A 51,931-nucleotide genomic window follows, 5' to 3' on the forward strand; every position below is an offset into this window, starting at 1 on the left:
ATTCCGGTCATCAGGTTGGGTGTCATCGCGGTAACGATTGGCTCGTTCATCGTTGTCAGGAGAGATGATGCCTGGAATGCGTTGTTGGTCGTTGCCAGTCAAGCTGGTTGGCTGAACAGTCGGCTTGCGTTGAGCTTGTGATAACGACGTAGCTTCTAACCAATGAGCGGCGACGTTGCCACCAAATACGATCAACAATCCCAAACTTACGGCCAGCGCAACCGGGATCAAGCGAGTGTAGCGTTGCGAATTCATGTCATTCCCCTTTCATACAACCAACGCTTCCACTCTTGTAGTCGCGCAGTCCGGCGATAGGTTACGGGCAAGATCGAGGTTGAGTGTTATTGGCTGATGAGGAGAGCAACCCGGCTGAATGTAGCGCAGACGCACGTCAGCATGACACAACCGCCGAGACACAACGGTATCTCGGCGGTTGCGGTATGGAGCAGGAGGTTTTCAATCAGCTACGGTTGGAACGGCTGCGGGGCAGGAATGGTAGCCGGATCAACATCACCGCTGACCGGATCGACACCGGTCGTCAATTCACCCCTGGTCAATGCGACAAGGATCTCTTCCATGCGACGCTTGACCGCATCGGGCACGACGCTGGCCGTGTCGTGGTAATCGGCGTAGCCGATACCGCCGTTGGCTGCCTCATACATGGCGATGCCGTTGCCCTTGAAGGTGCCGTTGACGACAGCCTTAATCTGGTCGTACACGGCGACATCGACCCGCTTGATAGCCGAGGAGAGGATCTTGTCGGCGCCGGGGGCGGAGCCGTTGGCGAAGGTGGTCACGTACTCGTCCTGGTCAACGCCGATGACGTAGACGCCGCGGGCGGCAGCTTCTTTGATAGCGCCCGAACCGGTGGGGCCGCCAGCGCCGAAGATGACATCAGCGCCGTCGCCGATCATCTGCTGCGCCGTGCTGGCGCCAAGGGCAGGGTCGATGAAGGTGGGCAGATAGACGCCGAGCAGGTTAATGTCCGGCTTGACGAAGCGAGCGCCGTTATCGAAGGCATTCTTGAAGCGCTTGACCGGCGGGATCTCAACCCCGGCAACCACGCCGACGGTGCCGGTCTGGGTCATCATACCGGCCAGGGCGCCAGCCAGGAAGCCGGCCTGGTCTTCGCGGAACTGCAAGCCGACCAGATTGTCGGTGACGGTGCCCGGCTCGTAGAACTGGTCAACACCGATGAAGATCACGTCGGGATGCTCGGCAGCAAACTTCTTGGTGGCATCGGCAATCAGGAAGCCGACGGTAACGATGACATCGAAACCCTCATCGATGAAGGTCTGAATATTCTTTTCGTAATCAGCCTGGGCCTGGGTCTCGATGTACTTGTACTCCAGCCCAAACTCTTGCGCGGCTCGCAATGCGCCGAGGTGGGCAAACTCGTTAAACGTCCCGTCGTTCACCTTCCCCAAATCGGTCACCAGCGCGATCCGGGGCAACTCGATCTCTGACGAGCGGAACGGCTGCGGGGCAGGAATGGTAGCCAGATCAACATCACCGCTGACCGGATCGACACCGGTCGTCAAAGTACCGTTGGTCAGTGCGGCAAGAATCTGCTCCATCCGCACCTTGACTTCAGCCGGCACATCGTCAGCCGTGTCGTGGTAATCGGCGTAGCCGATACCGCCGTTGGCTGCCTCATACATGGCGATGCCGTTGCCCTTGAAGGTGCCGTTGACGACAGCCTTAATCTGGTCGTACACGGCGACATCGACCCGCTTGATAGCCGAGGAGAGGATCTTGTCGGCGCCGGGGGCGGAGCCGTTGGCGAAGGTGGTCACGTACTCGTCCTGGTCAACGCCGATGACGTAGACGCCGCGGGCGGCAGCTTCTTTGATAGCGCCCGAACCGGTGGGGCCGCCAGCGCCGAAGATGACATCAGCGCCGTCGCCGATCATCTGCTGCGCCGTGCTGGCGCCAAGGGCAGGGTCGATGAAGGTGGGCAGATAGACGCCGAGCAGGTTAATGTCCGGCTTGACGAAGCGAGCGCCGTTATCGAAGGCATTCTTGAAGCGCTTGACCGGCGGGATCTCAACCCCGGCAACCACGCCGACGGTGCCGGTCTGGGTCATCATACCGGCCAGGGCGCCAGCCAGGAAGCCGGCCTGGTCTTCGCGGAACTGCAAGCCGACCAGATTGTCGGTGACGGTGCCCGGCTCGTAGAACTGGTCAACACCGATGAAGATCACGTCGGGATGCTCGGCAGCAAACTTCTTGGTGGCATCGGCAATCAGGAAGCCGACGGTAACGATGACATCGAAACCCTCATCGATGAAGGTCTGAATATTCTTTTCGTAATCAGCCTGGGCCTGGGTCTCGATGTACTTGTACTCCAGCCCAAACTCTTGCGCGGCTCGCAATGCGCCGAGGTGGGCAAACTCGTTAAACGTCCCGTCGTTCACCTTCCCCAAATCGGTCACCAGCGCGATCCGGGGCTTACCAGAATCTGTTGCCGCAGTTGTGGGCGTAGCAGCCGGCGCGGCGGTGGGCGCCGGCGTGGCAGTCGGTTGTGCCGCAGGCTGACCACATGCAGCCAGCATCGGCACAAGTAGCGCAAACAGCGCTACCAGCATTGAGAGAGTCTTTCGCATGTCGCCTTCTCCTGATCTACAACGATCGGATCCTTGCAGAAGCGCCATGGGGCGCGCATGGCCCTTCTGTTGTTGACGCGCTCGTTAATGCGTCCGGTCATTTGCGAGTCGGCGCGATTATAGCATATTTGGCGCAACCTTATCAGAGCGAATGCGTATGATATAATGAGAGCATCGAGTACCGGAGAGGGATAGCTATGGAGATTTCTCTTACGAATGCGATAGATGCGCTATCATTGGCCTCCATTGCATACCGGAGAAGGCATTCTGACTCCTGGATAATGATAACACTCCAGGTCACGGCAGTTGCAACTTGCGCGAGTTCACTGCACTGATGCCGTGAACTCTTTCGTTTGTAGTTCATAGGTTCACTCAAAGCAGGTGAGGAGGGTCTATGTCGGTACCATTGGGAATTGCGCTTGGGTTGCTGGCCTGGTTTATCGTTCGTTACATCGCATTTAGTTTCTACACCGTTGATCAAAACGAGCGAGCCGTTGTCACCAGTTTTGGTAAGGCCAAACGGATGCCAGGGCCGCCGGCAGAAGATCCATTTGCCGAATACTTGCGCCCTGAGGAGCGTGAGCGGTATCGCTATCCGCAGGTGCAGGTCATTCCACCTGGCGGACCTTACTTCAAGTGGCCTTGGGAACGGGTCTACAAGGTATCAATTGCGACCCAGACGATCAATATGGCGCTTGATCTGGAAGACCCGACGGCTAATCAGGGTGGGCGAATCCTGGAAGCGGTAACCAAAGATCAGCTCAATGTTGGCCTGAAAGGGCAGATCCGTTATCGCGTTTCCGAGCGGCATCTCTACGCCTACCTGTTTGGCGTAAAGAATCCGGTCGTGCATGTGATGGGCTATTTCATCTCGATTTTGCGCGAACGGATTGCCAATTTTTCTGCGCCGGCCAGCGATACGGGCAAGTTGGCCACGATGTCGGGCGATAGCGCCGAAGTCAGTGGGGTTTCGATCAACGATCTGCGCAAGAACCTGCGCGATCTCAACGAGCTGATGGATCGCGAGTGTCTATCGTCGGCAGCGCGCTATGGCATCATTCTCGATGCGTCGCTGATCACCGAAATCGACGCGCCGCCAGAGGTCGAGTCGGCGATGGCCGCAATCAACACTGCCCACAATCAGGTCTCATCAGACATCAGTCTGGCCCAGGCCGCTGCCGATCAGAAGATCGTGCAGTCGAAGCGAGCGGTCGAGATCGAGACCTTGAAGGTTCAGGCCGAGGTTGAACCGTTGCTGGCGCTGGCCGAGCAGTTGCGCGCGTTAAAGACGAACGGTTCGGATGCATTGCAGGCCTATCTGCGCAATGTTCGGTTAGGGCTTTACCAGCAGGCCGAGCGAGTGATTATGGAGGTAGAGCAATGACGTTCATGCTCTCAACAATAACGGTTGCTGCAATCACATTTGTTCTGGCATTCATTCTCGTGCCCATCTTTTTCGGTCTGCTCCGCGGGCTTGGTTTCTACACCATCGTGCATGAAGGCACATGTCACGTCTATACCCTCTTCGGTAGCGTGATTGGCGTCTTGCGCGAGCCGGGGCTGGTCATTCTACCCTTCCATCTTGGTGTTAATGCCTTCCTGATCGGCCTGTTCGGTCGGCGCTATGTCGTTGACATACGACTCGACCAGCGCTATCTGCGCAGCCTGCCGGTCAATTCGGAAGAGGGTGCGCCTATGGGCATCGGTGTCTGGTATGAAATGTCGATCAGCGATCCAGTGGCCTTTTTGTTCAAGAATGCTGATCCGCAGGGATCGCTGGCGGCAAATGTGAGCAACGCTGTGGTGCGCACTCTGAGCAATATGCCACTATCCGAGATGCTGGAAAACCGACACGCGATGAGCCAGGCGGTGCGCGCGGAGGTGTCACCAAAAGCAGCCGATTGGGGGTATCGACTGGGATCGGTCTACATCCGCAAAGTTCACTTCCGTGATCTGAACATGATCCGGCAAATCGAGGCGAAAGTGGTCAACCGGCTCCGCCAGGTTACCTCGGCAATCCTGCAAGACGGCGCCAACCGGGTGAATGTTATTACCAGCGCGGCTGAGCGGCAGGCGGCAATCGAGTTTGCGCGCGCGAAGGCAGTGCGGCCACGCATCTTAGGGCAGGCATTGGCCAGAATCGGCGCCGATCCTGAAGTGCGTGATGCGCTGTTTACTATTCTCGAGCTGCAAAACCTGACGGAGAGCAAGGCGAGAGTAACGTTGGTGCCGGCGCAAACTGACAGCCGGATCATCCCTGCATTGATGGCATCACGAGACGGGCGGTGATGAGGCTCGCGCCACCTGTTCGATTGAAGAGTAATTTCTGAACGATCGGCAGGTTAGGAGGGACGACAACGATGTCGTCCCTTAATCTAATTTTTGGCTCTGCTCAGCCTGCATCGCCAGCGCGCGCAATCGCTCGAACAGCTCGACATTGAGCAAGACAGCCGATGGGTAGCCTTTCTGGGTAATAACGATTGGTTGTCCGCTAACCTTTGCGCGGCGAATAAGGGCCGCCAGACTGGCTGCCGCTTGTGAGATCGGCACTACACCTCCCTGCAAGTCAATATTAATTGAGCGAGTCATGTTTGCTCTCCTCCGCGTTAGCACTGGTGATAGTGTATTTGCATTGTAGCACGTTGTATTCTTTCTGTATAGTCTGGGGTTTGACCCGCTTTATCTTACTCATTATGACACTTATGTGTATTTGATATGTCAGTTTCTATAATGGAACAGATCCGATACAGGATTATTGTCTGAGCGTGGTACTATATCCTCGATAAACAAATAGTCGTCTCCGCTGTTAACGCAAACACAGACAGAGTTTTAATACTCTGCCAACGCCTTTCTAACAATCGTCTGCTAAGGTATAGCCAGGCTCAAATGAGAGCGCGATGAAATAAGAGAACAATCACGATGATGCAAGGAGGACGACTATGACGAACATCACCCGCTGGGATCCCTTCCGCGAGATGACTCAACTGCTCGATGACACCTTCTTCACCGGTTTCACCGGTGTGCTGCCCCGCAATGGCAGCCTGGTGCCGGCGCTCGATCTGAGCGAGACGGCAGATGCCTATCACGTCGAAATGGCGGTGCCCGGCATGACTGCTGATCAACTCAACATCACCTTCGAGAACAATGTGCTGACGATCAGCGGCGAAATTACGCAGAGCAGCGATCGTAAGGATCGCCAATATCACGTCACCGAGCGCCGCTACGGTCGCTTCAGCCGCAGCATCCGCCTGCCCAATCAGATCCATCCGGATCGGATTGAGGCTCGGCTTGAGAACGGTGTGCTGACGGTAACAGTACCGAAGGCTGAAGAGATCAAGCCGCGCAAGATTGCAGTCAATGTCGCTCACTAGTCGTCGCGCCAGCATCACCGGTTAACTATGACGGCGCGCGGGGAACACTCTCCCCGCGCGCCGTTGTGTTTGTCTTGCTCACAGCGACTGCGACAGTCTGCTTTTGACAGGCATTGGCGCTCCTCACAATGACAGTGATCCCGTAATCGAGTACAATATCTTAGTACCCCAAACGCTGGTTGAACAACGGCAACGACTGCCGTGAGAGCGATCGCCTTCACCGGCAAGGAGACGGCATGAAAGAGATTGATGACGATCTGCTACAGCAAGCCCATTACTGGATGCGCCTGACTCGCGCGCTTGACGACCGCGGCACGTTCCTGCACAAGCAAAGCAAGATTGTTGGCGGCTATTTTTCGCAAATCGGTCACGAAGCGCTTAGCGTGGCGGCAGCGCTCAATTTAGGCCCTGGCGACATCATCGCGCCGATGCATCGTGATTTGGGGGCGTACCTGGTGCGTGGCCTCACGCCGCGCCGAATTTTGGCCCAATGGTTGGGGCGCGAAACCGGCGTGACCCGCGGGCGAGATGCTAATCTTCACGGAATGGGCGATCTTAGTCTGGGAATTATCGGCTTTATCAGCCATTTGCCTGCCTCGACTGGCGTGATTGCCGGCGTTGCCCACGGGATCAAACTCAAGGGTGAACCGCGGGTAGCGATGTGCTTTTTTGGCGATGGCAGCGCCTCGCAGGGGCTGGCTCATGAGGCGATGAATTGGGCGAGTGTGTTTAAGCTGCCGATGGTGATCATTTGCGAAAACAATCAGTATGCCTATTCCACCCCGCTCAGCCGCCAGATGGCGATTGAGCATATCGCTCAGCGCGCCGCCGGTTACAATATGCCGGGGGTGATCGTGGACGGCAATGATTTTGGCGCCGTGTATCTCGCGGTCAAAGAAGCGGTGGCGCGCGCGCGGGCCGGCGGCGGTCCGACCTTCATCGAATGCAAGACGATGCGTATGCGCGGCCACGCTATTCACGACAATATGGCCTATGTGCCGAAAGAGCTGCTGCTGGAATGGGAGGCGCGCGATCCGATTATGCGTATCGAGACCGAGCTGCGCGCGCGCGGCCTGCTTGATGATGAGAAGCTGGCGGCATTGTTGGCCCGCATCGAGGCCGAACTTGATGAGGCGCAGGCGTTTGCGGAAGCGTCGCCTTACCCTGATCCGGCTACCGTGACCGATGGTGTCTACGCTTGAACGGCATCCAGGAGGCAGCTCATGACATGGGATCAAGGATTGCACAAAGCGACTACCGTGCTGACCGGCGAGCAGGGCACGCGCGAGTTGACCTATCTTGAGGCGATTCGAGCGGCGTTACGCTACGAGATGCAGCGTGACCGCCGGGTACTGATTATGGGTGAGGACATCGGTGTCTACGGTGGCGCATTTAAGGTGACGCAGGGGCTGATCGAGGAGTTTGGCGAAGATCGGGTAATCGATACGCCAATGACCGAGCTGGCGATGCTCTACGCGGCGATTGGGATGTCGTTTGAGGGGTTTTTGCCGGTGGTAGAGATGCAGTTTGCCGATTTCATCTCAACCGGTTTCGACGCGATTGTGCAATTTGCCGCTACCAACCATTTTCGCTGGCGGCAACCGGTGCCGATTACCGTGCGCGCTCCTGGCGGTGGCGGCTTGCGCGCCGGCCCGTTCCACTCGCAATCGAACGAAGCGTGGTTTGTGCATACGCCTGGCCTCAAAGTCGTGGCGCCGGCTACGCCCGCCGATGCTTACGGCCTCCTGCTGAGCGCTATTCGCGACCCGAATCCGGTTATCTACTACGAAACCAAGTATCTGTACCGCTCGCTCAAGGGTATGGTGCCGGAAGGCGATGCGCCGGTACCGATCGGGCAGGCTGCACTGCGTCGAAGTGGCGAAGAGTTGAGTATTATTGCTTACGGCGCGATGGTGCAAGAGGCGCTCAACGCGGCAACCGAGCTGGAGCGTGAAGGGCACAGCGTCGAAGTGCTCGATTTGCGCTCGCTCAAGCCGCTTGACGAAGCCGCTATCCTGGCTACCGCGCGGAAAACCGGTAAAGTATTGATTGTGCATGAGGCCAATCGTACCTGCGGGGTTGGTGGCGAGGTGGCAGCGATCATTGCCGAGCGCGCGTTCGAGTATCTCGACGGGCCGATTACCCGGCTGGCGGCGCCTGATACGCCGGTTCCCTATAGCCCGCCGCTCGAAGACGCTTACCGACCCAATGCGGCGAAAATCCTGGCTGTTGCGCGCGAGTTGCTAGCCTATTAGGGATGTAAGCGCGCCAACCCGAAGTGGTCGCGCCGGCCTGTCATCTGGTGGCGCAGATGCCTGCGCATCTGTTTTCTGGCGCTATCGCTCTAAGAAGCTCTGATCTGGTTCGTTACGCCACGCCCGGCGAGCGGCAAAATGGTGCCGTCGCGATAACTGCTCGATAGAATGTGCTATCATAGCCCAGATGCAACGGACAAGACAACATGATCAAAACCCATGGCCGCCATTGAACTGCATGCATGGTATCGCCAATATCGCAAACTCAAAGAAGAGGCTGCAGACGCGATCCTGCTCTTTCGTTTCGGTGATTTTTACGAAACCTTTGACGATGACGCCAAGCTGATCGCGGAATTGCTTGACGTAACGTTAACGCGCAAAGAATACGCGGTCGATAAACGCGCGCCGAAAGATCAGCAAAAGCTCTACGCGCCGATGGCAGGAATGCCGTATCACGCGGTTGATCGCTATGTGAGTGAGCTGGTTGCGCGCGGCTACCGTGTTGCCATTGCCGAGCAGTTAAGCGAGACCGAAGCAATGCGCAACGATACCCGGCCCCGTTCGGTCTATGCTGCCGGGCTTACGCCGGTTGAGAGCAGCGGCAAGATGGTGCAGCGCGCAATTGTGCGTGTCATCACGCCGGGGACGGTAATCGATCCGGCGATGTTGCCCGATCGCAGCAATAACTATCTGGCCGCAGTGCTGGTGGAACAGGGAAAGGTGGGGTTGGCCTATGCCGATCTCTCTACTGGTGAGTTTGCAGCGGCTGAGTTTACCGACGCGCGCGCGTTGATCCAGTTGCAGGCCGAGCTGGCCCGGGTGCGACCAGCAGAGGTGCTGGTGCCTGACGATGAAGCGCTGCGGCTGCCGAATCTGACTCCAGTGCAGGCCCGGCTCAGTCAGGATTTGGCCCCATTAACCAGGGAAGAACGCGAGGCTTTGTTGCCCCACGAGCGAGTTGCGCGACGACTGGAAGGGTCGAGCGCGGCCAGTTGGACGCAGGGACACGTGACCGAATGGCCGGCGTGGCGGTGGGAGCTGGCGACTGCCGCTGAAGTCGTGCGTGAACAATTGGCGGTTGCTTCACTGGCGGTATGTGGCCTCGATGACCGGCCACTGGCCACCCGCGCTGCCGGGGCGCTGATCCAGTATGCGCAGACGACGCAGCGTCAGCGCGTGGGTCAACTGCGCTCGTTGCGGGTCTACCACACCAGCGCGTATATGCTGCTCGATCCACAAACGCGGCGCAATCTCGAACTGCTTGAGAGCAGTGGCAGGCAGGGGGCGAAAGCGTCGCTCATCGGCGTGCTTGACCGTACCTGTACGGCGATGGGCGCGCGCCTCCTGCGGCGCTGGATTACCCAACCGCTGATCGTGCTGGAACCGTTGCAGGTGCGACAGCATGCGGTAGCTCGACTGGTAGCCGAAACGATGGCCCGGTTAGAGGTGCGCTCGGCGCTGAACGAGTTGCCTGATATGGAACGAGCGTTAAACCGGATCGCGCAAGGGATCGCGGTGGCAACGCCGCGTGATATGACCCAGCTCCGGGCAGCATTGCGCAAGCTGTCGGCAGTGGCGCAGGCTGTTGAGCGTTTGCTTCCCGAACTGCTCGCGCCTGAAATGGCGGGTGAACCGGCGCTGACGCTTGATCTGTGCAGCGATGTGCTGGATTTGCTGGAACGCGCGCTCGATGAAGATCCGCCGGCGTTGCTCGGTTCATCGAACTATCTGCGCGCCGCCGAAGAGGGTGGCGAGCGACCTCGTCGCGTGATCCGGCCCGGCTACGACCAGCGGCTCGATTCGTTGATCAAAGCCAGTCGCCACGCGCAAGAGTTTATTGATCGCCTTGAAACCAAAGAGCGGGAACGCACCGGGATTCGCTCGCTGAAGGTGGGCTACAATCAGGTCTTTGGCTACTATATCGAGATCTCACGGGCAGTTGATGCCAAACTGATCCCGCCGCATTACGAACGCAAACAGACCCTGGTCAATGCCGAACGTTACGTCACCGAAGAGCTGAAGTACTATGAAGGGCTGCTCAGCGATGCGCGCCTGAAGCTGGTTGATCTCGAACGCGACATCTTCCAGCATCTGTGTGAATCGATCCAGCAGCATCTTGATCGATTGCGCGCAACCGTAGCAGCGGTAGCACGGATCGATGCGCTGGCGGCGTTGGCCGAGGTTGCGGTGCGCGGGCGCTACGTTCAGCCAGTGTTGCGCGCCGATCGCGTCTTGCGGATCAAGCAGGGGCGTCATCCGGTCGTAGAGCGCGCGCTCGGCGAACCGTTTATCGGCAATGACATTGACCTTGATGGCGACAATGTGCAGATTTTGATTATCACCGGCCCGAACATGGCCGGCAAGAGCACCTTCTTGCGCCAGGTGGCACTCATTACGCTGATGGCGCAGATTGGTTCGTTCGTGCCGGCTGATGAAGCAGAGATTGGGCTGGTGGATCGCATCTTCACCCGAATCGGGGCGCAAGATGACATTGCCACTGGTCAGAGCACCTTCATGGTTGAGATGACCGAGACTGCGGCCCTGTTGATGCAGAGCACACCGCGCTCGCTGATTATTCTTGACGAAGTTGGACGTGGTACCAGCACCTACGACGGGATGGCAATCGCGCGGGCAGTGGTAGAGTATATTCACGACGATCCCCGGTTAGGTTGTCGTACTCTCTTTGCGACTCACTATCACGAGTTGACTGCGCTTGAGGAGACATTGGCGCGGGTGCGCAACTATCATATGGCGGCAGTCGAGCGTGATGGTCGGGTGGTCTTTCTACACGAACTGCGGCGTGGTGGCGCTGACCGATCGTATGGAATCCACGTGGCCGAGCTGGCCGGTATTCCGGCGCCGGTGATTCGGCGGGCCACCGCTCTGCTGGCCGAGCTGGAAGGGCGCGCTGCAACAGCGTCGTCGGTTACGCATCATGAACAGGTTGAGCCGGTAGCGGTCATTGCGCCACCGCCAACCCGCTCACCGGTAGCAGAAATACAACTGTCGTTCTTTGATCTTGCCCCGCATCCGGTGGTAGAGTATTTGCGACGACTACGGATCGAAGAGCTGACCCCATTAGAGGCATTAAACCGGCTGGCCGAGTTGCAGCGGTTAGCCGATCAAAAATAGAAACGGAGCAAGAGTCCTGTGCAGATTGCCCGCGATCTGACCCCCGGCCTGGCCAGCCGGGCGACCGTCTTGACCATTGGCCGTTTTGATGGTGTCCACCTCGGCCATCAACAACTTATTCGCACAACTGTCGAACGCGCGCGCGCGCTCGATATGCTAAGCGCTGTGCTGACGTGGGAACCACATCCGCGCGCTGTGCTCCAGCCTGGTCAGCCATTGCAATTACTCAGTGATCTTGATGAAAAGATTGAACAGATTCAACGGCTTGAGCCGGACATCCTGATCGTTGCGCCATTTACCGATGAGATTCGCCGACTGACAGCGGCTGAATATCTGACACGAATTTGCGCGGCATTGCCGGTGCGCGAGATCTGGGTAGGAGAAGATTTCGCGATGGGGCGGGGCCGTGAGGGTGATATTCCGCGTTTGATGGAGATTGGGCGCGAGATGGGTTTTGCAGTCGGCGCGTTGAGCAAGTATACCGTGGCCGGCATTCCGGTCAGCTCATCGCGTATCCGTGAACTGGTGCTGGCAGGGAATGTTGCTGGCGCGGGTGCATTGCTCGGTCGTCCCTTTGCCTTGCGCGGGATTGTTGCTCGTGGCGACGGACGTGGTCGCCAGATCGGTTTTCCCACTGCCAATGTGCAGGTGAGCAATGATGTGGCGCTGCCGGCGAATGGCGTTTATGCCTGCCGGGTCAGGTTGGTTTCAGGTGAGATGGTACCGGCGGTGACGAATATTGGTGTGCGCCCGACATTTGACGGCACTCGGCGAGTGGTTGAGGCCCATCTACTCGATTGGGAGGGTGATCTGTACGATCAGGTGTTGCGGGTCGAACTGTTGATGCGCTTGCGGAACGAACGCAAATTCAGCAGCGTGAATGAACTGGTTGCCCAGATTCGTCAAGATGTGCTGGAAGCGCGCGCAATGCTCGGGTTGCCCAACACCGGGTGATAAGCGAGTGCCCGGCAACCCATAATCATGGTTGGTCGGGCACATTGGCGCTTCATCTCTTTGCGGCGGTTTCAAATGTCGTGTCATCTGAGTCAACCCAGGCACGGGATCCCGTGTCTGGGTCATAGCGCATCACTACCACAACCGTAACCGCCGTTAGCGTGCCGTCCATCCCAGAGCAATTTCGTACACCGAGCCGGTAATTGCGCTGGCAGCATCAGAGCACAGGAACGCTGCTAACCCGGCTACTTCAGCCGGCTCGATCAGGCGCTTGATCGCTGCCGGTTCGAGCATCACCTTCTCGATCACCTGATCTTCGGGAATACCGCGCGTGCGGGCCTGATCGGCAATCTGTTTTTCAACCAGCGGTGTGCGCACATAGGCCGGCGCAATCAGATTGACGGTAATGCCATAAGGCCCACCCTCAAGCGCAGCGGTACGGGTAAGGCCGAGCAAGCCGTGCTTGGCCGAAATATAGGCGCTCTTGAAGGGTGAAGCGCGCAGGCTATGCACCGAGCCGATATTGACAATGCGACCGCGCCTATTGGATTTCATGCCCGGCCAGACATACTTCGTCAGACGGAAAGGAGCGGTAAGCATCACCGCGATCATCGTTTCCCAGCGATCCTCGGGAAAATCTTCAATCGAATCGATATGCTGGAAACCGGCGTTGTTGATCAGCGCATCGACGCGGCCATACGTGTCAAGAGCTGCATCGACAGTAGCCCGACAACCAGCCTGTGTTGCGAGATCGGCACCGACAAAGATTCCTCCCAATCGCTCGGCAGCCGCTTCGCCTGCCGGATTAGGCAAATCGACCATCACCACGCGATACCCGTCAGCGGCGAAGCGTTCAGCGCACGCCAGACCAATCCCGCTGGCAGCGCCGGTAATCAGCGCCACATACTCGCTCATCCTGCAACCTCCTCTGGCACATCCGCAATCCGCTTTATTGTATCATAGTAGTTTCAGGATCCCGCGCGACCGATCTCAAATTCATTTGCCCGTTGCAATGCGGCGCGGATAGCCGCCACGATTGCGGCTGGCGGTTGCTCGGCATCAATGTAGTGGGTCAGGTTGCGGGTGGCGTAGAAATGAAGGATGGGCGCCGTCTCGTATTCGTAGAGATGTAGCCGTGCCTTAATCACTGCCGGTTGATCATCGTCGCGTTGAATGAGCACACCGCCGCGCGCCAGACATTCTGCTACCATCGCTGTATCGTCGATATGCAACGTTATATTGTTTCCATCTGGAGTGCGACACACGCGACGACCACTTAATCGATGCATGATGGTGTCTTCGCTGAGATCCAGCACGATGATCGCGTCAACCTGGCGACCGTGTTCGGCCAGAATGGTGTCAAGTAACTTCGCCTGGGTAATAGTGCGCGGAAACCCATCGAGGAGACACGGTTGTGATGGAGGGATGTCGCGCAACCACGATCGCAGTAAATCGGCCATCAACGAGTCGGGTGCGAGCTGACCTTGGGTGAGCAACTGCTCGATCTGTTTCCCGATCGGACTCTGGGCCTGAATTTCCGCTCGCAAACGCTGGCCGGTGGCGATAATAGCCATACCCGTTTCCTGGGCCAGTTGGGTCGCAATCGTGGTTTTGCCGGCACCTGGCGGGCCAATAAGGAGCACTGTTTGCATAGACGCCCCCTTATGGTAAAGAGCTGATGGCCTGCACACCTGTGACCTGTGACAACCACTCGATTGCTCTGATGACAGGTCTGGCTAGAGGAGCGCAGACGAATTGTCCGCTACATCTCTGGCTAGCTGTTGCTCAAGTTTCGGTGCCGGTTAGTTTGAAACCCGAGCAATCGCATCATCGATCCCAAAATAATTGGCGTTCAACCGCTTTGTCTCAAGAAAAGCCGCCAGCGCCTCGGCGCGCCGTCCCTGTTCTTCATAGGTGCGCCCTAACCCGAAGTGGGCATCGGCATAGGTTGGATCAAGCTCGATAGCGCGCCTGAACATTGGTTCCGCTTCATCGTAGCGATTGCTGAGAAAGAGACTCCAGCCCAGACCGTTAAAGATCTCTTCTTCCTGATCGTCGAGCTGGCGCGCGATTTCAAAAGCGGCGATCGACTCTGCGTAACGCTCCTGATATTGCAGGATCCAGCCGAGGCCGTTATGCGCCGATGCCAGATAGTTGTCGCGGTCGATAGCGGCTCGATAAGCCGCTTCTGCCTGCTGGTAGAGCGTAGTTTGTTCGGTTTGATCGTCGCTGTTGAATCCGGCAAACAGACTTGCCTCTCCCAGATAGACATGCGCAGTGGCCGAATGTGGATTGATGTCGGTAGCCTGCTGGAAGTAGTCAATAGCAGTCTGCCAGTCGCCATCATCGAAAGCGATGCGACCTAACCCGATCAAGGCCAGGCTTTCGTCAGCATTCAATTCAAGCGCCTGCGAAAATGCCTGCTGCGCCTCCTGGATCCGATCTTTGAAGTAGGCGACCCAACCCAACCCGGCTTGAGCCGGGCTAAAGGTGGGATCGATTTCAAGCGCGGCGCTGAATTCGGCGGCGGCGACCTCTTGATCGTCGCTGACACTGAGGTAGATGGTTGCCAGCTCATAGTGGAAAAATGCCAGCGTCGGATACTGGTCAATGGCGGCTTCGACACTGGAGATGGCTTGTTCAAGCAGGTTCGGATCGCTGCTGAGCCGAAAGTCTTGCCCGAATGCCCAACCGATCAGGGCCTGCGCGAGGGCGCGATCGAGTGGATCGGCGGCGGCAAGGCGATCTTCCGCGTTGCCAATCGCTGTGAAAGCCTGCGTCATGAGATCGTTATCGCGACTATCAGCCGCGTTTGAAGCCAGCACGGCAGCATGCAAAGCGTGGCCGAGAGCAACATCGCTGTTGGTCGCGATAGCGCGTTGACTTGAAGCGAGCGCTTGCGCCACATCACCCAACTGAAAGTAGGCATAACCGGCAATGGCATGGCCGATAGCTTGATCCCGAGAATCGGTCGCGCGAGTCAACGCTTCGGTAGCGGTAATAGCCTCTTGCCATTGGCCCTGCGCCAGCAGTGTGCCTGCCAGGCGAGCATGAGCTGTCATATTTGTGGGGGTTTCAGCAACCGCCGAGCGGTAGACCGCAATCGCCTCAGCCAGGCCTCCCGCGCGAGTCAGCGCCGCATCACCTTCGGCAATGAGTGTGGTCGCTTTGTCTGGTGTTGGTTCTGAGCCGCGCGACAGAAAAAAGGCAATTCCCCCGCCACCAAGCAGTAATACGACAATGATGAACCCAACAATCATTCCCACCCGCGATCGAGAACTGGTTTTTGATTGTGGGGTAGTTGGTATATCGAACGGGTTGGGCACCGGGACTGTTGCTGGAGTGGTATCGGTATACGGATGTGCAGCCGGTGTTGCACTCTTCTGGACGTAAACCGGTGGCGGGGGGGCGGGCTGACCGTAGGCCGGTGGCGGGGTGGAACCGGCCCGAAGTGGCGTGTTGCCGGCTACAGCCGGTATGCCACGCTGAGGCGTGAGCGGTCGACTCAATTCACTCTCGCTCATCCCAACCGCCTGACGCAGCGCAGCCACCATCTCGCTTGCGGAGGCAAAACGGGCTTCCGGTTTGCGGGCCAGGGCGCGCATAATCACATCTTCTACTGCCGGCGGCAGATCGCCGCGCACATCGCGTGGCGGGATCGGCGCATGAACGAGACGCGCCGCCAGCATTGCCATCGGTGTTTCGGCTTTGAAAGGAAAGGCGCCGGTCAACAGTTCGTAGAGCATGACACCGAGGGCGTAAATATCGGTTGGTGGGCCGACATTGGGCAATCCCTGGGCCTGTTCGGGTGACATATACTCTGGCGTTCCCATGACCGTACCGGCCATCGTTAATCCACCAGCGCTGCTGCCCACACCACGAGCAAGACCGAAATCGGTGAGGTAGATCCAGCCATCATCGGTGATCATCACGTTTGATGGCTTAATATCGCGGTGAATGATGCCCTGCCGGTGAGCGTAATCAAGCGCTTCACCCACCTGCGCCAGAATCTGCGCTGCGCGCGCGATCGGCAATGCGCCTTCTTGTTCGAGCACCTGCTTGAGCGTGCGCCCTTTGATAAACTTCATTGCGATGTAGTGGTAACCGGCTACCTCGCCGACTTCGTAAATCGGCATAATGTGGGGATGTTCTAACTGGGCGGCGCTCCGCGCCTCTTGCCGGAAGCGCGCGATATAGCTTTGATCACTGGTCAAACTTGGCGGTAGAATCTTTAGCGCCACAATCCGATCCAGATCGGTCTGGCGGGCTTTGTACACAACCGCCATTCCGCCACGTCCCAATTCAGACAAGATCTCGAACCGACCGAGAGTCTGACCAACAAGTGACACATCGCTCATAAGACGATTGCTCGCTCTCCAGCGTAGAGCATCATGCGCTCGCGGGTAAACACTATCTGCCCGAGTAGATCATGTCGTCGAGTCGATAAACGATCAAGCTCCTGCTGCATAGGTATAACGACTGATCAGGTTGCCATTCGCATCGCGCAACACAGCGCTATCGCCGGAATTATTCCAGATCGGGCGACGCGATCCCCAATACAGATTGGTCGCATCGTTCACGCCGGCCTTTGTCCACAACTTAATCTCCGCGCCGCCGGCAAGAATATACTCTGGAAACGTGTAGGTATGCTTGCCACCCTCATCGATCAATGTCCAACCGGCGAGATTAACCGGCTCGTGAGACGCGTTCGTAATCACCACAAATTCGCCATCGAGATCGTTACCGGGTGGATCATACTCAATGTAAGTGATACTCACATTGGGTGGTTCGGCGACCAGACGCTCAAGATCGACAATTGAACTAGACACCTCATCGGTCAGCAACTCGGCGACATCTTCTTCAATCGGCTCTTCTGGTTCTTCCCGTTTAGGGTCGGATGCTGCTACCCCCTTTATTGCTTCCGGTGTAATCTCAACAGTCAGATGTTGTTCGGTTTCAGGTACCCGCCGGCGCGCGACCGGTGGGGTCTCATCGATCCAGTGCCGAATTTCCCGTTCTGCAATCCGGGCAAAATCGCCGGGCAGGCTGGCGAAGCCGCGACTCAGCTCGCACAGAGCGCGTTCCATGTGGGTACGGCTTTGCGCCGGCAAAAGCCCGAGCGGCAGACGGATGATACCATACCCCAATCGACCAATCCGAACCGTCGTTTCTTCAATTGCATCGTAGAGCGGATCGTTGAGCTTTGTACGGTTAGACATCGCACCCTCCTTGCGCAGACGGCGGTCGCCAATCGACCGGCTTCACTGCAAACTGGTGACTAAACCGGCATATTTTTCGGTCAAGATGCGAGCGTGTTCTTCACTACTTCCCTCGGCAATGACATGGAAGAACGGCCCATCGGGATCAGGCAGAATCAAAACCCATTCCTGTCCTAATTCGATTTTAATCCCGTCAATCTGTTCGCCGTGGCGTTCCTGGTACTGCTGATTGAGAATGCGCATGACCTTGCCTTTGCTCTCCCAGCGGCAGGGCACACGGGTTTGCCAGAGGTAATATGGTGGTAAATCGACCAGCACTTCACTCAGGGTCGTCTGATTAAGGGTCAGCAGTTCCATGAGGCGAGCGATCGCAAACATCCCATCCGCGACAGGGTAGAAATGGGGGAAGATATAGTTGCCAGTACCGTCGCCGAGCAGCAGCAGATCGGGCCGTTCTGCGGCCAGATTCATCAGTGCGCCGAGATTGGTTCGGGTACGAATGATGCTCCCGCCGTAGCGATTGGCAATATACTCAAAGACGCGCGGAGCAGTGACCGGCACAGCAACAATCCCGCCACCGTGAGCGCGCATAATCAGGGCGGTAATGGCAGCCAGAGCGCGCAGTGGATGGAGGCGTTGGCCGCGATCATCGATCAAAAAGATCTTCTCGCTGCCTGGATCAAGGCGGACACCGAACTGCGCCTCCACTACCGGGGTGATTTTGGTCAGGCGAGTCATGGCCGCCTCGAAGTCGGCGCTCGTCTGAAATACCATCCGCTCATCGAGGTTAACGTTAAGTTCAACTGCATCAGCCTGCATCCGACGTAAAATCTCGGCCATAACCACGCTGGCGCTGGTATTGGCATAGTCGATCACGATCGGGAAACCCTTCCCGAAAGCTGCGTTCTGGCCGAGCGCTTTCATATAGGCAGTGCGATAAGTCTCTTCAACATCTTCGCCGTAAAAGATGCGACCAATTTCATCGAGATAGGCGCGACGGTAATCTTCGCGGAAGAAGGTGCTCTCGATTTTGCGTTCGGTAGCGCTATTGATGTCAAGGCCGAGGTGGTTGAAAAACTTAATCTCGGCCACGCGATTATCAAAGGGCGAGATACGCACGTGTACGCCGCCAGCAGCGCCGATAGCATAGGTATAGTAGCGCGCCAACGGAATAGGGACATTACGCAGGTCACACACATTGATCCCTGCCGAAGGCAGGCCAGCGATGATGGCTCGTTTCAACATGCGCGGCGTGAAGTGGGCATCACGATTAATCGTAACGGTCGCGCCGCGTGGCAGAGTAGCGCCGTAAGCTGCGCCGAGGCGGGCGCACATCTCTGGTGTAATTTCAATGTTCACCAGACCGGTGATACCGTAGCGACCAAACAGCACCCGCCGTCCTTGACTGCCCCAGATGATGCTAGAGGTAACGGTTGCACCTTCATCGACCTCTTTCGAGGGCCAAATCTTAACGTTGGGTTGGACAACAGCGCCGGCGCCGATCTGCACGCCATCGCCGATGACGGCGCCTTCGAAGATCATGGCTCGTGAACGAATATTGCACTGGCGCAACACGATAGCGCCGCGCAGTTCGGCGCGCTCGCCAATATACGAATTGCGCCAGATAATCGAGCGGTCAATATTGGCGCGTGAGTCTACAATCGTGTAGTCACGGATGACTGATGGCCCATGAATAATGACCCCGCCTTTGATTTTGGCGCCATGCCCGAGATAGATCGGCCCGTGCAACTGGGCGTCGGGCGCAATCTCGGCGTCGCGATCCACCCAGACATCGCCACCGATATTATGCCCAATGCGCGGCAGATTGACCTTGCCCAACAGATAGTCGCTGCAAGCGCGCATATACTCCTCAATCGTGCCGACATCAGTCCAGTAGCCGTTGGCAATATAGCCATACAGGCGGTCGCCACGGTGAAGCATGCGCGGAAAAACATCTTTCGACCAGTCGGTTACTTTGCCGCGTTCGATGTAGCTGAAGATGTCGGGATTAAAGACGTAGATGCCGGTATTGACGGTATCAGAAAAGACTTCGCCCCAACTGGGTTTTTCAAGAAGCTGGCGAATGCGGCCCTGTTCGTCGGTGATGATCACCCCGTATTCGAGCGGGTTGGCAACGCGGGCCAGGGTGACGGTTGCGGTTGCGCCGGAGGCAATGTGATAGTCAATGATCTGGCTGAGATTAAAATCGGTCAACGCATCGCCCGAGATGACCAGAAACGGCTCGGTCAGCAAATGTTCGGCGTTCTTGACGCTACCGGCAGTGCCAAGCGGCACTTCTTCAAGCGAATAGGTGATATTAACACCATATGCACTACCATCGCCGTAGTAATCCTGAATGACATTTGCCAGGTACTGGACGGTAATAATAATGTCGGTAATGCCGTGAAGTTTGAGTAATTCAATAATATGCTGGATCACCGGTCGATCGACCAGTGACACCATTGGTTTTGGGCGATTGATCGTAAGCGGTCGCAGGCGAGTACCCTCGCCGCCGGCCATCACAACGGCTTTCATGGCGGCTCCTGCTGGCTGTCGATACCGCGACGACGGTGCTGCGCGGCGGAGAGGCGGCAATGTAAATTGGCCAATCGGCCTCCTCAGTATATCACGTTACGAACCTGACCGGCAACCTCTTGCCGGAAGTAGCCTGTCATGCTATACTCGCAGCGGGGACGTGGCGGAATGGCAGACGCGCATGACTTAGGATCATGTGCCGCAAGGCGTGTGGGTTCAACTCCCATCGTCCCCACCACTTCTGCCGCACATCACTGATGTGCGGCGTGTTGTTGCAACTCCTCGTGTAAACTCAAGGCAATCCGTCGTCGTTCACTATCAATATTGCGCACAATCACGCTGATCCGACGCCCGGTGGCAAAATGTTCGCGGAGTGGCCGTTGATGAGGTGGGATCTGACTGGTGTGGATCAGGCCTTGCACACCGGTCAGTAATTCGACGAACACACCAAATCCGGTCACACCGGTAATCACGCCGTTGATATGCATGCCAACAGCGAGACGCTGGTGGATGTCTGCCCACGGATCGGGGGACAAGCGTCGTATACTCAGGTTGACGCGCAGTCTGGTTTCGTCGATACCGGTCACCACCGCGCGCACCGTTTGACCTGGTTGCAAAGCGGCGCGGGCATCGTTAATCCAGCGCCAGTCAATGTCACGCGCATGGACAAAGCCTTCGACGCTGCCCAGATCGATCACTGCGCCGTAACTTAAGACGCGCAAAACTGTTCCCTCTACGATGCTGTCAAGCGTGAAGCGACCTATCCGTTGGCGCCGCTGTTGCAGACGGTTACTGAGTGAGAGCGGTAAAGTTAGCTCCGGCAGTGATGCTGGTGGTTGCTGTACCGGCAATGAATGACATGTCTGATTCTGTAACGCCTCAAGGCAGCGAGCAGCATAGTGACGCAACTCGGGTTGGGAGGCGTTCTCAGCAATGCGCGCGATGAGCGGTAGGCTTTCTCGATCGTGCCATTCGACCAGGACATGCATCACTTTTATCAGCAAGCGCCAGCGGTTGGGTGCCGATCGGTGCAAGAGCGCGCGCAATTCCGGCAAAGCAGCGCGATAATTGGCCATGTGCAGAAAGCGAACAACTTCGAGCACGAGATGGCTACCCTCTTCGTTGAGTAACGGCGCAATAGCTGGCGCAGCTTCAACCGCCTGTAACTGGATCAATGCGCGCGTGGCCAGCGTGCGCAGGCCAACGACGTAACGAGCGATCTCGATCAGCAGCGGCACCGCAGCGCGGGCGCGCATGCGAGCCAGCGTCTGCATGGCAACACTGGCAGCGCGGCTGGGCATGCGCGGCTGACCTTCATGCCAGGCAATGAGGCAATCTTCAAGCAGACGGAGCAATCCGGGAACGGCGGCTGGAGCCTGCAGGATACCGGCAGCTTCAGCAGCGGCAATCCGAATAGTGAGATGAGGACTGTTGAGAAAGTCGGGCAGTGCCACTGCCAGCGCGGTATCATTAAGGCGCGCCAGCGCAACGATAGCGGCAGCCACGATGGGTGGTTCCGGATCATCGAGGCAGGCCGCGATTTGCTGCCGCGCTTCGTTGACCTGTCGCCGCCCGAGTGTCCGGATTGCTGCCGCAGCCACAAATGGTTGCGGATCATCGATGGCTGCCAGTAAAGCGTCAATTGCAGTCGCGCTGAGCGGTTTGCTACTATACCCAATTGCTTCTGCCGCGACCTCACGCACCTTCCCTCGTCGATGGTTGAGCGCCGGCAGGGCCAGTTCGGGTTCCACATCGAGATTGACCAGTTGACTGGCAGCGCGAGCGCGCACCAACTGATCGCGCGAGTGAATGGCGCGCGTTAGCTCTTCAAGCTGGTCGGTGAGCAATTGACTCAGACGCTCACGTTCCAGCGCCGGATCGCCTTCATAATCGTCGAGATCGTTCATAACCTGTCTCTGGCTCCGGGTGAATCGGTAACCAGTAAATGACGTTGGACTTTACCGAGCGCGTTGCGTGGTAAATCGGCCACGAACCGAATCTGTCGTGGCCGTTTGTAGGCGGCGAGATATGCGCGGCAATGTTCAATCAACTCGCCGGCTGTTACCATAGCGCCAGCCTGCACAACAACGGCTGCTACCGGCACTTCACCGAGATCGGGATCGGGTTGGCCGTAAACGACACATTCGGCGACAGCAGGGTGACGCGCAAGCACCTCCTCAACTTCGCGGGGGTAGATATTGTAGCCGCCGCTGATGATCAGCTCACGACCGCGACCGGTAATGTGAAAATAGCCGTCACGATCAACGAAACCCAGATCACCGGTATTGAACCAGCCATCAGCGGTGAAAGCGTCGGCGGTGGCGCTGGGATTGCGCCAGTAGCCGCGGAAGAGATGCGGCCCACGCACCTGGATCTCGCCAACCTGTTCGGGTGGCAACGGTTGCCGTGTCTCGCGATCAACGATTCGCGCCTCTTGACCGGGAAACGGCATCCCAACACTGCCGGGTCGTCGTTCGCCGTCGTAGGGATTGGTGAGATTCATCCCGGTTTCCGTCATTCCATAGCGTTCGAGGATGGGCTGACCGAAGAGCGCGGCAAATTCGGCAAAGGTTTGCGGACTGAGCGGAGCCGATCCTGACACAAAGAGGCGCATATGATGGGCAGGCGCGCCAGACCGGCGCGCCGCTTCGATCAACCGCCCATACATCGTTGGCACGCCAAAAAAGAGGGTAATGGCTGGATCGGTCATCCGCTGTAAGGCAACCTCAGCATCAAAGCGGGGATGAAGTTCAAGGCTGGCCCCGCTGCGAATAGTTCCATGCACACCTACCCCAAGCCCATGGACATGAAAGAGCGGCAGCATCAAGAGCAGGCGGTCGGCAGATGTCCAGCGCCAGGCGGCAATGATCGCATCACAGTTAGCGGCAAGGCTGGCGTGAGTATGCACTGCTCCTTTGGCGCGCCCGGTCGTGCCTGACGTATAAGCAATGAGCGCCATCTCGTTGGGGTTGGGTGGTGCAAAGGCGGCAGGATCGGCAGGTGGCGCGCCAAAGCGACTCTGCTCGGGTTTGAGCAGGGGCAACCTTGCCGGCATCACTTCGCGCAGCAGGGTCTCGTTTTCATCGGTTGCAATCACTATGGCCGGTTCGGCATCAGTGATCAGGTGGTTTAGTTCAGTCTGACGGTATTGTGGATTAACCAGAACAACTGCGGCGCCGGTCAGTTGCGCGCCAAAGTAGGCGGCAATGAACGCTGGCGAATTGGGGAGCGCGAGCGCCACTCGATCGCCGCGGGCAAGGCCGATGGCTTGCAATCGCTTAGCCCAGCCTGCGACTGCGCCGGCCAGGTCAGCATAGGTGAGTGTCTGGTTGCCGGCAATAATGCAGGCTTGCTCTGGTGTGGTGAGCGCGTGTTGCAGCAGGGTGGCAATAATAGGTTGTGGCGGCATATGCGAAGGCCTCCTATCGGGCAAACATCAACTATACAAGCAGCAATGCTAACGGTTTTGTGTTCTCACGCGCGTTTGGTTTGAGAACCGACTGACAGCGAGCGCTGATGCTCGTTGTCAGTCGGTTTCGGTGTGGTCGCCAGTATGCCCTCTTTAGCGCTCATCACGTCGTTATTGTCTTGCATTATAGCGAGCGCGGTCACTAATGTTAGTTATAAGATCACGACGAACGGCGAAGCTCTGACGAGCCTCGCCGTTCGGGTTACCAGATCAGTTGCAATTACTTGTCACGCTTAGCTTCCCCAAGCGCAGCCTGAGCTGCGGCCAGGCGGGCAATCGGCACGCGGTACGGCGAGCAACTGACATAGTTAAGACCGACGCGATGGAAGAACTCGACGCTGGCCGGATCGCCGCCGTGTTCACCGCAGACACCGACTTTCAGATCGGATCGGGTAGCTCTTCCGCGCTCGGTGCCGATCTGAACCAGTTGACCGACACCACGCTGATCGATAGTTTGGAACGGATCGTCAGGGATCAGTTTCTTTTCGACATAGGCCGGCAGGAAACGACCCGAGTCATCGCGCGAGAGACCGAGTGTGGTCTGGGTAAGATCGTTGGTGCCGAAGCTGAAGAACTCAGCGACCTGAGCAATCTCATCGGCGACCAGCGCTGCGCGTGGCAATTCGATCATCGTGCCGACCAGGTAAGGCACTTCGATCCCGCTTTCGGCGAAGACCTCGGCTGCCACCCGACGCACAATCTCTTCTTGCAGTTTCAGTTCGCTGACAAACCCGACCAGCGGGATCATCACTTCAGGATAGACATCGATCCCCTCGGACTTCACCTTGACCGCAGCTTTAAAGATGGCGCGGGCCTGCATCTCGGTAATTTCGGGGTAGAGGATACCCAGGCGGCAGCCGCGGAACCCAAGCATTGGGTTGGCTTCGCGCAAGCTCTCGACGCGAGCCTTGATCTTGCGCGGATCGACGCCGATCTTGGCGGCCAGAGCTTCAATCTCGTGATCCTCGTGCGGCAAGAACTCATGCAGCGGCGGGTCGAGCGTGCGGATGGTGACCGGCAATCCGGCCATCTCGCGGAAGAGGCCCTCGAAATCGCTCTGCTGGAGCGGCTCGATCTTGGCCAGAGCCGCGCGTCGCTCATCGGGCGTATCGGCCAGGATCATCTCGCGCATCGCATCGATCCGATCACCCTCGAAGAACATGTGCTCGGTGCGGCAGAGACCGATACCTTCCGCGCCAAATTGTCGCGCGACGCGCGCATCGCGGGGAATATCGGCGTTGGCGCGCACTCCCAGTTTGCGGAACTCATCTGCCCACGACATCAGGGTGGCAAAATCGCCGGAGAGTTCCGGCTCAACGGTTGGCATCTGGCCGGCGAAGACTTCGCCACTCCCACCATCGAGGGTAATCCAATCACCCTTGCGGATCGTCGTGCCATTAACGGTCATAAGTTGTTCGGCGTAGCTGATGCGTAGATCGCCGGCGCCAGCCACGCACGGTTTACCCATACCGCGAGCGACCACGGCGGCGTGTGATGTCATCCCACCACGCGCCGTTAAAATCGCCTGCGCAGCGACCATGCCGTGGAAGTCTTCCGGGGCAGTCTCAACACGCACCAGAATCACCTTCTCGCCGGTTTTGGCCAGCTCTTCGGCCTCATCGGGATCGAAGACGGCTTTACCGGAAGCGGCGCCGGGTGAAGCGGGCAACCCGGTCGTCAACGGTTGAGCCTGCTTGCGCGCTTCGGGATCGATCATCGGGTGGAGCAATTGATCGAGCGCGTGCGGATCGACACGCTGCACGGCGGTCGCCTGATCGATCAGCCCCTCTCGCACCATATCGACGGCAATCTTGACCGCTGCCGCGCCGGTGCGTTTCCCGGTACGGGTTTGTAACATCCACAGCTTGCCGCGCTCGATGGTGAATTCGACATCTTGCATATCTTTGTAATGCCGCTCGAGCTGCTTGGCAATTTCGTGGAACTGCGCGTAGACTTCGGGCATCTCTTCAGCCAGTTTGCTGATCGGCTGCGGTGTGCGAATACCGGCGACTACATCTTCACCTTGCGCATTGACCAGATACTCACCGAATATCTCCGGCGCGCCGGTGCTCGGATTACGGGTAAAGGCTACGCCCGTTGCCGAGTCGTTGCCCATGTTGCCGAAGACCATGGCCTGAACGTTAACGGCAGTGCCCAGATTGTCGGGAATCTTGTTCACCCGGCGGTAATCGACTGCGCGACGACCATTCCACGAACGGAAGACAGCGGCGATAGCCTCGCGCAATTGCTCGAAGGGATCTTCGGGGAAATCAACGCCGACATCTTCTTTGATAATTGCCTTAAACTTCTCGGCCAGGGCGAGCAGCTCATCGGTGGTCAGATCGGTGTCCTGGCGTTGACCATGGCCCTTTGCTTCGTCCATCTCGTGTTCGAAGCGATCGCCATCAACGCCAAGCACAATCTTGCCGAAGAGCTGCACGAAGCGGCGGTAAGCATCGGCAGCAAAACGGGGATTATCGGTCAAACGCGCCAACCCCTCACGTGTCTGCTGATTGAGGCCGAGGTTGAGCACAGTATCCATCATGCCGGGCATCGAAAACTTGGCCCCTGATCGAACGGAAACCAGCAACGGGTTGGATGGATCGCCGAAACGTTTACCGGTCTGAGCTTCAATATCTTTCAACCCCTCCAACACCTGCTCCCACAAACCATCGGGGAATCGCTGACCGTTTTCGTAGTAGGCATTGCACGCTTCAGTAGTAATCGTAAAACCGGGAGGAACCGGCACACCGGTGCGTGTCATCTCGGCAACCCCTGCCCCCTTTCCGCCCAACAAATCGCGCATTGAGGCGTTTCCTTCGCGGAAGAGGTAGACCCATTTCCTGGACATAAACTGTTTCCTCCTTGGACAAGGCGGCTCAAAACAAGGCTCTCACACGGCGTCGCGCGCTGCTATGGCACACGGCTCGTTGCCGGCAGGACAGCTACCCTTACCGGCGCAGGATGATTGCACACGTTGTTCGTGGCCCCGTTGCACATCATGGTATTAAGCTATTGTTGGAATGAACAATGGTAAGTAACGCAACTATACCACGTTGTATCACAACTATGCTCCTTCGCAGTTATCTATCCACACTCAGATTCCCCGACAGCCCGAACGAGACATCAGTTTGCGGAACGATCCAGCAGACCAGCCATGCGCGGGCATTCGGCCCGACCTCTGGAACTACATCCTGCAAATCAGTCTGATGGCCTGAGTCTGATCCAGTGTGATTTGAAAAATCCTGCGGTAACAGTATAGTATTTGTGGGCGTGATATGCAAAATGTCGCCTGGCCTGACGACCAGTGTGCCAGGCCGGTTTACCCAGGAGCGCTAAACCGGCGTGAAATCAGCGAGATGATCTCGTCGGCGCTCTCTTCGATGGATTTATCGGTCACATTGAGCATCGTCCAACCGTGTTGGCGAAAGATGCGCCTGGCCCACTCTACTTCTTCAATTGCAGCTTCGAGGTTGGTATAGACGTTGCCGAGACTAACCCCCATGCGACGTTGACGCCAGCGTCGTCGAGCAGCGATCTGCTCAGCTTCGACAATCAGGCCGATCACGCGACGGGGATCGACCTGAAACAGGTCGGCGGGCAGCGGGATTTCGCGCACCAGCGGCACGTTTGCCACCTTCCAGCCCAGCACGGCGAGATACATGCTGAGCGGTGTCTTGCCGACCCGCGAGACGCCAACCAGGACAATATCGGCCTGATGCAACTCGCGAGGTTTATTGCCATCGTCGTGATCAACGGTATATTCGATGGCTTCCAGCCGGGCAAAATACGATGATCGGCGCATTTGGTACAAACCCGGTTTGCCGAGCGGCTCTTTCTGGAGCACGGTTGCCAGGCGCGACAACACGCTCCCAACGAGATCGATCTCGGCGACGCCCATCTCGCGGGCCAGTCGCATCAGTTCGCGGCGCAGCGCCGGTTCCATCAGTGTGTGCAGGATGGTGCCATTCTGCTGCGCGGCTTGCGCGACAACGTCGGCAATCTGTTCCGGTGTGCGCACATTTGGCACAATAATAAGGGGCACTTCGGCCCCTTCAAATTGGGAAAGAGTCAGGCGCGCCACCTGCTCACCGACGGCGCCGGCACCGCCAGAAACTATGTAGAGAGGTGGCGCTGGATGGGAGCCAGTTGACTCGCTCATTCCGAAAACGTTTCGTAATCCACAATTTGCCTGCAATCAGGCACAATACCGATAGACAAATCAGTGCGTGTGTTAGTATGATAACACATAACAGGTTGCTTAACGCGCAAAGCTAAAAGGTATGGAAGTCTTTTCGATCGATAACGCGAAGATCCACGCGCTCGACGTAGGGCCACGACAGGCCCAGGTGGCGATATTGATTCATGGATGGTCGAGTTCATCGTTTGCTATGTCGCCACTCATACCGCTGCTGAGCAGGCGGTTCCGTTGCGTGGCGCTTGATTTGCCTGGCTACGGCGAATCTCCTCCATTGCGCGAACGAGCAACCATTGGTCGCTATGCCCAACTGGTGGCCCGACTGATTACCAGTCTGAGCGACCATCCGGCAGTGCTGGTCGGTCATTCGATGGGAGGCATGATCAGCGCGACCGTAGCCTTGCAGGTTCCCCAACTGGTGGATCGAATGGTCTTGATCTGTCCAACTATTTCTGGTCGCCTCTCATTCTGGATCAACACATTTGTGTCACCGATCACGATGATCGAACGTTTTCCGATCTTTAGTCGATTGCTCGCGTTGCTCGAACCGTCGATGCTCTCGGTGACCGATAGCCTGATGAAACCGGCCTCATTTGCTGAACGCTCTGCCATTTCAGAGGCGGATTACCTGCGTCTGCGCGCCGATGCGCGCCGACCGGGGCAAGGGCGTGTGCGGGCTGAATGTTTTGTGGCAATGCGCAAGCAAGACCTTAGTGGTCGGCTACGCGAGCTAGAGACACCGGCGCTGGTCATCTGGGGCGCTGAAGATAATACTGTGCCGCTGCGCGATGCCGGTGTTGTGGCCGATGAATGGCGCAACGCCGATCTGCGCATCGTGCCTAAGGCCGGTCACTGGCCGCATTTCGAAACTCCCGACGTGACGATGCGCTATATTGCGAGTTATCTCGGTTTACCTTCCATCATTGGTCAGCCTGATACACTGGTGCAGCCAGCGGAGGTAACAGCGCAAGTTGCTGAATTTTTGGCCAATTCGCAAGTCGGCAATGGCCTAAGCCTGGCTCAGCGCACCCGGCTGGCGGCCCATCTTGAGCGACGGCGCTACCCGCCTGGAGCAATGATTGACCGCACAAACCAGGAATCGACCGATCTGTATCTGGTGCAGGAAGGTTCGCTAGAAGTCTGGAGCCCACCCATCGATCATGATCCGAACAGTCAACGGCTGTTAACCACGGTCGTGGTCGGCCAGATTACCGGCGAGATGTCGCTCCTCGATGGAGGTCGGCGCAGCGCCGATCTTCGCGCCGGCGAAGATGGCGTGACCATTCTGGCGTTGCGACGTGAGCGATTGCGCGCATTGGTCGAAGACGATCCAGTTTTGGGTAATGCGGTATTGTGGAATATTGCCAGCGCGCTGGCCTTGCGTTTGCGGTTGGCCAACTGGCAACAGCAAGGGCTGGCACGCGAATTGCAGGCGATAAAGGGCATATCTTCGGTGGATGCAGGCACAGGTGGTCGCTTGTCTTAGTCTGTTGATTGATAAAGCAGGGCAGCTATTGTTATGGATACAACCAATCGTTCATTTATTACGGTGTCATGGTCACGGTTGATTGCGCTCGTAGTGGGCGATGCGCTGGTGTTCATAATCTTCGCATTCCTGGGGCGCAGTTCACACGGTCTGGTTGATGAAAATCCGTTGCTCGCCTCGTTGCGGGTGGGGTTGCCATTCTTCATCGGATGGCTGCTCATCGCGCCCTGGTTTGGCTTATTTCGCCAGCAGCCGCCATTGCGGATGCTCTGGCTCACGCTCGGCGCATGGTTGATTGCGCTGCCGTTGGGGCTTGGCCTGCGCTGGCTGCAACTGGGTCGTTCCAGTCCTTTTAGCTTTGCGCTGGTCACGTTTCTGACCGTAGCGGCCTTGCTGCTGATCTGGCGCGGCGCTTATAGCTGGTGGATGGCGCGGCGCGCTTAGTGACAAAGTTCAATGCAACAAGAGCACGCTTGATTGTTTCAAGCGTGCTCTTGTTTTGTGATGCGCACCGCTATCTACCCTGCTCACCTGCCGACACCAACGGCCAGTTCAATCGGTAGCCGTTCATCAATCCAGTAGCGGAGACTGGGGTAGTGAAGTTCAAGTCCTAGATCGTGGCGCATCCGGGCATTGCTCAGCCGAACCGATGCAGTCAGCATACCGATCACTGAACGATCGAGGCCGGCGCGCAGGCCCACTTGTGGATCGAACACGCGCGGTGGCAACATGCCAAGCCGACGGCGTACCTCACCGACAATCTCGATCAAGCGCATTGGTTCATCATCACAAACGTTGTAGATAGAGCCGATCTGACCGATTTCGGCGACACGGATCAACGCCTCTACTGCGTCATCGATGTGAATGTGCGGCACAAAATTACGCCCATTGCCGTAGATAGTAAGCTGGCCGCTGGCGATAGCTTCCACCGGGTCGCGGTCAGGGCCGTAGATGGTTGCCATCCGCAGGATGATTGCCGGGAAGCGGTAGGCGCGCACCGCTTGTAAGATGGCCTGCTCGGCAGTGGCAAGAATTGTGCCTAGCGGGTATGATGGCGCAATCGGGCTGTCTTCATCTACCCAGCTCTCGCCGTGATCGCCGTAGGGGGCAACACTGGAAGCCCAAACGTAGGCGCGAACAGTGCGAGAGCGAACAGACATCGCAATCAGGTGTTGATTGCCATCAACGTAGAGAGAGCGGAGCAGAGCGGAGCCATCAATCGGCATGCGATTGGTGAGGTTGTAGACAACCTCGATCTCGTCGGTCACACCGTCAATGGTTTCGGGGCGAGTCAGGTCACCAATCCAGACCGCCATGCCACGGGCGGCAAGGCGTTCGACTACCGGATCTTCGGCGCTATAGACAAGACCGCGCACACGATGACCAGCGGCGAGGAGGCGCGCTGCCAGGCGTGAGCCGATGTATCCCCCTGCGCCAGCAATCAGATAACTCGTCATAGGTCACCTCGTCGTGTAGGGGCGGGTGACTGCTCTGTAACCGCCCGACTTGTAGAGCAGGCTGCACATCGGCGAGTGCGGTGCTTGTCTGTGTAGGTGCAGCGGGTTATTGAACATTGTAGCATGCAGCCGCATCTGTTGCCAGCGGAAATTTACCTGACAAAAGTTGGGCAAATGGTGGATGGGAAGTGGCGAAACGGTGGTCGAGACGCACTCAAGCGCGTCTCGACCGAACATCAACCTGATGGTGGTGAGCTACGGAATCCGTTCGTAAGCCGGCAGGGTCAAAAACTCGACGAAATTCGCATCTGTCGTAATCTCGTCAAAGAGTTCAGCAGCTTCTTCGTAACGACCATCTTCGTAAGCCGGGCCGAGAATCTCACGCACCTTAGTCAGCTCTTCGGGTAGCATCTGGCGGAAGAGTTCAACCGTCACCTTGCGACCGTCTTCCAGCACCCCTTTCGGGCTACGGATCCACTGCCAGATCTGGGCGCGTGAGATTTCGGCAGTGGCGGCGTCTTCCATCAGATTGAAGACCGGCACGCAGCCGTTGCCGGCCAGCCAGGCGCCGAGATACTGAATGCCGACGTTGATATTCAGCCGCATACCCTGTTCGGTAATCGGGGCCTCTGGGCCAAAGGCGAGCAGATCGCCGGCAGTCACGTGGACATCGTCACGCTGGCGACCGATCTGGTTAGGAGTTGGCATCAGGCGATCGAACACCTCCATCGCAACTGGTACCAGACCGGGGTGAGCAACCCATGTGCCATCGTGGCCGTCGTTCGCCTCGCGCTCTTTGTCGGCGCGCACCTTGGCCAGCGCCGCCTCATTGGCGACCGGATCGTGCTTGATCGGAATCTGCGCCGCCATGCCACCCATGGCATGCGCGCCGCGACGGTGGCAGGTCTTGATCGTCAGCAGCGAATACGAGCGCATAAAGTGGGTGGTCATTGTCACCAGTGCGCGGTCGGCCAGGCAGAAATTGGGGTCGTTGCGGAACTTCTTGATGCACGAGAAGATGTAGTCCCAGCGTCCACAATTCAGGCCAGCCGAATGCTCGCGCAGCTCGTAGAGGATCTCATCCATCTCAAATGCGGCGAGGATGGTCTCGATCAGCACGGTAGCCTTAATCGTGCCGCGTGGAATGCCGCGCAATTCCTGGGCCAGGATGAAGATGTCATTCCAGAGCCGCGCTTCCAGGTGGCTCTCCAGTTTGGGTAAGTAGAAATAGGGACCGCCCTGGACATCAATCGCCGTTTGGGCATTGTGGAAGAAGTAGAGACCGAAATCGAAGATCGAACCGGACATCGGTTCGCCATCGATCAGCACATGTTTTTCGTTGAGGTGCCAGCCACGTGGACGCACAAACAGGATCGCCGGATTGGAATTGAGCGTGTAGTGTTTGCCTTCCGGGCTGGTGTAGGTGATGGTGCGCCGGAGCGCATCACGCAGATTGATCTGGCCTTCGATCTGATTTTGCCAGGTGGGTGTGTTGGCGTCCTCGAAGTCGGCCATGAAGACCTTTGCGCCTGAATTGAGGGCGTTGATGATCATCTTGCGATCAACGGGACCGGTAATCTCGACCCGACGGTCGTTGAGCTGCGATGGAAAAGGCGCGATTGTCCAGTCACTTTCACGAATATGAGCTGTTTCGGGGAGGAAATCTGGGCGCTCGCCGGCATCAAGAGCGCGCTGCCGTTCGCCGCGGCGGGCGAGTAATTCAAGGCGGCGCGCGTTAAAGCGACGGTGTAGCGTTGCAAGAAATTCTAGCGCTTCTGGGGTGAGAATCTCGGCGTATTCCGGCGTAATCGGCGCGGTAATGGTCACTCCGGTTGGGAGAGCAGGGGCGGTCATACAACGCTCCTTTCATCATGTGGAAAAACTTTCCGTGGTTTATTATACCAGAAAATGTCGTACCGAATGTTTTTGGTGTGTAAGCCTTGTACTTCCATTCAATGGCAAAAGGGCGTGATGGAGGGCCGCGCGCAGTGGGAGCCGGTGACGCTCATCGATGCGCGTGGAATAGCCGGAATGATGCGCTGCATTGCTTTGCCTCCTCGATACATGACCTGAGGGGTGAACGATGGCCGGTTATCGGTCGCCATTGTGCCGGTGCGTCGCAATGTCTCTGATGTGGGTCGTGAGTAGAGGGGGGCGGCTACTCTGCACAGCCGCATGGCGCCGCAATCGAACAGAATGAGTGTCATTCGCAACCTTTTCTGCCACATCGTTGACACTTCATCGCAAACACCGGGAGGACATCACAGAGCGGGGGAAGGGGATTGTCGCCGCCCATTTCGCGCAAGGTCGCTGAAAACCGGGTACAATAGGGGCGAGGTGACATTGCGTGAGGAAGGCTATGCCAGAATATATTGCCACAATTGGGCTGGAGATCCACGCTCACGTCTTAACGGTTTCCAAGATGTTTGACGGTTGTAGCACCGATTACGCCGGTGCGCCGCCTAATACGCGCGTGTCGGTGGTGAGCCTGGGCTTGCCAGGCGCGCTGCCGGTGCTCAATGCCCGCGCTGTCGAGCTGGCCGCTCTCTGCGGGCTGGCGCTGGGTTGTCGAGTGAATGAACGCTCGATCTTTGCTCGTAAATCGTACCCGTATCCCGATTTGCCCAAGGGTTTTCAAATAACTCAATATGATGAGCCACTCTGTAGTGATGGCGCAATCGAGATCCGCACTGCTGCCGGCGAAGTGCGTCGGATCGGGATCGAGCGTCTGCATATTGAAGAAGACACGGGTCGTTTGATCCATAGTCCTGATGGCTCTTCACTGATCGACTACAATCGCAGCGGCATGCCGTTAATGGAGATTGTCACCCGACCCGATATTCGCACACCGGAAGAGGCGCGGCTCACCTTCGAGAAGATCCGCCAGATTCTGGTCTGGATCGGGGCGAATAGTGGCAATCTGGAAGAGGGGGCGTTGCGCTGTGACGCCAACGTAAGCGTGCGTCCGGTCGGCTCTGACCGTTACGGGGCAAAGGTTGAGATCAAGAATATTAATTCATTCCGCTTTGTTGAGCGGGCGCTGGCATATGAAATTGAGCGGCAGATTCGCGTGCTCGAAGCGGGTGGCGTTATCGAACAAGAGACGCGCGGTTGGCGTGAAGACCTTGGTCGCACAGAGGGTCAACGTTCCAAGGAGTATGCTCACGATTACCGCTATTTTCCTGAACCTGATATTCCACCGCTGGTGCTGTCGCCGGAATGGATTGCTGCGCGCAAAGCCGAATTACCCGAGCTGCCTGATGCCCGGCGGGCGCGCCTGATGGCTACGCATGGTTTGTCGTGGCAGGATGCCGATCTGCTCACTCAGGAACGGGCGATTGCCGATTATTACGAAACCGCAGTGGCGGCAGTCAATCGGCCCGACGGAGCGAAAGAGGTCGCGAACTGGGTGCTTAACGAGGGTTTTCGCCTGCTGAAGGACCGCGGTGAGCCGGCGACCGCCCTGATCGAGCGGATGCCGGTAAACCGATTGGCGACGCTGATTGATCTGGTGCAACGCGGCACGATCACGCGCGCTGTCGCCAAGCAGCTCTTCGAAGAAGTCTTTACCACCGGCGTCGATCCGGCGACTTTGGTGGCTGAACGAGGGCTGACGCAGATCAGCGACGATGGGGCATTGCTGGAAGCGGTGCGGGCCGCGTTAGCCGATGAAAAAGCGGCCAAAGCGATTGCCGAATACCGCAAAGGGAAGACCACGGCGATCCAGTTTCTGGTTGGCATGGTGATGCGGGCAACCAAAGGGCAGGCTAACGCGCAACGGGTGCGCGAACTGTTAGAGGCAGAACTTGGATGACCTTGACCGGTGATGAGTCAACTACGCTGAATCCGCTTACCTTGATGGAGTCGGCGCGCGAAAAGTATACGCTGGCGCGCGCGCGGCGTGAGGTGCCGGAACTGGCGCTGCTCAGTATTCACGGCGCCATCGAAGATACTTTGCGCGCTCATCTCCTGCGCTTGCATTCGCCGGCGGCGCTCGGTCCGTTTGCCGGCGTGATCGCGGCGATGCAGGCGCTCGAACAGCATCCGCTTAGCGCCGATGAAGCCGATGCCGTGCAGCGGCTTCATCGATTGCGCGGACGGATCGCGCGCGGCGAGCATCTGGCCGTAACCGGTGAAACGCTGGCGGCGTATCAGCGCCTGGCGGTGATGCTGTTGCCGCGCTATGGCGTGCAGGTTGTGCCGGATACCGAGCCGGCACGTCGGCGCGCAACGCAACCGATGCGATCGCAGACAGCCTTGCCCGACGACCAACCGGTGCGGGTGCAGGTGCGCGATCGCCATACTGCCTACGAGGAAGCGTATCGTATCCGCTCATTGGGCCATCGCGCCTTCGAAGCCAACGAGGATCGTCGTCTGCTTGTGCCCGGCTGGGTTGCGCCTGCGCTGATTGTGGTCAGCATCTTTGTGATCGGTCTGGCTATCGCGTTAAGTCTGCAAAATCCAGCTCCGGTTGCGCCGCCGGTCGCGCCGATTGTTACGCCTTCGCCGGCGGCGACCGCGATGCCGACTTCGGCGCCGACAATTGCCCCTGGCGCGGCAGTAACACCCGTTGCAGAGCCGACTATCACGGTTGAGCCAACACCTTTGCCGGAAGGATTGGCTGTCGGACGCATCGCTTTTGTCGTAGAGGGGATTCCCGCGCTTAACATGCGTGCCCAACCCGGCCTCAGAGCCGATATTCCCGTCTTGTTAGTCCTGGCGCCGGGCACACAGGTTGAGATTATCGGCGGCCCAGTCGAGCAGGATGGGCGGGTGTGGTGGCAGGTGCGCAGTGCCGGCACAGAAGGCTGGTGCGCCGGTGATTTTCTGGAGGTGCGGTAAGGCATAGCCTCCCTCCCCACGTAGCTGCCCGCTCTTGTTCATCGCGTGATCGGCGCTATCGCCTGAACGTGATACCGGTAGTCGCAAATTTGCTATAATAGAGGGGCATTTGCGCCGGAGTGGCGAAATGGCAAACGCTGCGGTCTTAAAAACCGCTGGGGGAAACCCCTTACGGGTTCGAGTCCCGTCTCCGGCACCAAACGTTGTGATGTTCCAACGGCAGGTCGATCGCGCTGATCGACCTGCTGTCATTTTCGTGATGAAATGAGGGGGAAGAAGGAGGAGAAGCCACGCATAGCGCGCGCTGGTTGTGGCTCAACGATCTCTGCTTCTCTTAACAAAGCGCCTCGGCGCAGTGCTGAAACCGTTCGCCCGGCGCGTAAGCCCAAGCGCAATGTCCGGCTGGCAGCATCGCTTAACTTCCGTTCTGTTGCTCTAGTTGTTGTCGCTTCTGATCGATCCGTTGCTCGGCAGCCAGCCGTTCAAGGTCGTAGTCGCGCTGATCAACGAAACGCATGCCGGCGGCGAGCGCAGGATGCACGGCGCTAATGGCGCGGAACATCATCTGCGCAACTGCTCGATACGATGGGTGACCCTGCCGCGCGCTGCGTAGCTCGATCAGATGGTAGGCTTCGCGCAAGTTGAGCTTGACCCGCCAGCGGATGCGGAAGGCGAACGGCACTGCATATTGCGCCTCGTGGGGGAAGTGGCGTTCCAGATCGGTCACCAGTTCGGCAGCCTGCTCAAGTGCCGCGCGGTACTGGTCGGCAACGCCGATGAGCTCCAGCTCTGGTGGCGTCACGAAGCCGTGGACGACCGTAAACCGTTGCCGCTCTTGCGTTAACACCCGATGGCGCTGGAGATCGCGATAGGCGCCGATGTCGGCCAGAATGTCAAAGGTGTAGTATGGTTCTTCAAAAGCGCGTCCAGGTCGATGGAAGCGACTGACCCGTTCCCCCACAGCCGCGGCGATGATTGTCTGGCGTTCATGATCGGGCATCGCCGCTACCAGCTCACGAATGGCTGTCAGGGGCAGGTCAAGGTGCGGGTAGAAAATGGCAGCGACGAGCTTCTCTTCCGCCTGAGGATCGTAATCAACCAGTTGAACCGTAACGGTATCACCTGGGGGCAATTCCGCATCGATCTGCGCTGCCAGTCGAGCCGCTTGTTCGCGTGTAGCGGACAGGTAGGCAGCATACGCGCGTCCACGTTCGCTCCGCGCCCGTTTCACAAACGCCGGAATAACGTAATCAAGTTCGGTCTGAATAGCTTCGCTCAGCGCGCGCGCTTCGGCGAACGGCGCTGCCGCCAGTTTGATAATCAGATATTCAAAGGCGCGTCCATTGCCAAACAGACCGACATTTGTCTGCGTGGCCATCGGCAACAATCCACGCAGCATATCGAGCGCTTTGGCTTGAATTGCCTGGCGGTACGCGCGCGGCGTCGTTGTTTCATCGCGCGGGAACTGGTGTTGCAACCATGCCTGAACCGGCGCCAGCAGTGCGCTGTAGGTGGCGAAGAGTCGATCCATCCCGGCTACGTACCGGGCAGCAAATGGCGAACCCATAATGACCGGTTCACGCAGGTACGGGTATCCATCTGGTCCGGGCAGATCGAAGCGCACATAACGAGTAGACTTCTCAAGTGGTGACAGTCCGAGTCGGCTATCTTCGAGCAGTTTGGCGGCGATATTACTGACACCCTCACAGGCGAGATGAGCGCCGCCAAGCTCAGCGACCGAGTCGTCACCATAGCCGATCAATACCCGCTCATAAAACGCTTCAGCCTGACGGGCTGCGATCAGTTGGGCGGCAGGACTCTCGCCGACAGCCGATACGATAGCAGCGAAACCCGACTCTGGTTCGCTGATGAATTCGTCAAGCAAAAGACGGCGCAGGCTTTTCGTGCTCCGGCTATAGCGGGCAAAGAGCGCTCCTTTCACCACTTCCGGCAGATTGCGCAGACAGAAGACGGGCCGGTCAACGTTGGTGACAAACGGTTGCAACAACGCGCGCTCTTGGGGCGTGAAGTCTTCAGGGTAATATCCAAACATTGATCACTTCTCGGATGTGTTTCGGTTACACAGCGTTTATTGTATACCACACTACTGGCGATAGATGCAAAGGCGCGCGCTGCAGGTTTTAACATATCGGTCGCAACTCTGTGCTACCATAGAATTGATGACAGCAGCTTTATCAGGGGAATATCATGACCATCGTCTACTTGATCCGTCACGGCGAGACCGACTGGAACATGGAAGGCCGCTGGCAGGGCCATATTGATGTTCCACTGAATGAAATTGGATACCGACAGGCCCGGTTACTGGCAAATCGGCTGGCGCGCGATGGAGTGCAGTTTCAAGCCATTTACAGCAGCGATCTCTCGCGCGCATATCAGACGGCGTGGGAGATTGGGGCAGTGTTGAAGGTGCCGGTGCAATTGTTGCCGGCATTGCGCGAGATTGACACCGGCGAGTGGAGTGGCCTGACCACAAATGAGGTGCGTGACCGGTTTCCAGCCGAGTGGGAGCAGATCATGCAAGGGGTTGACCTGCCACGCGGCGGCGGAGAGACGACTGCAGCGTTGCGGCGGCGGGTGGTGACAGCAGTTGAGGCGATGGTTGCGCAGCATCGTGGTAAGACGCTTGCTTTTGTAACCCATGGCGGGTGCATTCGCGCGCTGCTGGCTCACGCAGAAAACTTTCACGACACGAACTTTGGGCGTTACCCACATATCGGCAACACGTCGGTGACGGTGCTTGAGATCGGATACAAGCACTGGCGGGTGAAGACGGTGAATGATATGCAGCATTTGGAAGTCGAACATCTGCCAGAGCTGGTTTCGACGCCACCCGATGATGCCGAGCTTCCAGCTCAATGAGCGGTATCAGGTTCAGGTGGGCACCATTGCTATGACGCAAACAAGCTTGCCGGCACAGAGTAACGATCTGTCGGCGCGTGAGATAATATCGCTGTATCACGTTGAAACGCCAGAAGGCGTTGTGCTTGTTTACACTCCTGCCGGTCCGGCCAGTCGGACAATGGCGGCAGTTGTTGATTACACGATTCTGGCATTCTTGTTCGTGATCGGATTAACTGCTTTTGCTGTAACCGGTGATACCGGTCTGCTCAATAATGATCTGGGGCTGGCATTATTTGGCCTGTTTTCCTTCGGGCTCAATTGGGGCTACTACGTCTTCTTTGAACTGATCTGGAATGGGCAAACGCCAGGTAAGCGTCTGGTAGGGTTACGTGTCTTGCGTGAGGGTGGCCGACCTGTCGATGTGGTCGCAGTCATCACGCGCAATCTGATGCGCGCAATCGATTTTTTGCCCCTCGGGTATGGGATCGGATTGCTTTCCCTCTTCATCGATCGTTACAACCGGCGGCTTGGTGATCTGGCTGCCGGCACTGTCGTCGCGCGTGAAGGCGAGCCGATCATACTTGACAACATTCTCAAGCCGGTGGAGGTGCGCGTGCCGCAGCGCGCGCCAGATGCGCCGCCAACGCCGCTGTTGCCCAACATCGAACGGTTAACCCCTGCCGAACGGACGCTGATAACTGATTTTTTGCAGCGTCGCGACAGTTTAAGCGCTGGCGCGCGCGCAGCTTTGGCTGCGCAGCTTGCAGTACTGATTCACCAGCGCCTGGAATTACCGCTGGCCGGTGGGCATCCCGAACGATTTTTGGAACACGTTGAGCGTGAATATCGCGTCTTTCAGGCTATGATGGAGCGCCATTCTGGGTGATCGGGTGTCCAGATTTCCAGATTGGGCAAACGGCGAAACCACATCTCTTGCCGGCGGATGAAAGCGTGGGTGTCGAAACGCAAGCGCTCGATGCAGGCTGCAAGATCGGCTGTGCCTTCGAAATAAGGCCGAAACTGGATATAGCCGAGACTCGACATTGCCGGGAGCGACCAGTCGTAGCCACGCGCCAGCAGGCTGGCAACCTCGTCAACCAGGCCGGCGGCGATCATGCGCTCGATCCGGGCATCGGCGCGGGCGTATAGTTCAGTCCGTGGCCGATGAAGCCAGATTGTCCGTGGGCGAAACGGCGGTGGTCGTCGTTCTTGCAGGCGCGAAATCGGTTCTCCGCTGACCAGGTAGACCTCAAGCGCGCGCACAACACGCCGAATGTTGGTGGGAGGGATGCGAGCCGCAGCCACCGGATCGACTGCGGCAAGGCGAGCGTGGAGTGTTTCCGGCCCTTCACGCGCCGCCAACTGTTCGAGTTCGGCGCGCAATGCCGGCTGCGGCGCCACGCGCGGAATCTGCCAGCCTTCCAGCACTGCTGCCAGGTATTGTCCGGTGCCACCGACCAGGAGCGGAGTGCGCCCGCGCGCCTCAATGTCGGCAATAGCTGCAAGCGCCAGATCCTGAAATTCGGCCAGCGAGAAGGATTGATCCGGATCGCGAATATCGATCAGGTGGTGTGGGGCATAGGCCTGTTCATCCGGTGTTGGCTTGGCGGTGCCAATATCCATGCCCCGATAGATCTGACGCGAATCGGCTGAAACAATCTCGCCGTCAAGGCGCTGCGCCCATGCGATTGCCAGTTCGGTTTTACCGGTGGCGGTGGGACCAACAATGGCTATCAAGTCGCGCAAAGGCTTCCCCTGTTGCTGATGATGGTGTGTCGTGGCGTGTCAGTTTGTTCACTTTTGTTGTGTCTTTATAATGCAATGCGTCATAAAGATATGACCCTGTATCACTCCCATGCTACAATATCTTTAGCGACGTGCTTGCAGTGTAGCGGCAGCAGCAGCTCAGCGCTCAGGGTGGCATTCACTGCGATATTTCTGCGCTGCTCATCATCTACCTGATCTATCTGAGCGCGAGCGATGTGCGGAGGTTAATTATGAACGATCAACATCACAGCCCTGCAATGCCGCTCACGATCACAACCCGCGACGGTCGCGCGCTGCGGGTGCGTCACCTCGTGGCCGCGGATGCCGGGTTACTCGAGCGCATGTTTTACCGCCTTTCCCCTGAGTCGATCTATCGCCGCTTCTTCATTGCTGCCGAGCATGCTTCGCCGGAACTGGTGCATAAATCGGCCCAGCGGTTAGCGGCAATTAATCCTCGCCGCGAAGCGGCTCTGGTCGCGCTGGCCGATGAGCAGGGACAGGAAGAGGCCATTGCCGTCGCGCGTTTTGCCCGTCTACCACACCAGCCGCAGGCGGCTGAGGCATCTATCCTAGTGCGCGATGATTATCAGGGAACAGGTGTAGGCCGTCAGTTGCTCGAATTACTGCTCGAAGAGGCGCGGGCTGCAAACATCGAGCGGTTGATCTTCTTGACCCACGCTGACAATACGGCTATGATCCGACTGGCTACCGGTCTGGGGTTGCCGTTTCATGGCCGACATGCCGATGGCCTTTACGAGATACAGTTGCTGTTACAGCCCCAGGCCAGGCCGGTCTTTGAGTTTATCGGGACTGCTTGAGGATACCGTTATGGCGAAAACATCTGGCTGGAAACTTTTGCCGATGGCGCTGACCGGCGCCATCGGTGTGTTAGGTGGGATCATTGGCACAGCGTACTATGTGAGTCTGCGGGTGAGTGCCCAACCGCGTCGCACCTATCTCGACAGTTATACCTTTACTCCCTGGGAACTGGGGGTGCCGTTTGAAGTAGTTGAGTTTCGTAGCAGCGACAATCTGCGGCTGGCAGGCTGGTGGTTACCGCGACCAGAGACGAACGCCGTGATCGTGTGCAGTCATGGTCACTCCGGCAGCAAAGATGAATTGCTGGGTATCGGGAGTTATTGCTGGCGTTCTGGCTACAATGTGTTGCTGTTCGATTATCGTGGTCGCGGCGATTCTGATCCTTGGCCGAAGACATTGGTGAGCCGTGAAGTGGATGATCTGCTGGCTGCGCTGGCGTATGTCCGGCAACGGATGCCCGATGCTACCATCGGGGTCATTGGCTACTCAATGGGGGCAGCGGTTGGCATTCTTGCCACAGCTCGCGATCAGTCGGTCAAGGCACTGGTAGCCGATAGTTCGTTTACCGCCGGTGATGATGTGGTTGCGCACAGCATTACGCAGGTGTTACCGATCCCGCCGAAGCCGTTGGTGCGACTGGCTGATGCAATTGTGGCCCGTCGCCACGGCTACCGCTTCAGCCAGGCCCGTCCGATTGATGCTATTGGTCAGATTGCGCCCCGTCCTATCTTTCTGATTCACGGTGTGGATGACTCAATCGTGCCGGTAAGTCACACGCGCCAGCTCTACGCCGCGGCTCGCGAACCGCGGATGGTATGGGAAGTTCCCGGCGCGGAACATTGCGGCGGCTATTTTGTTGATCGAGTCACCTATTGCCGGCGAGTGGTTGAGTTTTTTGATCAGTACTTGCGTAGCGTTGAGGCATGACCGGCATGCGGTTTGACATTCTCACCCTCTTCCCGGCAATGTTTCAAGGGCCGCTCACCGAGAGTATTCTCAAGCGAGCGCAACAGGCAGGGAAGATCGTTATTCATTTGCACGACATTCGCCAGTGGGCAACCGATCGCCATCGCACAGCCGATGATACGCCGTATGGCGGTGGCGCTGGGATGGTGATGAAGGCAGAGCCGCTGGCGGCAGCGATTCGCGCGGTACGCGCTGCTGATGCGCATCCCGGTCTGACGGTTTTGTTGACCCCCGATGGAGAGCTGTTTACCCAAAGTATGGCCCGTGAACTGGCGACCTTGCCGCGTCTTTTGCTGGTTTGCGGTCACTACGAAGGAATCGATGAACGGGTGCGCGCAACGCTGATTGACCGTGAAATCAGCATTGGAGATTACGTATTGACCGGTGGCGAACTGGCGGCAATGGTGGTGGTGGATGCGGTGGCGAGGTTGGTACCGGGGGTGATCGATAGCGAATCGATTGTCGAGGAGAGTCACAGCGACTTTTTGCTTGAATACCCACATTACACCCGTCCGGCGGTATGGGAGGGTCTGGAGGTGCCGCCGGTGTTGTTGTCAGGTCATCACGGCGAGATTGCCCGCTGGCGGCGGGCTGAGCGGTTACGGCGGACAATGACTCGCCGACCCGATCTGCTGGCCCGCGCTGCCGCTGCCGGGGTGTTGACCAAAGCAGATCTGGCGTTACTGGCGGAGTGGGGTTGGCAGCCTGAGCGTCAAGATTGACAGCTATCGTGCTCAGGGCTGAGGATTGTGCCGGCATCGATATGTGTTCGGTGCTTGATAGCCGCGCATGGGTAAGGATGCCTCTTTCATACCCGGAGGACTGTGCTCTGGCCTGGCGCGTGTTGGTTAGAGAGGAGCAGGAGCCGGATGCCGACTGCCATCCCCGCTGAGAAGCGGGAGCGGCGTCGGCAAGCGTTCGTTTACCGCCAATGCGGGGAATTGTTTTGCTGCGCTTGCAATCACCGGTGGAACGATGGGGTGCGCAGCGCGGTCACTCGCCTGCGCCGCTTGCCACAACATTCAGGTGGCACAACTGCGCCGACCGATCTCAATGTGCCCGGGCAGTGGGGAGTATGGCAGAGATTGCGGTTTCAGGGCAGACTACACCGCCTCTGCCCGGTACTCACGCCAGAGACGGCGTAATTCTGCCGCCGGATTGCGCCAGAATCGATCAGGATCAATTGGCAGCGTGGGCAACGACTCCTTTGCCGGCAGACTGCCAATTGCCTCGCGCAAGGCCTCCCATCCGGCCTTCGCTCGCCCATCTCCAGTCCATAATCCCCAGGTACGCGCCATCCAGCTCCGGTCGAAAGGTGGGACGTGCCAGTGCTCTTCGGCAGGATCGACCATGCCGATGAACCAGACGGCTGCTGCTCCAGCGCTGGCCAGGGTTTGCACAGTCGTTTGCACTGCGGTTGCGACAGTCTCTTCATCGGCCAGGAAGGTTTGAGCTGAGCGGGCAAAGATCTCATCGGATTGCCAGCCGCGCAACTGCGGGCGCGGCGCAGTTGGCCAGCCTACATCGGCCACTACAACCTGCGCGGCGGCAGTATCGTTGACCTCCTCGGCCAGCAGACCGGCTACGACTGCGTGCAGGAAGCATACCACTGCGCCACGGTCAGGTGAGCCGTCACCTGGTGACGACCACGGCCCGGCGCTCACCACCACTGCGCCACCGGCCATCGCAATATCGTAGGGTCGTAGGCCAGCGTGGTTACTCAAAGAAGCGGCATCAACCTGACCAAACAACTGTTTGGCCCCGTGACCACGCGCTCGGTCGGCCAGATCGGCCCACCAGGCTGCCATGTCGCGGTGATTGACCGGCGGTCGCGCGCGCTCAAAGCCGGCGCCCAATATCCAGCCGTGGATAGCCGGATGGGTAGCAAAGTTACCAATGACTTCGCGCAACAGGTAACGCTGTGCTGCGCGCATTTCCGGATCGGCATAGAGATCGCGCGCCGGTTCGTGCCGGTAGAAGTTGTTGTCAAGAATGGACACGGCTGGCGACGCCAGTAATTCACTCACTCCCTGCGCTGTCAAGGCCTGAGCTGGCAGGCCAAGTGCCCAATCGGGCAGGTGCAGGGCAGGGCCGAAGGTGGCGCTGAGTAGCGAGACGACAACTTGTAGTCCATTGGCCTGAGCCAGATCGAGGCCACGGTGAAACCCATCGAGGGTCGCAACCGAGATGCGTTGGGTTCCCGGCTGGACTTCAGCCCAACGCAGATCGAAGCGTACCTGTTGGATCCCGATTTCGCGAGCGCGTTGCAAGAATTCACGCAACGCACCCCGGTCATAGCTCGACCAGCTTGCGGCCAGCGCCTGTGGTCGCGCCGGCAAAGGTGGCCAGATTGTTGTTCCGACGTACATAGGCATTTTGCGTGTATACTGACAAGAAGCCGTTGGTTAAGACTTTGCCGACAAATGTTGTGACGAAAGCGTCAACGGATTTCATAAGGCGATAGCGTTACCTGATCACCGTGACAGATTACCGTATAGTATAACAATGTCTTATCGAGTTGAAATCATTGTTCCGGCTGGTCTCGAAGAACTGGCCCGGGCTGAAGCACAGCGAATCGTCGGTCTCCGGCTTGAGCCTCCTCGTGAGAGTGGCGTTATCGAAGCGACAATGCGCGGCCCTTTGCCAGCATTATTTGAGTTGCGTTGCGCCATCTCAGTGTTTCTCGTCCGCAGTTTCACCATTCCTCGCCCGCGCGCTTTGCTTGGCGATGAGCATTTTCGCGCCGTTCTCGCGCTCATCGAAACAGTTCGCCACCTGCATCCAGCCGGGACATTTCAGACGCTCTTTCTGAGCGCTGCTGGCGCTGATAGCAGTGTGCTGCGGCGCTTCAAGCATGAGTTGAGTGTCCGGTTGGGGCTGGCAATCGGTGACGAAGATGGCGATCTGGTGTTGCGCCTTCGTCCCAGTCGCGAACGAAACGGTTGGGATCTGCTGGCGCGGCTTACGCCGCGACCCCTGGCGACTCGCCCGTGGCGGGTGTGTAACCGGGAAGGGGCGTTAAATGGCCCGGTAGCGCATGCAATGGCGCTGTTAAGCAAACCGCGCCCGAATGACAGGATATTGAATATCGGTTGTGGTTCCGGAACCCTGTTGATCGAGCGATTGTTAATCGGGCCGGCAGCGCAGGCTATCGGCTGCGATACCGATCCGGAAGCGCTCACATGCGCCTATCGCAATCTGGCTGCCGCTCGTCTCAGTCATGCTGTTGAATTGTACGATTGGGATGCGCGGCAATTACCGTTACCGCCGGCCAGTTTCAATGTAGTGCTGGCCGATTTACCATTTGGGCACTTAGTTGGGTCTCATGCCGACAATCTCACGTTATACCCGGCGTTACTGCGTGAAGCTGCTCGTGTTACCCGCCCCGGAGGGTGTGCCGTGCTGATCAGCCACGAAGTGCGCTTGATGGAGCGCACACTGACCGACCTGCCTGTCTGGCGCAAAGAACAATGTTTACGAGTCGATCTGGGCGGACTATATCCGCGCATCTTCGCGCTGCGACGAATTGATAGCGCGTGATCCGCCACACATAGGCACGACACCTTATATCACTCTTGTTCGCCGCCAAGCTCAATCCGCGCTGCCTTCACCTGCTCAAGGCGTTGGCGTAGAGCGTTAAATTGCGCGTTAAGGGTTTCCATTTCACGTCGCTCCAATTCCATGATGCGAAGCAACTGAGCTTTCTGCTCAAGTTCGAGCCGATCAGTTGAGCGGCTGATACGTTGTTCTAGCTCGCGCAGCCAGCTATCAATGCGTTCAAGCCAGGAAGTCAATTGGCGGAGATACTGCTCGTCAGTCTCTTGCAAAGCGCTCATCCGTTCGTCGGCCATCTGACGCAGTTCTTCTAACCGCTCTTGATTCATTAAGAAGCGCTCGGTGGAGATGCGTTCGATCCGCCGCATTTCGGCGGCAATTTCAGATAATTGCGCGTTTATCTCCTTAATTTGCACTGGCAACTCTTCGGCAAAGAGATCAATGCGCTGGCGAATCTCTTCCAGGCGCTCGATTCGGGAACGCAACTCATCGATAGCCGGTTGCAGATCGGCGGCGAATTGTTGCGCCTCAACCGCCAGCCGCCGCATCTGGTGTTTTTCCACCTGTAGTTCGTCGTTTAGTCGACGCGCTTCCTGCATAACTGCTGCGTCAGCTTCGCGCAATCGCTCAAGCTGAAGAGCAAACTGCCGTTGTCGCTCGTCAATTTCTTTGATTTGCGATGATAGAGCTGCAATCTGCCGCTCAGCCTGCTCGATGCGACTCAGCCAGCCGGCCAGGAAGTCGCGGTCTTGTTTGCGCGCCTCGGCAATCTGCTGGATCTGCGCTTGCATATCGCGAAGCGGACGCGTGCCTTCTTCAATTTTGACCAGCGCTGCCGCTACTTCCCGGCGCAGCGTGACCACATCACGGCGCACGATCTCGTTAGCCTGAGCAACGTCGCCGGTATGACGCTCAAAGAGCGTTTGGATCTGGGCGATTGTGCCTTCATTCTTGCGCACCTGTTCCATTGCCCACTGGTACTTATTGGTCTGGTCTTTGAGCAGGCGGCGCAATTCATCGATCTGGCCTTGCAGATACACCAGTTGTGATTGCTCTTGCGCGCGCAGCCGTTCTTCTTCATAACGCGCCGTTAAGTCTGAGTTAGTCATAATTACCTCGGATTGTTGCTGGTCTGACTATTGCGACAGCGTTGCGGTTTGCGCGGTCGCGATTGCTTCCGGGAGACTGATTGCTCCCACGTACAATGCTTTGCCGATAATCGCGCCCTCGACTCCAAGCCGGGCAAGTTGACGCAGATGGTCGAGCGAGGCGATACCGCCACTGGCAATGATTGCCGGGCCATTGGCAGCAACAAGCTCGGCCAGCGCGGTGAAGTTGGGGCCGCTCAGGGCGCCATCGCGACTGATGTCAGTATAGACGATCCGTCGCGCGCCGAGCGCAGCCATCTGCGCCGCCAGGTTCGTCGCCGATACCGTGGAAGTGACTGTCCAGCCATCGGTAGCAACCATCCCATTGCGGGCATCTATGCCGATCACAACTCGCTCGCCGAACCGGTTGAGTAAGCGGGCAACCAGCCCGGTTTCGGCGATAGCGGCAGTGCCAATGATCACGCGCTCAACCCCTAGCGCCAGGGCTGCTTCAACATCTTCTTCGCGGCGCAAGCCACCGCCGAGCTGCACCGGGATGCTGACAGCCTGCGTGATGGCCAGCACCGCATCGACATTCTGTGGTCGTCCGGCGCGCGCGCCATCGAGATCGACAAGATGCAGTCGCGTTGCGCCTTGCGCTTCCCAATTGCGGGCTACGCCAACCGGATCATCGGCATAGACCGTCATCTGGTTGAAATCGCCCTGATATAACCGCACGCAACGTCCATCTTTCAAATCAATCGCAGGAATAATTTCCATTATGCTGCTCTCCCTGAGCTACCGCTCCAGGCAACAAAGTTGGCCAGCAAGCGCAGCCCGTAATCGCCGCTCTTTTCAGGGTGAAACTGCACCGCCGCTAACCGGTCGCGAATGATGATGCTGGGGAAGTCTAGACCGTAGCCGGTGTGAGCTGCGATAATCGATTGATCGGTCACGTCACAGTAATAGGAATGGACAAAATAGACATCAGCTCCGTCAGGAATGTCATTCAGAAGCGGATGGTTGCGAAAGGAAGGGGCGATCTGGATCTGGTTCCAGCCAATCTGGGGAATCTTGCCGGCGCTATCGGGTAACCGACGCACAGTGCCGGGCACAATGTTCAGACAGGGGTGAGGCCCGAATTCTTCACTTTCGCTCAGCAACACCTGCATGCCAACACAGATTCCAAGAAAGGGCACTCCTGCCGCTACCACATCCGGCAAGATGTCAGCAATGCCAAGCTGTTGCAAACTTGCCATCGTGTCGGCGGTCGCGCCGACTCCGGGTAAAACGACGGCATGCGCCGAGCGAATCAGATCGGGCTGATCGGTAACGATTAAATCAGCGCCAACCCGCCGCAAAGCTCGCGTGACATTGGGCAGGTTACCGGCGCCATAGTTAATGACTGCAATCATGGTTCTCCCTGATAACCGGTTTGCATCAAGAGCGGGTGTTGGTTGCGCAACGTATTGATGATATGATCAATTGCCGGTTCTGGTGTGTCAACGCCGCCAATTGGATCGGGGCCAGGATCCAGACCGAGCAGTAAGCGAAAGATTGTGACAACACCGGCAGCGAGGGCGGGCAGGCTGTATCCACCCTCAAGCACGAAGCCGATTTTGCCCTGGCACAGTTCATCGGCCCAGTTAAGCAGATGTTGTCCGATGCGGGCAAAACCCTTGATCGAGAGCGCCATCGGCCCGATCGGATCGCTCCAATGGGCATCGAAACCGGCTGAGATCAGGATCATCTCCGGCTGGAAACGACGTAGCGCCGGGCCGACAATCTGGCGAAAGATGCGGTCGTAGCCCTGATCGCCCGTACCGTAAGGCAATGGCACATTGAGCGTTGTGCCGGGGGCAGTGCGTGGATCGCCGGTTTCGTGAACAGCGCCGGTGCCTGGATAGAGAGGGGATGCATGCGTCGAGCAGAAAAATACTCGCTCGTCGCGATAGAAGATATCCTGGGTACCGTTGCCGTGATGGACATCGAAATCGATAATGGCAATGCGCCGGTAGTTGTGCCGGTCAAGTAAGACCCGCGCCGCAATCGCAATGTTGTTGAAGAGACAAAATCCCATCGAGCGAATATCGGTGGCGTGGTGGCCGGGTGGTCGGACCAGGGCAAAGCCATTCTCGCATTGTCCGGTAGCAATCGCTTCAACCAGACCGATGGTCGCGCCTGCTGCCAGTAACCCAACCTCCCACGAGTCGGCAGTAACATAGGTGTCGCTGTCGATCTGTCCGCCGCCGTAGCTGGCTAACTGGCGCACCCGTTGCAACATGTGGGGGCTGTGGACGGCCAGCAGTTCGGCTTCGGTGGCGGGCCGGATTGGGAGCGTAGTTAATCTGGACATCAGACCCGACGCTTGCAATGCGCGCTGGATAGCGTGCAGACGACTTGCCTGCTCGACGTGTCCGTGCCAGGTGTGCAAATCGAACCGTTGATCGGTCACAATGGCAGTAGTCATATCAGGTCATGAGTGTCATGGCGCGCGTGTAGCGCTACCGAGCTGATGTGCCTGCGATGTTCGCGGCGTGCTGCTCTGACGCGCGATGCACGATCTAAGCTGTTCTTTGGCTGCGTGGATCGACCGGCCAGATGGTATTATCACCTCACCTGCTTATCGGCGTTGCCTCCCATTGTACCACGAGGCAACCGGATGGCGGGAAGAGGCGCGCTGACCGTGGTATAATCCGATGCGCAGCAGTGGCGGCAACGGGAATGCCGTGGCCCAATGTCCCGATCGATGAGAAGGAGACACAGCATGTCGCGCCCGCTTTTGGTATTGGTTGATGGCCATGCGCTGGCGTATCGGGCGTTTTTCGCCTTGCGCGAGAGTGGCTTGCGTTCGTCGCGGGGTGAGCCGACGTATGCCGTCTTCGGCTTCGCGCAAATCCTTCTCACCGCGCTGTCAGACTATCGGCCCGAGTATGTCGCAGTGGCTTTTGATGTTGGGCGCACCTTTCGCGATGATCTGTACGCCGAGTACAAAGCCGGTCGCGCCGAGACGCCGGAAGAGTTTCATCCACAGTTCGAGCGGATCAAACAACTCCTCGAGGCGCTGGCCATCCCGATTTATACTGCCGAGGGGTATGAGGCCGATGATGTGATCGGCACGCTGGCCCGGCAGGCGACCGAACAGGGTCTTGATACGATCGTTCTGACCGGCGATTCTGACGTGTTGCAATTGGTAAACGATCACGTTCGGGTGGCCCTGGCAAATCCCTACAGTGGTAAAACGAGCGTGACACTGTACGATCTCGATCAGGTGCGCAAGCGTTACGATGGTCTTGAACCGGGCCAGTTAGCCGATCTACGCGGGCTGAAAGGCGATCAATCCGACAACATTCCCGGTGTGCGCGGAATCGGTGAAAAGGGGGCAATTGCCCTACTTAAACAGTTTGGTTCGCTTGACCAACTGCTGGAAAATATCGCTGCTGCGCCGAAGCGTTATCAATCATTGCTCAGCGAACAAGCCGATACGGCGCGCTTCTCGCGCCAACTGGCAACCATTGTGACTGATGCGCCGGTTCAGCTCGATCTGGAAAAGGCCCGGCTGGGGGCGTACGATCGCGCCGCAGTGATGGCGCTGTTGCAAGAGCTGGAGTTCGGTGTCAGTTCAAACCTGATCAAGAAGTTACCGCCGGTCGTGCAACCACCGGTTCTAGCCGAACTGCCAGCCGATCTGCCGGCAGCGCCGACGGTTCAAGTCGGGCCGACTCAGCTCTCATTGTTTGATGGTGACGCTCCGCCGGCGCCGGCTACCACGGCTGCCATGTCGTTACCGGCTCAAATTGTGTGCGACGCAACTGCTTTGGCTGAAGTGGTTGCGCGCCTGCAAGCAGCGCCGGCCTTTGCCTTTGATACTGAGAGTACCAGCCTTCAAGCCGTTAGCAGCGATCTGGTTGGGATTTCACTCGCGATCTCGCCTGAGGAAGCCTGCTACATCCCGGTCGGCCACGAGACTGGCGAACAGTTGCCATTAGCCGAAGTAGTTGCGGCCCTGCACCCGCTCTTTGCCGATCCCAATAAGCCAAAATTTGCGCACAACGCCAAGTTCGATGCCGAGGTGCTGGCCGGTGCCGGTATCAAAGTGGCCGGTCTGGCTTTTGATACGATGATTGCCGCTGCAATGCTGGGCAAGCGACAGGGGTTGAAGGATTTGGCCTTCTATGAGCTGAAAATCCCCGAACCACCCACCACGATTGAAGACCTGATCGGTCGCGGGAGTAAACAGATTAGCTTTAGCGCAGTGCCGATTGACCAGGCTGCGCCTTACGCTATCGCCGATGCCGTGCATACGCTGCGTCTGACCGATGTGTTGCGCCGGCAACTTGATGCTGATCCGCCATTGCGTGATCTCTTTTATCGCGTAGAACTGCCGTTGATCGAGGTGTTGACCGAGATGGAGCTGGCCGGTATCCTGCTCGATCAGGAATATTTGCGCGAACTCGGCCAGCGCTTCGCGCAGCGGATCGATGCGCTGGTCGAGCGCATCTACGAACAGGCTGGTGGAGAGTTTAATATCAATTCCGGTCAGCAGTTGAACGAGGTGCTGTTTGAGCGGATCGGGATTGATCCGCGGGCCTATGGATTGAGCAAACTGAAGAGTGGCGGTTTCTCGATCACCGCAGAGGTATTAGAAGAACTGAGTCAGCTCTATCCGATTGCCGCCGATATTCTGGCCTACCGCCAGTTAACCAAACTCAAGAGCACCTACATTGATGCGCTGCCAGCGCTGGTCAATCCGCGCACCGGTCGGATCCATACTTCGTACAATCAGATCGGCGCTGCCACCGGTCGGTTGTCGTCGAACAATCCAAACCTGCAAAACATCCCTGTGCGCACTGAAGAGGGCCGGGAAATTCGCCGGGCATTTGTCGCTGCGCCGGGTCACCGTTTCGTCGCCGCTGATTACTCGCAGATTGAGTTGCGCGTTCTCGCGCATATCAGCGGTGATGAGAACCTGATCGCTGCGTTCCAGCAAGGTCTCGATATTCACGCTGCGACTGCCAGCCGGTTATTCGGCGTCGAGCCAGAGCAGGTTGACAAGAATCAGCGGCGGGTGGCCAAAACAGTGGTCTTTGGAGTGATCTATGGTATCAGCCCCTTTGGTCTGGCGCAGCGACTGGGCATCGAGCGCGAGATGGCGCGTCAACTGATCGATAACCTGTTCGCTCAATTCCCCGGCATCCGGCGTTATATCGATCAGACGCTTGCTTTTGGCCGCCAGCACGGCTATGTGCAGACCCTGTTTGGGCGGCGGCGCATGATGGAAGATTTGCGCGCGAGTGGCGTCCGGCGCGCGGCAGCGGAACGCGAAGCAATCAATGCGCCGATTCAGGGT

General features: G+C 57.9%; 38 protein-coding genes, 2 tRNA genes and 1 pseudogene. 20 read left to right on the forward strand and 21 right to left on the reverse strand.

What is annotated here, in order from left to right:
* Positions 1-255 (reverse strand): annotated as a pseudogene (locus Q0650_RS01845) (hypothetical protein); the annotation flags it as partial.
* 209 nt (positions 256-464) lie between these two features.
* A complete protein-coding gene (locus Q0650_RS01850; RefSeq protein ID WP_298815323.1) occupies positions 465-2,606 on the reverse strand; it encodes a BMP family protein in 2,142 nt (713 codons plus the stop codon).
* 394 nt (positions 2,607-3,000) lie between these two features.
* Here Q0650_RS01850 and Q0650_RS01855 point away from each other — a divergent pair, with 394 nt between their 5' ends.
* Entirely contained in the window at positions 3,001-3,990 is a 990-nt protein-coding gene (locus Q0650_RS01855) for an SPFH domain-containing protein (RefSeq protein WP_298815325.1), read from the forward strand.
* Positions 3,987-4,895 (forward strand): SPFH domain-containing protein, encoded by a 909-nt coding sequence (locus tag Q0650_RS01860; protein ID WP_298815327.1) that lies wholly within the window; start codon positions 3,987-3,989, stop codon positions 4,893-4,895. The genes Q0650_RS01855 and Q0650_RS01860 overlap by 4 nt, the downstream gene beginning before the upstream one ends.
* 81 nt (positions 4,896-4,976) lie before the next feature.
* Here the strand turns inward: Q0650_RS01860 and Q0650_RS01865 are convergent, their stop codons facing one another.
* On the reverse strand, positions 4,977-5,195 hold the full coding sequence (locus tag Q0650_RS01865; RefSeq protein ID WP_298815329.1) for a type II toxin-antitoxin system prevent-host-death family antitoxin: 219 nt from the start codon (positions 5,193-5,195) through the stop codon (positions 4,977-4,979).
* Positions 5,196-5,545: 350 nt separating this feature from the next.
* Here Q0650_RS01865 and Q0650_RS01870 point away from each other — a divergent pair, with 350 nt between their 5' ends.
* From Q0650_RS01870 to Q0650_RS01890, 5 genes are all read left to right on the forward strand, one after another.
* Complete coding sequence (locus Q0650_RS01870) at positions 5,546-5,977, forward strand: Hsp20/alpha crystallin family protein (protein ID WP_298815331.1); 432 nt, start codon at positions 5,546-5,548, stop codon at positions 5,975-5,977.
* 236 nt (positions 5,978-6,213) lie between these two features.
* Positions 6,214-7,179, forward strand: a complete 966-nt coding sequence (locus Q0650_RS01875; RefSeq protein WP_298815333.1) for a thiamine pyrophosphate-dependent dehydrogenase E1 component subunit alpha — start codon at positions 6,214-6,216, stop codon at positions 7,177-7,179.
* A 21-nt stretch (positions 7,180-7,200) separates the two neighbouring features.
* Positions 7,201-8,232: an alpha-ketoacid dehydrogenase subunit beta gene (locus Q0650_RS01880; protein WP_298815335.1), complete on the forward strand. Its 1,032-nt coding sequence runs from the start codon at positions 7,201-7,203 to the stop codon at positions 8,230-8,232.
* A gap of 219 nt (positions 8,233-8,451) precedes the next feature.
* Positions 8,452-11,364 carry a DNA mismatch repair protein MutS gene (mutS, locus tag Q0650_RS01885; RefSeq protein ID WP_298815336.1) on the forward strand — a complete coding sequence of 971 codons (2,913 nt, stop codon included), beginning with the start codon at positions 8,452-8,454 and terminating at the stop codon, positions 11,362-11,364.
* Between the two features lie 18 nt (positions 11,365-11,382).
* Positions 11,383-12,318, forward strand: a complete 936-nt coding sequence (locus Q0650_RS01890) for a bifunctional riboflavin kinase/FAD synthetase (RefSeq protein WP_298815338.1) — start codon at positions 11,383-11,385, stop codon at positions 12,316-12,318.
* A 156-nt stretch (positions 12,319-12,474) separates the two neighbouring features.
* On the opposite strand, the gene Q0650_RS01895 is transcribed toward Q0650_RS01890, so the two are convergent.
* From Q0650_RS01895 to Q0650_RS01915, 5 genes are all read right to left on the reverse strand, one after another.
* Positions 12,475-13,233: a 3-hydroxybutyrate dehydrogenase gene (locus Q0650_RS01895; protein WP_298815340.1), complete on the reverse strand. Its 759-nt coding sequence runs from the start codon at positions 13,231-13,233 to the stop codon at positions 12,475-12,477.
* A 53-nt stretch (positions 13,234-13,286) separates the two neighbouring features.
* Positions 13,287-13,970, reverse strand: a complete 684-nt coding sequence (locus Q0650_RS01900; protein WP_333691697.1) for a nucleoside monophosphate kinase — start codon at positions 13,968-13,970, stop codon at positions 13,287-13,289.
* Between the two features lie 150 nt (positions 13,971-14,120).
* Positions 14,121-16,676 carry a protein kinase domain-containing protein gene (locus tag Q0650_RS01905; RefSeq protein WP_298815344.1) on the reverse strand — a complete coding sequence of 852 codons (2,556 nt, stop codon included), beginning with the start codon at positions 16,674-16,676 and terminating at the stop codon, positions 14,121-14,123.
* 93 nt (positions 16,677-16,769) lie between these two features.
* Positions 16,770-17,537, reverse strand: a complete 768-nt coding sequence (locus Q0650_RS01910; protein WP_298815345.1) for a lamin tail domain-containing protein — start codon at positions 17,535-17,537, stop codon at positions 16,770-16,772.
* A 42-nt stretch (positions 17,538-17,579) separates the two neighbouring features.
* Positions 17,580-20,072, reverse strand: coding sequence for a mannose-1-phosphate guanyltransferase (locus Q0650_RS01915; protein ID WP_298815346.1), 2,493 nt, complete (start codon positions 20,070-20,072; stop codon positions 17,580-17,582).
* 154 nt (positions 20,073-20,226) lie between these two features.
* Between Q0650_RS01915 and Q0650_RS01920 the strand changes: the two genes are divergently transcribed.
* Positions 20,227-20,310 (forward strand) — tRNA-Leu (locus Q0650_RS01920).
* 13 nt (positions 20,311-20,323) lie between these two features.
* Here Q0650_RS01920 and Q0650_RS01925 read toward each other — a convergent pair.
* The 4 genes from Q0650_RS01925 to Q0650_RS01940 all read right to left on the reverse strand — a co-directional run bounded on the left by Q0650_RS01925 (position 20,324) and on the right by Q0650_RS01940 (position 27,703).
* Positions 20,324-21,979, reverse strand: a complete 1,656-nt coding sequence (locus Q0650_RS01925) for a S1 RNA-binding domain-containing protein (protein WP_298815348.1) — start codon at positions 21,977-21,979, stop codon at positions 20,324-20,326.
* Positions 21,976-23,481, reverse strand: a complete 1,506-nt coding sequence (locus Q0650_RS01930) for an acyl-CoA synthetase (RefSeq protein WP_298815351.1) — start codon at positions 23,479-23,481, stop codon at positions 21,976-21,978. Before Q0650_RS01930 ends, Q0650_RS01925 begins: the two co-directional genes overlap by 4 nt.
* Before the next feature lie 280 nt (positions 23,482-23,761).
* Positions 23,762-26,392 (reverse strand): pyruvate, phosphate dikinase, encoded by a 2,631-nt coding sequence (ppdK, locus tag Q0650_RS01935; protein WP_298815353.1) that lies wholly within the window; start codon positions 26,390-26,392, stop codon positions 23,762-23,764.
* A gap of 471 nt (positions 26,393-26,863) precedes the next feature.
* The gene (locus Q0650_RS01940; protein ID WP_298815355.1) at positions 26,864-27,703 is read right to left on the reverse strand and encodes a pyruvate, water dikinase regulatory protein; all 840 of its coding nucleotides are present in this window, start codon (positions 27,701-27,703) and stop codon (positions 26,864-26,866) included.
* 121 nt (positions 27,704-27,824) lie between these two features.
* On the opposite strand from Q0650_RS01940, the gene Q0650_RS01945 reads away from it, so the two are divergent.
* Both Q0650_RS01945 and Q0650_RS01950 read left to right on the forward strand, forming a co-directional pair.
* Positions 27,825-29,225, forward strand: coding sequence for an alpha/beta fold hydrolase (locus tag Q0650_RS01945; RefSeq protein WP_298815357.1), 1,401 nt, complete (start codon positions 27,825-27,827; stop codon positions 29,223-29,225).
* A gap of 33 nt (positions 29,226-29,258) precedes the next feature.
* Complete coding sequence (locus Q0650_RS01950; protein ID WP_298815360.1) at positions 29,259-29,669, forward strand: DUF3054 domain-containing protein; 411 nt, start codon at positions 29,259-29,261, stop codon at positions 29,667-29,669.
* Between the two features lie 83 nt (positions 29,670-29,752).
* On the opposite strand, the gene Q0650_RS01955 is transcribed toward Q0650_RS01950, so the two are convergent.
* On the reverse strand, positions 29,753-30,682 hold the full coding sequence (locus tag Q0650_RS01955; RefSeq protein WP_298815363.1) for an NAD(P)-dependent oxidoreductase: 930 nt from the start codon (positions 30,680-30,682) through the stop codon (positions 29,753-29,755).
* Positions 30,683-30,937: 255 nt separating this feature from the next.
* Positions 30,938-32,536, reverse strand: a complete 1,599-nt coding sequence (aceB, locus tag Q0650_RS01960) for a malate synthase A (protein ID WP_298815364.1) — start codon at positions 32,534-32,536, stop codon at positions 30,938-30,940.
* Positions 32,537-33,041: 505 nt separating this feature from the next.
* Between aceB and gatB the strand changes: the two genes are divergently transcribed.
* The 3 genes from gatB (at position 33,042) to Q0650_RS01975 (ending at position 35,723) form a co-directional block, all read left to right on the forward strand.
* Positions 33,042-34,496, forward strand: coding sequence for an Asp-tRNA(Asn)/Glu-tRNA(Gln) amidotransferase subunit GatB (gene gatB, locus Q0650_RS01965; RefSeq protein ID WP_298815366.1), 1,455 nt, complete (start codon positions 33,042-33,044; stop codon positions 34,494-34,496).
* On the forward strand, positions 34,493-35,524 hold the full coding sequence (locus Q0650_RS01970; protein WP_298815368.1) for an SH3 domain-containing protein: 1,032 nt from the start codon (positions 34,493-34,495) through the stop codon (positions 35,522-35,524). Before gatB ends, Q0650_RS01970 begins: the two co-directional genes overlap by 4 nt.
* 113 nt (positions 35,525-35,637) lie before the next feature.
* Positions 35,638-35,723: transfer RNA gene (locus Q0650_RS01975), tRNA-Leu, on the forward strand.
* A gap of 216 nt (positions 35,724-35,939) precedes the next feature.
* Here Q0650_RS01975 and Q0650_RS01980 read toward each other — a convergent pair.
* Positions 35,940-37,577, reverse strand: coding sequence for an FAD-dependent thymidylate synthase (locus Q0650_RS01980; protein ID WP_298815370.1), 1,638 nt, complete (start codon positions 37,575-37,577; stop codon positions 35,940-35,942).
* 155 nt (positions 37,578-37,732) lie between these two features.
* Here Q0650_RS01980 and Q0650_RS01985 point away from each other — a divergent pair, with 155 nt between their 5' ends.
* Positions 37,733-38,404 (forward strand): histidine phosphatase family protein, encoded by a 672-nt coding sequence (locus Q0650_RS01985; RefSeq protein ID WP_298815371.1) that lies wholly within the window; start codon positions 37,733-37,735, stop codon positions 38,402-38,404.
* 31 nt (positions 38,405-38,435) lie between these two features.
* The gene (locus Q0650_RS01990; RefSeq protein ID WP_298815374.1) at positions 38,436-39,272 is read left to right on the forward strand and encodes an RDD family protein; all 837 of its coding nucleotides are present in this window, start codon (positions 38,436-38,438) and stop codon (positions 39,270-39,272) included.
* On the opposite strand, the gene miaA is transcribed toward Q0650_RS01990, so the two are convergent.
* Positions 39,242-40,132 carry a tRNA (adenosine(37)-N6)-dimethylallyltransferase MiaA gene (gene miaA / locus Q0650_RS01995; protein ID WP_298815376.1) on the reverse strand — a complete coding sequence of 297 codons (891 nt, stop codon included), beginning with the start codon at positions 40,130-40,132 and terminating at the stop codon, positions 39,242-39,244. The two genes, Q0650_RS01990 and miaA, sit on opposite strands and share 31 nt — an antisense overlap.
* Before the next feature lie 251 nt (positions 40,133-40,383).
* Between miaA and Q0650_RS02000 the strand changes: the two genes are divergently transcribed.
* From Q0650_RS02000 to trmD, 3 genes are read left to right on the forward strand one after another with little or no spacing between them, the layout of a single operon-like run.
* Positions 40,384-40,971: a GNAT family N-acetyltransferase gene (locus tag Q0650_RS02000; protein ID WP_298815378.1), complete on the forward strand. Its 588-nt coding sequence runs from the start codon at positions 40,384-40,386 to the stop codon at positions 40,969-40,971.
* 10 nt (positions 40,972-40,981) lie between these two features.
* Positions 40,982-41,899 carry an alpha/beta hydrolase gene (locus Q0650_RS02005; protein ID WP_298815380.1) on the forward strand — a complete coding sequence of 306 codons (918 nt, stop codon included), beginning with the start codon at positions 40,982-40,984 and terminating at the stop codon, positions 41,897-41,899.
* Positions 41,900-41,904: 5 nt separating this feature from the next.
* Entirely contained in the window at positions 41,905-42,660 is a 756-nt protein-coding gene (trmD, locus tag Q0650_RS02010; RefSeq protein WP_298815383.1) for a tRNA (guanosine(37)-N1)-methyltransferase TrmD, read from the forward strand.
* A 381-nt stretch (positions 42,661-43,041) separates the two neighbouring features.
* Here the strand turns inward: trmD and Q0650_RS02015 are convergent, their stop codons facing one another.
* Positions 43,042-44,307 (reverse strand): hypothetical protein, encoded by a 1,266-nt coding sequence (locus Q0650_RS02015; RefSeq protein WP_298815384.1) that lies wholly within the window; start codon positions 44,305-44,307, stop codon positions 43,042-43,044.
* A gap of 136 nt (positions 44,308-44,443) precedes the next feature.
* Between Q0650_RS02015 and Q0650_RS02020 the strand changes: the two genes are divergently transcribed.
* Complete coding sequence (locus tag Q0650_RS02020; protein WP_298815386.1) at positions 44,444-45,478, forward strand: methyltransferase domain-containing protein; 1,035 nt, start codon at positions 44,444-44,446, stop codon at positions 45,476-45,478.
* A gap of 29 nt (positions 45,479-45,507) precedes the next feature.
* Here the strand turns inward: Q0650_RS02020 and Q0650_RS02025 are convergent, their stop codons facing one another.
* From Q0650_RS02025 to Q0650_RS02040, 4 genes are read right to left on the reverse strand one after another with little or no spacing between them, the layout of a single operon-like run.
* A complete protein-coding gene (locus Q0650_RS02025; RefSeq protein ID WP_298815388.1) occupies positions 45,508-46,602 on the reverse strand; it encodes a hypothetical protein in 1,095 nt (364 codons plus the stop codon).
* Positions 46,603-46,629: 27 nt separating this feature from the next.
* A complete protein-coding gene (hisA, locus tag Q0650_RS02030) occupies positions 46,630-47,361 on the reverse strand; it encodes a 1-(5-phosphoribosyl)-5-[(5-phosphoribosylamino)methylideneamino]imidazole-4-carboxamide isomerase (protein WP_298815390.1) in 732 nt (243 codons plus the stop codon).
* The gene (hisH, locus tag Q0650_RS02035) at positions 47,361-47,996 is read right to left on the reverse strand and encodes an imidazole glycerol phosphate synthase subunit HisH (protein ID WP_298815392.1); all 636 of its coding nucleotides are present in this window, start codon (positions 47,994-47,996) and stop codon (positions 47,361-47,363) included. The genes hisA and hisH overlap by 1 nt, the downstream gene beginning before the upstream one ends.
* Entirely contained in the window at positions 47,993-49,051 is a 1,059-nt protein-coding gene (locus Q0650_RS02040; RefSeq protein WP_298815394.1) for a histone deacetylase, read from the reverse strand. The genes hisH and Q0650_RS02040 overlap by 4 nt, the downstream gene beginning before the upstream one ends.
* Positions 49,052-49,348: 297 nt before the next feature.
* Here Q0650_RS02040 and polA point away from each other — a divergent pair.
* A partial coding sequence (gene polA, locus Q0650_RS02045) for a DNA polymerase I (protein ID WP_298815396.1) occupies positions 49,349-51,931 on the forward strand: 2,583 nt, incomplete at its 3' end.

The organism is uncultured Chloroflexus sp. (assembly GCF_937129525.1).
Taxonomy (GTDB): domain Bacteria; phylum Chloroflexota; class Chloroflexia; order Chloroflexales; family Chloroflexaceae; genus Chloroflexus.

Excerpts from the sequence above, each read along its gene's own strand:
- Q0650_RS01980 (WP_298815370.1), bottom strand. The coding sequence starts at position 37,577 with ATGTTTGGATATTACCCTGAAGACTTCACGCCCCAAGAGCGCGCGTTG.
- Q0650_RS01860 (WP_298815327.1), top strand. The coding sequence starts at position 3,987 with ATGACGTTCATGCTCTCAACAATAACGGTTGCTGCAATCACATTTGTT.
- Q0650_RS01955 (WP_298815363.1), bottom strand. The coding sequence starts at position 30,682 with ATGACGAGTTATCTGATTGCTGGCGCAGGGGGATACATCGGCTCACGC.
- Q0650_RS01930 (WP_298815351.1), bottom strand. The coding sequence starts at position 23,481 with ATGCCGCCACAACCTATTATTGCCACCCTGCTGCAACACGCGCTCACC.
- ppdK (WP_298815353.1), bottom strand. The coding sequence starts at position 26,392 with ATGTCCAGGAAATGGGTCTACCTCTTCCGCGAAGGAAACGCCTCAATG.
- Q0650_RS01990 (WP_298815374.1), top strand. The coding sequence starts at position 38,436 with ATGACGCAAACAAGCTTGCCGGCACAGAGTAACGATCTGTCGGCGCGT.
- Q0650_RS01970 (WP_298815368.1), top strand. The coding sequence starts at position 34,493 with ATGACCTTGACCGGTGATGAGTCAACTACGCTGAATCCGCTTACCTTG.
- Q0650_RS01945 (WP_298815357.1), top strand. The coding sequence starts at position 27,825 with ATGGAAGTCTTTTCGATCGATAACGCGAAGATCCACGCGCTCGACGTA.
- Q0650_RS01925 (WP_298815348.1), bottom strand. The coding sequence starts at position 21,979 with ATGAACGATCTCGACGATTATGAAGGCGATCCGGCGCTGGAACGTGAG.
- Q0650_RS01900 (WP_333691697.1), bottom strand. The coding sequence starts at position 13,970 with ATGCAAACAGTGCTCCTTATTGGCCCGCCAGGTGCCGGCAAAACCACG.
- Q0650_RS02005 (WP_298815380.1), top strand. The coding sequence starts at position 40,982 with ATGGCGAAAACATCTGGCTGGAAACTTTTGCCGATGGCGCTGACCGGC.
- aceB (WP_298815364.1), bottom strand. The coding sequence starts at position 32,536 with ATGACCGCCCCTGCTCTCCCAACCGGAGTGACCATTACCGCGCCGATT.
- Q0650_RS01910 (WP_298815345.1), bottom strand. The coding sequence starts at position 17,537 with ATGTCTAACCGTACAAAGCTCAACGATCCGCTCTACGATGCAATTGAA.
- Q0650_RS01985 (WP_298815371.1), top strand. The coding sequence starts at position 37,733 with ATGACCATCGTCTACTTGATCCGTCACGGCGAGACCGACTGGAACATG.
- Q0650_RS01895 (WP_298815340.1), bottom strand. The coding sequence starts at position 13,233 with ATGAGCGAGTATGTGGCGCTGATTACCGGCGCTGCCAGCGGGATTGGT.
- Q0650_RS01865 (WP_298815329.1), bottom strand. The coding sequence starts at position 5,195 with ATGACTCGCTCAATTAATATTGACTTGCAGGGAGGTGTAGTGCCGATC.
- Q0650_RS01915 (WP_298815346.1), bottom strand. The coding sequence starts at position 20,072 with ATGAAAGCCGTTGTGATGGCCGGCGGCGAGGGTACTCGCCTGCGACCG.
- Q0650_RS02000 (WP_298815378.1), top strand. The coding sequence starts at position 40,384 with ATGAACGATCAACATCACAGCCCTGCAATGCCGCTCACGATCACAACC.
- Q0650_RS01880 (WP_298815335.1), top strand. The coding sequence starts at position 7,201 with ATGACATGGGATCAAGGATTGCACAAAGCGACTACCGTGCTGACCGGC.
- gatB (WP_298815366.1), top strand. The coding sequence starts at position 33,042 with ATGCCAGAATATATTGCCACAATTGGGCTGGAGATCCACGCTCACGTC.
- Q0650_RS02025 (WP_298815388.1), bottom strand. The coding sequence starts at position 46,602 with ATGACTAACTCAGACTTAACGGCGCGTTATGAAGAAGAACGGCTGCGC.
- hisA (WP_298815390.1), bottom strand. The coding sequence starts at position 47,361 with ATGGAAATTATTCCTGCGATTGATTTGAAAGATGGACGTTGCGTGCGG.
- Q0650_RS01905 (WP_298815344.1), bottom strand. The coding sequence starts at position 16,676 with ATGAGCGATGTGTCACTTGTTGGTCAGACTCTCGGTCGGTTCGAGATC.
- hisH (WP_298815392.1), bottom strand. The coding sequence starts at position 47,996 with ATGATTGCAGTCATTAACTATGGCGCCGGTAACCTGCCCAATGTCACG.
- Q0650_RS01870 (WP_298815331.1), top strand. The coding sequence starts at position 5,546 with ATGACGAACATCACCCGCTGGGATCCCTTCCGCGAGATGACTCAACTG.
- Q0650_RS01855 (WP_298815325.1), top strand. The coding sequence starts at position 3,001 with ATGTCGGTACCATTGGGAATTGCGCTTGGGTTGCTGGCCTGGTTTATC.
- Q0650_RS01875 (WP_298815333.1), top strand. The coding sequence starts at position 6,214 with ATGAAAGAGATTGATGACGATCTGCTACAGCAAGCCCATTACTGGATG.
- Q0650_RS02040 (WP_298815394.1), bottom strand. The coding sequence starts at position 49,051 with ATGACTACTGCCATTGTGACCGATCAACGGTTCGATTTGCACACCTGG.
- Q0650_RS01950 (WP_298815360.1), top strand. The coding sequence starts at position 29,259 with ATGGATACAACCAATCGTTCATTTATTACGGTGTCATGGTCACGGTTG.
- Q0650_RS01850 (WP_298815323.1), bottom strand. The coding sequence starts at position 2,606 with ATGCGAAAGACTCTCTCAATGCTGGTAGCGCTGTTTGCGCTACTTGTG.
- mutS (WP_298815336.1), top strand. The coding sequence starts at position 8,452 with ATGGCCGCCATTGAACTGCATGCATGGTATCGCCAATATCGCAAACTC.
- Q0650_RS02015 (WP_298815384.1), bottom strand. The coding sequence starts at position 44,307 with ATGTACGTCGGAACAACAATCTGGCCACCTTTGCCGGCGCGACCACAG.
- trmD (WP_298815383.1), top strand. The coding sequence starts at position 41,905 with ATGCGGTTTGACATTCTCACCCTCTTCCCGGCAATGTTTCAAGGGCCG.
- Q0650_RS02020 (WP_298815386.1), top strand. The coding sequence starts at position 44,444 with ATGTCTTATCGAGTTGAAATCATTGTTCCGGCTGGTCTCGAAGAACTG.
- Q0650_RS01940 (WP_298815355.1), bottom strand. The coding sequence starts at position 27,703 with ATGAGCGAGTCAACTGGCTCCCATCCAGCGCCACCTCTCTACATAGTT.